The organism is Herpetosiphon giganteus (assembly GCF_016907925.1).
Taxonomy (GTDB): domain Bacteria; phylum Chloroflexota; class Chloroflexia; order Chloroflexales; family Herpetosiphonaceae; genus Herpetosiphon; species Herpetosiphon giganteus.
The window spans coordinates 227,913-285,583 of sequence record NZ_JAFBCZ010000001.1 but is presented as its reverse complement, the minus strand read 5'-3'; the positions used below and the strand labels follow the sequence as shown (position 1 = coordinate 285,583).

The window sequence follows — 57,671 nt, the reverse complement described above, 5'->3', positions numbered from 1 at the left end:
TTGCGCCATTGGTTGCCCGAGCAATTTCTGCCCTTGTGGAACCCAATTGCCCTCGACCAAGCCTTGGAGCTTGCCGATTATGCTACCAGCAAAGTGGACCAATGGCACTTGGCGTTTGTGCCCGATTCTGAGGTAATTAGCTATGTGCGCCAACTCCTTGGCTGAACGAGTGCTCAGCGCCGCCGAGGCCTACGACTTGGCGCAGTTGGTTGTGCAGGCAGGTGGTAGGCTCCAGCTCCAAGTGGCGGGCCGCAGTATGCAGCCAATCCTGCCTGACCAAACCTTGGTGACAATTGCTGATATGCCAGCAACTATTAGCTTGGGCAGCGTGGTTTTGGCTGATGTTGGGCAACGCGTGGTCATGCATCGGGTGCTTTGGCGCAACCAACAGCGATATTTGATTGCTGGCGATGCCTGCCCCTATTTCGATGGCTGGATCGAGCGCTCGGCAATTGTGGCCCAGGCTGTCGCTTGGCAAACGCCAAATGCTCACTTGAAGCTCAATCGGCTTGGGCGTTACGTTCAATGGCTTCTGGCGTGGCTGCGTCATGCGCGGCGTTGGTTGATCAAACCGAAATATCTGAGGTAATTATGCTCCAGCGTTGGTTAATTGGCTGTTTAGTGATGTCGATGTTGCTGATTCGTCAACCGGTGGTGGCCCAAATTGCTACTGCTCCGCTGACGCTCCAACGCCATGGTCAGCATTTGCAGATTAATCTTCAATTGCCAAAACCAAACGTATCCGCCAATGCGATTAAGCTGGCTGGCTGGCAAAATGATGCCAGCGCCGATCAACCTGCCTTGCCGCGTTCAGCTCACTGGTTGGTTGTGCCAACTGGCTATCACTTGCAGCTCAGATCAGTTGTCGCCAACGATCTGCAATCCTATCGCCAGCAACTGCAACTCAACCCGACCAACGGTTGGCAGGTTGACCCATTGCAGCCAAGCAAGGCCATCGCGACCAGCACCCCAAGCACTGCTACCAAACAAGCGCAGTATCCAGCGGCATGGGCCAGCCTTGGTCAAGTTGTCCAAGTGCGTGAGCAACAACTCGTACCCTTGACGATTTTTGGGGCGCAATGGCAACCAGCCAAGCAGCAACTGCTTGTACCAAGCTCAATTGATATTAGCCTCGAATTTGTGGCTGATTCCACGCAGCGCAAGCTTCGCCCTGATCCGTTGTGGAATGAATTGCTGCGCCAACAAGTGCTTAACCCCAGCGATCTTACTGAGCCTAGCTTGAAACCCCAACTGGCGAGCAGCGTGCCCTTGACCACTGGTTTGCGCGTGCGTTTTGCCAAGCCTGGCATTAGCGAAATTCGTTGGAGCGATTTGCAGGCGGCAGGTGTGCCAAGCCAATGGATCAATCAAGCTGCCAATTTGCAGCTTTGGCAGGGCCGCCAGCAACTGCCACGTTTGCTCACCGCCACGGGCATGGTGTTTTATCTCCCGCCCTACAATCGCGATCAAAGCCACGAAGGCAGCGTGATTGTGCGCTGGAATTCGCAGCAAGCAGGTACTGTGTTGGTCAGCGAATCGGTTAATTCGGCTAGCCCAAGCCTCAATTCCTATAACGAAACCCTGCGTTTGGAAGAACAAAAACTCTATTTGAGCGCTTTTCCGGCGAGCGGCACAAACCGTTGGTGGTGGCAATATTGGTATAGCCCGGGTGCTGGCCAAACTGCCCAACCATTGCAGATCAATTGGAATCTTGATAGCGCGACTCGTTTTGATCAGCCAGCTCGTTTGCGCTTGCGCTTGCATGGCGGCAAACTTGGTAATCAGCATCAGGCCGAAATTCGGCTCAACAATCGTTTGCTGACCACCGTCACAATGACCGGTTTTCAAGTGCTTGAGCCAATGATTAGCGTACCAAGCGGCTGGCTTAGCCCAACCAACCAGCTAACAATTGTGCCGATTGGCAATGAGCGCGAAACCAGCTTTCTCGATTGGGTTGAGCTTGATTATCAGCGCCAATTGCAGGCGGTTGCAGGCGAATTGCAGTGGTCAAGCACTCCGCCAAATCAAACGATTAGCAACATTAGCAGCGAAAATCCCTTGCTATTTGATGTGCAAACGCCATTTGCGCCACGCCGTTTGGTTGGCTGGAATTTGCAGCAAGGCCAACTAAGCTGGGAAACGACAGGCAATCGGCGCTATTTGGTGCAAAGCCAACGCCAAACGCCTTTGAGCAGCACATGGTTCAGCCAGCCCGATCTGAGTGCGGTCAGCCAACAAGCAGATTATCTGGTGCTTAGCTACAATCCTGCTAATTCCAATAGTTGGAGCAACGCCCTGCAACCGTTGTTGGCTCAACGAGCGAGCCAAGGCCTCAAGCCATTGTTAATCGATGTCCAACAGATTTACGACCAATTTGGCGATGGGCGAGTTGACCAGCAAGCGATTGCCGATTTTATCAAGTATGCCTATGCCAATTGGCAGGCTCCAGCGCCGAGTTTTGTGCTATTGGTTGGCGATGGCACTGCCGATCCCCACGATTACGCCGATAGCATTGGCCACCCAGTTACCAATTTTATTCCGCCCTATTTGGCTGATGTTGACCCGTGGTTGCGCGAAACTGCCGCCGATAATCGCTATGTAACGGTGGCTGGCAGCGACAATTTGCCCGATTTGTTTTTGGGGCGTATTCCAGCTCGTTCGCTGAGCGATGTTGAGAATGTGGTCAACAAAATTTTGAGCTACGAAGCCACGCCAAGCGATGCACCTTGGCTCAATAATTTGCTATTTATCGCCGATGATCCTGATCAATCAGGTGATTTTCCATGGCTTTCGAATGAGGTTGTGGAGATTTTACCCGCGACGATTGATCAGCAATTACTCTATTACACGCCAAATAGCAATCTGACCCAATTTCGGGCTGAGATTGTCAATGCGATCAATAGTGGCCAATTTTTGGTCAATTATGTTGGCCATGCGGGGATTGATGTATGGGCTGAGCCAGCGATTTTTAATCCTCAATCGGTGGCGAGCTTGAGTAACACAGCCTTGCCATTGGTGCTTTCGTTGAGTTGCTACGCTGGCCATTATCAACAAAACGATCTCGAATCGTTGGCTGAAATGCAGCTTTTGAAGCAGCAGCGAGGTGCGGTTGGCATGTGGGCGGCCAGCGGTTTGGGCATCGCTCATGGCCACGATTATCTTGATCGGGGCTTTGTGAATGCTATTATCAACGATGGTTGGAGCTTGGTTGGGCCGGCGACGATTCAAGGTAAGCTTGATTTAGCAGCGGCGAATATCTCGCCTGATTTGCTTGATACCTTTACCTTTTTTGGCGATCCGGCGCTGCAAGTTCCGTTGCCCACCCTCAATAATTGGCAGCCAAGCGCCGATTATTTCGAAGTATTGCAATATTCGCAGGCCAATCGGCTCACGCCCTTAGCGAATGATCAGGCCAGTTTTAGCCAAATTGTTAGCTTTGAACAGCCGCAGCATGGTCGAGCATGGCTCGATGCAGATCAACAAAGCATTCGCTATACGCCTGATCCTGTTTATAATGGGCTTGATTCATTCAGCTACCAAGTGCGCAATTTGAGCCTAAACCAAAGCTTGACGACAACGGTTACAATAAGCGTGACCGCGATTGCGCCGCAGCTCTATCTACCATTGACCATCGCAGCGCCTTAAGAATTTGCTTGACAATAACGGGTTAAACGATCGCTTTAGCGTGATTTGTAGCCTTTTAGTCCTATTGCGCAATTGTAAAGAGAGCTATATAATTTGCGCCATTCTAGGGATGATTGAAGCATATAGAGTACGAGTTTGTAGTGGTACAACCGCCAACCATCGATTCGACACACGACGATTTGGGCTTGCTTCAAGAATTGCTGGCAGCACCACCACCAGTGCGTTCGTCATTGCATCGACCTGCCCAACTTCGTTCGCTCAAAGAAGAGCGTAAGACTGCACTTCAAGGGTACCGTTTCCGTGGGGTGCTTGATGCTATTTTAGTGCGCTCAGAACGCTTGTTAATCATTGGTGTGATCGTTTTCTTTGGTTATTGGGTGGTCAATATCTATGGCCGCGATTGGTGGTATGCGCGCAGCAATCCATCTGCTCCAGCCCCAGTTTGGGAAGCACTTGCACCTGGAGCCAGTGCCGCCGAACTTGATCAGGTTTTGGGGCAACAACTCCCAGTGATTGCGCCAGCGATTAGTGCTGCGGCCCCAGATTATCTCGAGCCTGCGCAAGGGTTTATTTTACAACCTGCAACGCCAACCCCAACGCCTGATCCCATGAGTCTTGTGCCAAAACGGATTATCGTGCCAACAATGCAACTCGATAGTCCGATCCACGAAGTCTTTTTGCGTGATGGAATTTGGGAAGTTGCCGATTATGCGGTAGGCTATCATCATGGCACCGCCTTACCGGGCAAAGGCAATACTGTTTTTGCGGGGCATGCTGGCATTCGTGGCAGTGTCTTTGGCCGACTGAACGAACTTCAGCTGGGCCACGATATTTATGTTGAAACAGCTGATACTCGTTATCACTATCAAGTCCAAACTATTCAACAAGTTTGGCCAAACCAAGTCGAAGTGATGTATCCAACCGAGCAAGCAATGATCACGATGATCACGTGTACTGCTTGGGACACCCAACGGTTGGTTGTCAAAGCTCGGCTGATTGATCAGGCAGCGCTCTCCTCTTAATTGCGGAGGCAATAGATCGAGGGGTTTCGCATGAAATCTTTTTTTCGTCGGCAACGCCCGACATCCCTCCGCGAACGAGGTAAAGGCAAAGTTCGCTGGACAATCTGGGAGTTAACAGCGCTGGTTGTTAGCATCATTATGATGGCAACGCCATTATTAGCCGCGATTAGCAGTGCTATTTTTCCATTTAATGCTCAGGCTCAAACCACGCCTCGGCCAACATCGGCGGCTACACCAGTAACTCCACTGCCGCCAACGGCTACCCAGACCTATCCGGTGCCAACTGAAACGCCGTTGATAACACCTTGTCCAACCGCAGAACCAACCAACACGCCAACCGAGACCGCAACAAGCTATCCGACACCGGGCACGCCGGGCACTCCAACCGATACCCCAAGTGTGACCGATACGCCAACCGGCGTGATTTCGCCAACGGATACGCCAAGTGTGACCGACACGCCTGGCTTGCCAACGGATACGCCAAGTGTGACCGACACGCCTGAGTTGCCAACCTCAACCAGCGTGGTTACGCCAACCATCACGACGGTGGTCAGCCCAACCGCAACCAATGTGGTTAGCCCAACTGCTATTCGCGGTGGCATGGGTGGGAGCGCCCGTTTGCACCGACCTTTGGGGCAAACCCCAGATCCATGTGTAACGCCAACGTCACTTATTATTCCGACTGATACGATTCCACCAGAACTGACCCCAACCGGTACAATTACTGGTGTCGTTACGCTTACCCCAGAAACACCGATTGCAACTGTTCCAACTGATATTACAACTGCAACCGCAACCGAAACAACCTTACCTTCATCTGAACCAATTGCTGTGGCTAAGAGTAGTTCACGGGCGCTCGTTCAGCCTGGAGAGACGTTTAGTTATATCATCACGGTAAGTTTCCAAGATAATGGTGATGGCCAAACGTCGCGCTCAGTTACGATTATTGACCAATTACCAAGCCAAGTAACCTTTATTGCTGTCCAAGCGCTTGGCTCAGCAACCTGTGTTGGTGGCGCGACGGTCAACTGTAATGGTACCGTGACCGCTGGTAATCCAATTGTGGTTACCATCCAAGTGCAAGTGAATGCCAGTGTTGCGCCAGGCACCAGTATCGTCAATACGGCAAGCGCTTCAGCTGCTAACCGTACGTTGCAAGCAAGCGACACTGTGATCGTACCGGATACCTTGCCAACGACCACCATTGGGACTGCTGGCCCAAGCTTTACCCCAATTGTGATTACGACTACGCCAAATACACCAATTATCGTGACTATCACGCCAGGCAATGGCACACCAGTTACGCCGATTGTCAATACGCCAGTAACACCAATTGTGAACACACCAGTTACGCCGATTGTGAACACACCAGTTACGCCGATTGTGAACACGCCAGTTACGCCGATTGTGAACACGCCAGTTACGCCGATTGTCAACACGAGCGTGCCGGTTACGACTCGGCCAAACAATACGCCGCGGCCAAACAATACGCCACGGCCAAACCAACCAACCAATACACCACAGCCAAATCAGCCAAGCAATACGCCACGGCCTGATATTACTTCAGTGCCAGCAACCAACGTGCCAGTTGCCACGGTTGTTCCACCAATCAACCCAACCGCAACGCCACGGCCAGGCGCACCAGTCGCTACGGCAACGCCACGGCCTGGTGGTGGTAGTAACCCAACCGCAACGCCACGGCCAGGCGCACCAGTGGCTTCAGCTACCAATGCACCTGCTGGCAGTCAACCAACCAATGCACCTGCTCCAGCAACCGCAACTCCAACCAATCCTGCTGGCTTCGTCACTGATCCAATCGTGACTGGCTTGCAGTTCCAGAAGAAGAGCGATTGGGGCAGCCGCTTCGCAGGCGAAAGCTTGGTCTACACAATTACGATCATCAGCCCAACCAATTCGTTGAATGCTGGGACGATGCGTGATGTGGTTGTGGTTGATCAATTGCCAAGCAACTTGGAAACCAATGGCCCAATCAAGGTCAGTGACCAAAATGCCCGCGTTGAGCAACAAGGCAATCAAATTACGGTTCGCGTAGGGGTCTTGCCAGCTGGCCAAACCTTGACGATTATGATTCCAGTCAAGATCAAAGATGGCGTGGCAGCGCAAACCCGCATTGTGAACCAAGCCCAGTTGAACTTCACTGGCTTGGCTCAGCCAATCTACTCGAACATTTCGAGCGTCTTGGTGGTTGGGGCAGCGCCTGCAGGTAGCACCACAACCGTGCCAAATGCGACCGCTGGCAGCGGCGGAGCCGCAACCGCTAACCCCGCAACTGTCACGCCAAATACCGGCGTTGGCAGCGGCCAAGGCAATGGCGATGGTGGCACAGTAACCGATGTTGGGACGAGCAATCCTGCTACCAACATGGGTATTCCAGCCACCGGCTTTGTGCTCTTTGCAATGACGATGTTAGTCCACATTGTGCGGGTTCGCCGCGAAATGACCCGGATCTAACTCGCAGCGTCTGAAACTAGCAAAAACCCCGCTCAACCGAGCGGGGTTTTGTTTTTCGTTATTTGATGAGTACTTCACGATCGTGTTCAAATTGCCAATCGCTGAGGGCTTCTAGCTCGACTTCGAGCCGTGGATGCAAGGGATCGATGCGTTTGACCAGATGAATATCGACCACGCGATTATCGTTAATGCCAAGACTGGTGCAGATACTATCTTGGGTAATTTTGAGGCCGCCATCAAGGTCGCGGCGCAGCGGCGTTTCAAAATAAAAATCGAGAAACAAGGCCAAATAGCCTTTTTGGGCGAGAGCTAAAAACTGCTCGGAGATGGTATCGCGTTGCTGGAGCATGGCCAAGTGGCGTTTGACCTGGCGTTTAAAGGTTTGGGCTTCGCGGCTCAAGACGCGGCGATTACCAACCGATACATATTGGCTATTGATTGATGGTGGTAATGGCAAACTAAATTGAACAACCACATGCCCCTCCAGACAGCGCCAGTCGCAACGCATTGGTTTAGTATAGCACAGGCTTGCCAAACATTTGTGTTGTTTTATTAAGATTAATCATATAAAGCCAGAAAATCTTTGACTTATGCCGAAGATTATGCTATAGTTGGCGAGCCAACACCCTAACGCTGATGAGGTCGCGTTTAGGGCTTTGTTGTGTTTTGATGTCCTTTTTTGGAAGGAGCCTCCTATCAGAGACAAGCTACGAATCAATAATCGGATTCGCGTGCGCGAAGTGCGTCTGATCGACGAAAACGGGGAGCAAGTTGGGATCATCACGACTCGTGATGCGCTCGACATGGCCCATGACCGCGATCTCGACTTGGTTGAGGTTGCCCCGAATGCTAGCCCGCCGGTTTGCCGCCTCATGGATTACGGCAAGTACCGCTACGAGCAAACCAAGAAAGAACGCGAAGCCCGCAAGAATCAAAAACAGGTCGAACTGAAAGAGATTCGCATGCAGCCGCGCACCGACACCCATGACTTGCAGGTAAAGGTGAACAATGCTCGCCGTTTCCTCGAAGAAGGGCACAAAGTGAAGTTCTCGGTACGTTTCCGTGGGCGCGAAATCACTCACCCTGAAATTGGCCGCGATATGCTTGAGCAAATTGCTGAAGATTTACGCGATCATGGGGTGCTTGAGCAAAAACCCACGCTCGAAGGTCGGGCCTATTCGTTGATCATGGCCCCATCACCAAGCAAAACGCAACAACCTGCGAAACGTAGCGACAAACCGGCTCCACCATCACCATCATTAGGAGATATTGATTTCGATGCCGAAGATGAAGACCAACAAGCAGGCTAAACGCCGCTTCAAAATCACTGGCACCGGTAAAATTATGCGTACCAAGGGTGGCAAAAGCCACTTCCGCCGCCGCAAATCAACCCGGGTCAAGCAGGCGCTCGATAAGATGTTCCCAGTGAGCCCATCAGACGTGAAACGTCTGCAACGCTCATTGCCTTACGGCCTGAAATAGTTCGTTCGTCGGAAACGTAGTGCTGGTTCGCAGCGGGATCAGGGTTACAAGCTTGCAATGCTCCTGTACCGTCTCGCCAGCACGTTGTCTGTACTCAATTTGGAGGTATCTCGATGGCACGTATCAAACGTGGCATTATGACGCACAAGCGTCACAAGAAGCTTTTGAATCAAGCCAAGGGTTTCCGCGGCAGCCGTTCACACAACTATAAAACCGCTCACGAAGCAGTGATGAAGGCGCTGGCCTATGCCTACCGCGACCGCCGTAACCGCAAACGCGATTTCCGCCGCTTGTGGATCGTGCGGATCAACGCTGCTGCCCGCTTGAACGGTTTGAGCTATAGCAACTTGATCAATGGCTTGAACAAAGCTGGGATCTTAATCGATCGCCGCCAATTGGCCGACTTGGCTGTACGCGATGCTGCCGCTTTCACGGCAATTGTTGCGCAAGCCAAGCAAGCTTTGGCCTAGTTCAAGGCACGGTGCTGCGTGAGCGACCTCATTACCAGCACTGCTAATCATCACGTTAAATACCTGCGCTCATTGGTGCGTTCCCGCAAGGATCGTCACAACGAGCGCAGGTTTGTTGTTGAAGGGGTGCGGTTAGTCGCCGAAGCGCTGCATGTTGGCCAACCAAGCGTGCTGATGTATGTGGCTGAGCAATTGGCAAGCACTGAGCGCGGTCAGCAATTGCTCGATCAGCTGGCTCTATTGCCCAATGCGTTTGCAACAACTCCAGCAATTCTGGCGGGAATTAGCGATGTTGAAACACCGCAAGGGATTATTGCTGCTGTGCCAATGCCTCAAATCAGCAGCCAACCAGCATCGTTAATTTTGATGCTCGATGGGGTTCAAGATCCTGGCAATGTTGGCACGCTGTTGCGCTCAGCAGAAGCAGCTGGCGTTGGCCAAGTGCTCTGTTTGCAAGGCACTGCCGATGTGTGGAGTCCCAAGGTTGTGCGCTCGGGCATGGGCGTGCACTTCCGCTTGCCAATCGTCGATGGCCTGCATTGGGAAAACGCTTTGCCCTTGATTGCGCATTGTCCGCAACGTTTTGCTGCGGTGCAAGATTCGCCGCTGGCCTATGATCAGGCTGATCTGCGCCAACCAAGTGTGCTAATTATTGGCAACGAAGCAAATGGCGTTTCGAGCACAACCCTCAGTTATGCTAGCACCATCACCATCCCCATGCTTGGCGCGCTCGAATCGTTGAATGCTGCGATTGCAGGCAGTGTGCTGTTGTTCGAAGCCGCCCGACAACGTCGAGCAAAGTATGAAGGATGAGGGATGAAGGATGAAATTGATTCACGAAGGTTAAGTTTTTTAGCCACGAATTGCACGAATAATTATTTTTAGCCACAGATTGCACAGATTTGTTTGATTATCGTTCCCAAAGCCTATAGCCAATAGCCATACTTCCTCTGCGTTAAAAACCCACAAAGATTACGTTTCGCCACGAATTGCCCGAATTCCACGAATAATTGTTTTTCGCCACAGATTGCACAGATTATTTTGATTCTTGTTCTAATTCCCAGCCCCCGATCCCTATGTTCTATGCTCTTTGTTCTATGTTCTTATTTTGACTTTTGACTTCTAATTTTTGCCTTCATCCTTCATCCTTCATCCCTCATCCTTTAAAAAAAGCCCCTCGCCCGCCGAAGCGAGCAAGAGGCAACATTCAGGCTTTGCCCAACAATTTTAGAGCAAGAGCTTGAATGGATTTTGCAGCAAGTTCTTGAGTTCGACCAAGAACTGAGCAACGGTTGCGCCATCGGTTGCGCGGTGGTCGGCTGAAACTGTCAGATTCATCAAGTGGCGAATCACAATCTCACCATCGCGGACAACTGGAGTGGCAATTGTGCTGCCGACAGCCAAGATTGCGCTTTGTGGTGGCGTGATAATCGCGATGAAGTTGGTGACATCGAACATCCCCAAGTTGCTGACGGTGAATGTACCGCCTTGGAGATCGTCGAGGCCAGCCTTGCCTTCGCGGGTACGGCTAATCACATCGCGCATTTGGCTCGAGATTGCGCCGAGGCTCAAGCTATCGCAATTGCGTACGACAGGAGCCAACAAGCCGGCATCGGTTGCCACGGCCACGCTGATGTGTACATCTTTGTGAACCAACAACTTATCGCCAGCAAAGGTTGCATTGAGCGAAGGGAACTTCTTCAAGGCAATTGCACAGGCTTTGAGCAGCAATTCGGTAACTGAAAGCTTGCCGCCGTGAGCTTCACGCAACTTGGGCAAGAGTTCTTGAATTGCATCCATTTCGATCGTTGACGTAACGAAGAATGGTGGCACTTGTTGTTGGCTTTCGACCATGCGCTTGGCAGCGGTTTGGCGCAAGCGTGAAAGTGGCTCTTCGCTGTAGACTGCGTTTGGTGCTGGTGGTGCAAAGACCAAGCCAACTGGGGCTGGCACTGGCGATGCTGCTGGTGCAGCAGGCGCAGCTTTTGGTTCGCTAGCAGCAGGTGCGGCGGCAGCGGCTGGCGCAGCTTTTGGTGCGCTGGCAGCGGCCAACACATCGGCTTTGACAATCCGGCCATCAGGGCCTGAGCCTTTGAGACCTGTCAAATTTACGCCGCGTTGTTCGGCCAAACCGCGAGCAGCTGGCGTTGCCACCAAGCGGCCTGTCGCTTCAGCGGGTGCACTTTCAGCTGGCGCTGCCTCAACTTTTTCTGGTTGAGCGGCAACTGCTGGAGCGGTTGGGGCTGCTTCGGCACCTTCGCCAACTGCTGGAGCATCGCTGGCTGGGGTGACACTGGCGTTAGCTGCTTCCGATTCCTCGGCTTCGTCATCGCCTGAGCCATCGTCAATTTCGGCAATTGGCGCGCCGACGGGCACGGTATCGCCTTCGTTGACCAAGAACTTGATAATTTTGCCAGCCTCAAAAGCCTCGATTTCAATCGTGACCTTATCGGTTTCGACTTCAGCAATTGGTTCACCACGCGAAACTTCATCGCCTGGCTGTTTCAACCATTTGGCCAAAGTACCTTCGACCATATCGTAGCCCATTTTGGGCATTTCTAGTTTCTTCGCCATCGTGACCTCGTGTGTTGGTGGCTTGGCGAGCGGTTTGGAATTCGTGAAACCGTTTTCTTTAGCTGCCTGCCGAGCCACCTAACCTCAAACTACTGCTGCCGAATCTTTTGGGTCTTGCCTGCCAGCACATTCTTGACTGCTTGAATGACTGAATCGGCATTTGGCACCACGTGGGCTTCCAAGTTTTTGGCATACGGCATTGGCACTTCGTCAAAGCCTACGCGCCAAATTGGAGCGTCCAAGTGATCAAAGCCTTCGGTATACAAGCGAGCGGCAATTTCCGAGCCAACGCCAACTGATGTCCACTCTTCGGTGGCAATCACAGCACGGTTGGTTTTGCGGAAACTTTCCAAGACTGGCTCCATATCGAGCGGACGAATGGTGCGCAAGTCGACCAAGGCTGCGTCGATGCCTTCGCTGGCCAAGGTTTCAACTGCTTGTTGGCAATAAGGAATCATGCGGCCATAGCCCACGATCGTCACATCTTTGCCATCGCGCAACAAGTTTGATTTGCCAATCGGAACCGTGTAGCTTTCTTCTGGCACTTCGCCCTTGATGTTGTAAATCCCAGTGTGTTCGATAAAAATCACGGGATCGGGATCTTCGATGGCAGCCTTCATCAAGCCTTTGGCATCGTATGGTGTGCCGGGCACAACCACTTTGAGGCCAGGCATGTAGGCATAGTAGTTATCGAAGGCTTGTGAGTGAGTAGCGCTCAATTGACCGTAGCCGTTGGGCATGCGGAAGACAATTGGGCAGGTAAACTGGCCACCGAACATATAGTGCAATTTAGCGGCGTGGTTGATAATCATATCCAGCGCCAAAATTGCAAAGTTGGTGGTCATCATTTCGACGACTGGGCGTAAGCCGTTCATGGCTGCGCCGATGCCTAAGCCAGCGTAGCCAGCTTCAGCAATGGGCATATCTTTGATGCGTTCGGGGCCAAACTCTTTTAAAAACCCTTTGGTCACACCGTAAGCGCTATCGTAGTGAACAACATCTTCACCAATGATAAACACCCGTGGATCGTTGGTCATTGCTTCGCGCAATGCTTGGCGCAAGGCTTCCGAGTAGGTTATAACGGGCATTGATATCTCCTTAGAGCGGCTTCGAGTAGATTTCGGTCCATGCTTCGCTCAGGTCTGGGGCAGGGCTTTCTTCGGCAAATTGCACCACTGCATCCATTTCCTTTTCAACTTCTTTATCGATTTGTTTGGCTTGTTTTTCAGTCAACAAGTTTTGATCGATCAGTTTTTGCTTGAGCAAAGCAATTGGGTCGCCTGAGCGCCGAGCGTTAATGTCGTCGCGAGTACGATACATTTGGGGGTCGGCAGCTGAGTGACCACGCAGACGGTAGGTCATCGCTTCAAGGAAATAGGGGCCTTCGGTGCGAGCATGATTGACGGCGTGAAGGGCGCGGGCGCGCATTTCTTCAACATCGTTGCCATTGACCCGCTCGCCTGGCATAAACGGCGAAGCTTTTTTGTGAATTTCGGTAACCGAGGTGTGCACGCTCAACGGCGTACCCATCGCGAATTCATTGTTTTCGCAGAGGAAAACGATTGGCAATTTGTAGAGCGCTGCCATGCTGACGGCTTCGTAGAATTCGCCGCCATTGGTTGCGCCATCGCCAAAGAAACACATGACAACGCCGTCTTGATCGGCTTCGCCAAGCACTTCGCGCTTGTATTTGATTGAATAGGCAATGCCCATGGCCAACAGCAAGTGGGCACCAACGATGGCGTAACCGCCCCAGAAATTTTTATTTTTATCAGCAAAGTGCATTGAGCCGCCTTTGCCTTTACCGGTGCCAGTGCTGCGGCCAAACAATTCAGCCATCAAAGGTTTTGGTTCGAGGCCACGAGCAAGGGCGTGACCATGGTCGCGATAGTGAGTTACCAAGTGGTCTTGTGCTTTCAAAGCACCAATCGCACCAACCGCGACTGCTTCTTGCCCAACATATAAGTGCAAGAAGCCACCGATCCGAGCACGGGTGTACTGCTGCTGGCAATGTTCTTCAAACGAGCGAATCAGCACCATCGTGCGGTAATCGGCAAGTAAATCTTGCTTTTCCATCAAGGCTCCTTTATCGAGGGTTGCAGAAGAAGAAAAGCCATACCATGGCCGTTCTATCAACACGGATAGAACGTCTTTTAAATAAGGAATTAAGGTGTGTATTGTCGTCGTTGACAGGGCCTTTTATACCATTGGCTATTATAGCATATCGCATTGCATGCCGTCAGATAGCTTTATTTTTAGACACAGTGCGTCATGGCGAAAGGATGAAGGATGAATGATGAGGGATGAAGGAAAGGCAGAAATCAAAAGTCAAAAGTCAAAAAGAACAGAGAACATAGGGCATGAAGGATGAGGGATGAAGATAACCAGCACCCGAGTTTTGCTCCACGAAGGACACGAAGGACACGAAGGGCCGTAACCACGAAGAACACGAAGATCGCGAAGGCTGAGTTTTCGCCACAAATTGCCAAAGATGAGGCTATAGGCTGTTGGCTCTGGGCTATTGGCGATAGAAACCACGAAGCAGAATTTTTTAGCCACAGATTGGCACAGATTTTTAGGATTATTGTTCCAATAGCCCAGAGCCATCTATTCTCTGCGCCTCTGCGTTAACCTGCTGACCTCTGACACCTAGCGCCTGATCCCTATACGCTTCATCCTTCATCCCTCATCCTTCATCCTTTCTATGTTCTCTGCGCCGCTGCATTAACATGCTGACCCCTGACACCTAGCGCCTGATCCCTATACGCTTCATCCTTCATCCCTCATCCTTCATCCTTTCTGTATACTGTTGGCTTATCTTGTATAATGCTGATTGGCTGAAACTACTAGATACGATGAGGTAAAACGGCATGCGAGTACCGCTTTCGTGGTTACGCGAATTTGTTGATATAACGATGAGTCCTGAAGAATTGGCCGAGCGGCTCACGCGGGCGGGCTTGGAAGTTGCCAGCATTGATTATGTTGGGCTGCAAGCGCCAACTGGCTCGGCTTGGGCCCCAGATTTGAGCAGCGCCACTCCACCAGATTATATTCCGTGGGATCGCGAGACGATTTTTGTGGGCCAGATTGTTGATGTGCAGCCGCACCCCAACGCTGAACGCCTAAAATTGCCCAAAATTGCCTATGGCGAAGGTCGCGAATTGACCGTTGTCACTGGCGCGCCCAATATTGAGTTTGGCATGAGCGGCCAAAAAGTGGTGCTCGCCACCAAAGGCGCACGCTTGCTCGATGGCCATAGCGAAACCCGTCAATGGCTAACGCTCAAGCCAACCAAATTGCGCGGCGTGCCTTCCGAAGGCATGGTCTGCTCGGAGATGGAATTGGCGCTCTCCGACGAGCACGAAGGCATTATCTTCTTGCCCGATGATGCGCCAGTTGGCATGCCCTTGGCCGATTATTGGGGCGATGCAGTCTTGGAAATCGAAACCACGCCAAATTATGCTCATACCTTGAGCATTCTGGGGGTGGCCCGCGAAGTTGCGGCCTTCACCGGCGGCGAGTTGCGCATGCCCAGCTTCGATTTGCCAAGCAATGGCCCAGCCATCGCCGACAAAATTCAGGTCGAGATTGTCGATTCGAGCATTTGCCCACGCTTTGTTGCTGGCTTGATCGAAGGTGTCACCATCGCTCCCTCGCCGTGGTGGATGCAGCGCCGCTTGCGCTTAGCTGGTCAACGCCCAATCAACAACATTGCCGATATTACCAACTATGTGATGTTGGAACTTGGCGAGCCAAGCCATGCCTTCGATGCCGACCAAGTTGCGCAAGGCCGCTTGATTATTCGGCCTGCTGCTGCTGGCGAAAAGCTCGAAACCCTCGATCACATCGTGCGCGAATTGCGCCCAATCGATACGGTTGTGGCCGATCCGAACGGCCCATCGAGCTTGGCTGGGGTGATGGGTGGCGCAGCCTCGGAAATTAGCGACAGCACGGTTAATGTGTTGTATGAAGCGGCCTTGTGGAATCCAATTGCGATTCGACGCACCGCCCAACATTTCAAACTCTTCTCCGAAGCCTCAAAGCGCTTCGAAAAGGGCGTTGACCCAACGCTGCCACCACGCACAACGATTCGCGGTTTGAACTTAATTCAGCAAATTGCTGGCGGCACGATTGCCAATGGCTTGGTTGATGTTTGCCCTGAGCCATTCAGCCGCCGCGAAATTGAGCTAGCCTTGGGCGAAGTCAAACGCATTTTGGGCATTGAGCTTGCGCTAACCGAAGTGGCCAATTTGCTGAGCCGCTTGGGCTATGAATGCGCTGTGGTCGAATCGAGCCGTGGCCCCGCCTTGCATGTGCTGGTTCCTGCCCATCGCACCGATGTTGAGATCGAAGCTGATTTACTCGAAGATGTGGCGCGGATGTATGGCTACGATGAAATTCCCGAAGCGCTAATGGCCGATACCTTGCCAACCCAGCGCGCAAATCCATTGTTCGAAGCCACCGAACGTTTGCGCGATATGTTGGTGGCTGCGGGCTTAGATGAAGCAATTAGCTATTCGTTGAGCAACGAAACGCTGCAAAACTCAATCTATGTCAGCGAAAATGGCGCAACTGCTGCCCAATTCGTGCGCTTGGAAAACCCATTAACGCCCGATCGCTCGGTGATGCGGCGTTCGATTTTGCCCGAATTGCTGAATATTGTGGTTGGCGATTTGCGCGAACGCGAACGAGTAGCGCTGTTTGAAATTGGTGCTGTGTTCGAGCCAGTTGCTGGTCAACTGTTGCCTGATGAACCACGCAACGTGGCGCTGATTTTGGCTGGCACACGCCAAACCAGCACCTGGAGCCAGCCCGAGCCAGAGGGCTTCGATTTCTTCGATCTCAAGGGCGTGATTGAAGAAGTGCTACGTCGTCATGGCTTGCGCGAACGAGCCAGCTTCCAAGTGGCGAGCGACGAGCGTTTGCACCCAGGCCGCAGCGCCAAAATCGTCGTCGATGAGGTTGAAATTGGCGTGTTTGGCGAATTACATCCATTAGTGCGTGATCGCTTTGGCTTTAGCGTGCAGCGGGTCTGTGTTGCCGAATTAAGCGTTGATCAACTGCTCAAGGTCAGCACCCAAACCAAGTATGCGAGCATCTCGCGCTTCCCCGCGACAGTGCAGGATTTGGCCTTGGTTGCCAACGACGAGCTAGCCGCCGACCTGATTGCCAAGACGATCAAACAATATGGTGGCGAATTCTTAGAAGATGTGCGTTTATTCGATGTCTACACAGGTGCGCCAATTCCTGCTGGTCAGCGCAGTTTGGCCTTCCGTTTGCGCTTCCGCGCGCCCGACCGCACCTTGGCCGATAAAGATTTGCTCAAAACTCGCGAAAAGTTGCTCAAACAGCTTGAACGTGAACTAGGTGTGCAAATTCGCAGCTAAACGTTGCAACAGCCCCACTGCTCTCGCCAGCGGTGGGGCTTTTTGCGGATAATGCCTAACATCAATTTAACACCAGCAATCCTCGCAGTATAATCTAGCCGATTGTTACTCCAAGCAAGCGTGAGGGTTAATTACTGCTTGCTGGTTGCCACACCATTCCTGCCACACTCAACAACCTTCAATCCCAAAATATTCACGACGAATCCTAAAAATAAAGCAGCCTATAAATAATCAAGTTTCAAGCTATTGAAGCTTATTTGTGTTTAATAAAATAAAAGCATCAAAGAATAATCTCTGTATTTGTTAATTACTTGTGCGCACAATTTATGGTTGATTTATTATGCTACGGTTGAGCTAAGTGAAAGAGTTATGTTGTAAAGGAGGACTATGCCAAGCTTGCGCCAAATGCGGCTGACCTGCTGGCGAATCGCTTTTTTGCCAGCAGGAATCAAATTTGGGAGCTTGAAACCGAGCACCCATTGCATGAGCCACAATTTGCTGTCGCTGCCAGTCGCTATCAGGCTGGGTGCTATTGGTATCGGGTGATTGGGCCGCACTTGGCCCATTATCCGTTGCAACCAGCCCGTAATTATTCATTAAACGAAGCCTATTTGTGGCTCATGCAGCAAGCCTCAGCTTAATGTGCTCAACGCCAAATCGAGCGCTGCGGCTAAATCGTTAGCCTCAGCAATGCCGCCTTGGGCTTGTTGGGCGCTGCCACCGCCTTTGCCGCCAAATGCACCAACCACTTGCCGTAAGCTTGCACCACAATCGAGGCCTTGACCAGCAAAGATTAATTGAGGTTTGCTTGCTGCCACGCCAAAAAGGGCAACCCCGCCAGCTTGCGCCACCAAATTAGCCAATTGGCGCACGCTTTGCGGCTCGCGCTGCCAAATTTGGGCGACTACTTTTAGTTGGCCAATCGTTTGGGCCTGCTCCACCAGTGCTTTGGCCTCGAATTCCAATAGTTGTTGCTCTGCTTGTTGAAACTGTTTGCGCAACTGTTGCTCTTGTTCGCGCAACCGCTCCACCGCTTGCTCTGCTTGATTGGGGGCAACGCTAAAACCAGCGGCAATGCGCCCAAGCATGGCATTCTTCCAACGCAAATCCTGCAAGGCGCGCCCACCACACACAAATTCAATCCGTAGGCTATCGCCGCGTTTTTCGCTGCGCCGAATATGAATCTGACCAACTGCGCCAGTGGCGTTGGGGTGGGTTCCGCCACATGCCGAATGATCGAAATCGCCTGCTGAAACAACCCGAATTGCGCCTGTAACCGTGGGAGCTTTGCGCAGGGCGATGCTGGCTAGCTCATCCTCGCTCACAAATCGGGCCAGAATTGGCAAATTTTGCCAGATGATCTGGTTGGCCAAGTCTTCGGCCTCGGCGAGTTGTTCAGGGCTGGCGGCGCTGGTCGTCAAATCAATCGTCACGTACTCGGCGCTGAGGTGAAAGCCAACCGTGCGCCAATTGAACAGATGATCAAAGGCCGCCGAGAGCAAATGCTGGCCGTGATGCTGCTGCATATGGTCAAAGCGCCGCTGCCAATCCAAACGACATTCGACACTGGTTGCCTCGATTGGCTCAGCCAGCGTATGCCAAATTACATCCTGCTCATCGATTTGAACATCGACCACCGCTACGCCATTAATCCAGCCATGATCGGCGGGCTGGCCACCAACTTCGGGATAAAACGCGCTACGATCGAGCGCAACCCGTTGCTGATCGCTGGCAATAATCTGGGCTGACCATTCGCGCAAATAGGCATCGTGCCAATACAATCGTTCAGTGCTCATCAACAGCTCCTGCAAAACAGAATATGCTATGATAGATCAATCTGTGCAAAGGAGAAATGCTGATGACAAGTAAAGCTGCCGAGTATTATGCCAAAGAAACTGAGCGGGTCTGGAAGCTGGTTGACGAGCATACTGAGGCCGATTTATATAAGCCAATTCGCAATGATGGCTGGAGCACGTGGGATATTGTGGCCCATATTGCCATAACTTCGCGCCAAATGCTGCGCTTGGGCCAACAGCAGCAACAGCAAGCTCAAACAGGCGATAAAACCCCAATCTTTGCCCCCGATTTTGATGTTGATCGCATGAATATTGAGCAAGTTGAGGCTTGGCGTGGCAAGAGTTTTGCTGAAATTCGCCAGCACTGGGATAAAACTGGCAGCCAATTGGCCGATTATTGCGCTAGCTTGCAAGCAGCAGATTTAGCCTTGCCAGTCGAGTTTGTCAAAAAGCAGCACATGACGCTTGATGAACTATTAAACAGAATTGCACTGCATATTCGCTTACATCGCACCGAAATAGAAACGGGCTTTAGCTCGCTAGAATGAGGTTTCATGATTCTCGTTGATGCACACCTCGATTTGGCCTATAACGCAATTAACCTTGGCCGCGATTTGACCCAAACCGTCGATGCTGGCCGCCAACGTGCTGCCGAACATACGCCCGAATGGATTGCCGAAGCTGGCACGCTCACCACGACCTTGCCAGAAATTGGCTTGCACCAGCCAAGCATTGTGTGTGGCACGATTTTTATTTTGCCCGCTGATGCCCAAACCACGCTTGACGGCGTGGCCTACGCCACCCCCGACGAAGCCCATGATCAAGCCTGGGAGCAACTGAATTGGTATAAGCAGCAGTGTGCCGCTGGCCATTTACATTTTATTGACAACCAACAAGCGCTTGAGGCTGTCCAAGCTGGTGCTGGCGCGCTGCCTGGTTTGGTCTTGTTGATGGAAGGAGCCGACGGCTTGCGCACGCCTGCTGAGCTGATTGAGTGGTATGCTGCTGGCTTGCGTTGGCTTGGGCCTGCTTGGCAAGCAACCCGCTATGCTGGCGGCACGGGCCAGCCTGGACCCTTCACTGCTGTTGGCTTTGAACTGCTTGGTTTAATGCAAGAGCTTGGGGTTTCGCTCGATGCGAGTCATCTGGCCGAGGAAAGTTTTTGGCAAGCAATGGAGCATTTCAATGGGCCAATTGCTGCCTCGCACTCCAATTGTCGCAGCTTGTTGGCCTCAGCTGAGCACCAAGATCGCTACTTAAGCGATGCGATGATCAAGGCAATTATCGAGCGTGATGGCGTAATTGGGATTGCGCTGTATAACCGGATGCTGCGCGCTGATTGGGATGGCAGCAAAAACCAGGTTAATTTGGAGCATGTGGTTGCGCAGATTGAGCATGTCTGCCAAATTGCAGGCAATAGCCGCCACATAGCGCTTGGCTCCGACCTCGACGGCGGCTTTGGGGTGGAAATGATTCCAGCAGAAATTGATCGCTGGAGCGATTTGCCCAAAATTGGTCAAGCCTTGGCGGCACGTGGCTGGCAAGAAAACGATATTGCCAATCTCATGGGCCAAAATTGGCTGCGCTGGTTCCAAAAAATTTTGTAAGGCTAGCGGAGTGTTTCGATCCACGAAGAATCACGAAGCGCACGAAGGACAGAAACCGCGAAGGACGCGAAGAGCGCGAAATGTGGCTATAGGCTGTGTATATTGGTTCATTGGATTGGCAACGAGGAGCATGCCCTCACCCCCAGCCCCGCTCCCACTGAACGCGGGCGAGGGGAGCATTGTCCCGGTGGTTGCCCTCGCCTCGTTGGCGGGCAAGCTTGACACTGTAGATAATGCGCACGCCTTCGCATGCATTGCCCCAGTGGTTCCCCCTCGCCTCGCTGGCGGGAGAGGGGGCTAGGGGGTGAGGGGATAATTCCATGGTTAACGCAGCGACCCAGTACATATAGCCTTCAGCCAAGAGCCTTGCTTACTCTGCACCTCTGCGTTAAAGATTTGATCCACGAAGGACACGAAGCGCACGAACAATCTTCCGATAGCCCATAGCCTATCGCCAAAAGCCTCGTCTCTTTTTAGCCACAGATTGCGCAGATTCGTAAGATGTAGCTTCTGAACCCTGAACCCTGAATCCTGATCTCTCGTCCCATTTTGCCTTCTGATTTTTGCCTTCTTCTTCATCCCTCATCCTTCATCCTTCATCCTTATCTATGTTCTATAATAGGCCAACAACCAATCAATACGGAACTGGAGTAGACAACCATGACCACCTATAAGGATGCTGGCGTTGACATTGCAACCAAGATGGATGCGATCCAACAGATGGGAGCCGCGGTTAAGGCCACCCATACCCCAGCAGTGTTGGCCGGTTTAGGCGCGTTTGGCGGCTGTTTTGACCTTGCCGAGGTTAATACGCAGCATACCCAACCGGTGTTGGTGGCCTCGACCGATGGCGTTGGCACCAAAACAGCGGTTGCCGCCGCCGTTGGCGATGTACGCACGATTGGTGCCGATCTTGTCAACCACTGTATTAATGATATTTTGTGCCAAGGCGCAACGCCACTCTTTTTCCTCGATTATATTGCGGCCTCAAAACTTGAGCCAGCCATGATTGTGGCGGCGGTTGAAGGCCTCGCCGCCGCTTGTCGCGAGGCAGGTATTGCCTTGCTTGGCGGTGAAACTGCCGAAATGCCAGGTGTTTACCACGACGGGGCCTTTGATGTAGCAGGCACCATTGTTGGGGTGGTGGATCGGGCCAATATGCTCGATGGCAGCGCCATTAAACTTGGCGATGTGGCAATTGCTTTGCCTTCGACTGGCTTGCACACCAATGGCTATTCGTTGGCGCGCAAAGTATGTGCTCCATTGGGTTATGCCAGTCAGCCAGCAATCTTGGCTGGGCAAAGCATTGGCGAGGCTTTGCTGGCTCCCCATCGGGCTTATTTGCACGAAGTTCAGGCTTTACGCAACGCTGGCGTGGCAATTCATGGCTTGGCGCATATCACTGGTGGCGGCATTTGGGATAATATTCCCCGCGTCTTGCCCGCCAATGTGACGGTGGAATTGGTACGTGGCTCGTGGCATGTGCCAGCGATCTTTCAATTAATTGTGGAACAAGCAGCGATGGACGAGCACGAAGCCCATCATGTGCTCAACATGGGCTTAGGTATGATTCTGTTTATTGCCGCTGAGCAGGCTGAGCAAGCGCTGGCAACCATCAGCGATGCCCAACTGGTTGGTCGGGTTGTTGAGCAAACCAATCAGGCGCGAGTAGTGCTAGTAGATCGCTAGTAACTGTGCTATACTGCCAACCATAGTTTGCCAAGCGTGGTATAAAATTATGGTTGGCAAACGAAAGCTAGTTGTCATCTTCATCACTATCGCAGCCAAAACGGAAACGCTATAATGAGTCGTGAACCTCAGACCCAGACGATTGCTCGTGAGGTTGATGTCTACATCGCTGTCAGCCGTGGACGCGAATTATCGCGCGCCTTAGGCTTTGACGATGTTGATCGGACGCGAATTGAAATTGCGATTCTTGAATTGACGCGGAATATTTTGGCGCACGCCGAGCGTGGCAGCCTCACAGTTCGCGAAATCGAAGCCAACGAGCAACGTGGTATTGAAATCGAGGCAAGCGACAATGGACCCGGCATCGCAGATACAACCCTTGCCTTACGTGATGGCTATAGCACCAAGCAAACCCTTGGCACGGGATTGCCTGGGGTTAAACGGTTGATGGACGAATTCGAAATTGAATCCCAAGTGGGTGTTGGGACGGTCGTTCGAGCACGACGATGGCTTCCTCGTCGGCGTGAACGCGGAGGACTAAAATGAGATTAAACTGGAGCGTCCAAACGCGCAGCAAATATGGTCAATCGGTCTCTGGCGATGGCTATGCGGTAATCGAAAATCCAAATAGCACCTTAATTGCGGTGATCGATGGCCTTGGTGGGGGCGCTGAAGCAGCTAAACCAACCAAATTAGCCTTAGATGAATTGCATCAACATTCTACTCGCCCACTCAAAGAATTGATCGAGCGTTGTCATAAAGCCCTGCATGGCACGCGTGGCGCTGTCATTGGCCTCTTGCGCCTCGAATTCGATCACCTGCGCGCTAGCTATATTGGCGTAGGTAACATTGGTATTCATGTCATTAGCGATCGGGTAATTAAGCCTATTTCCAAAAATGGCATCCTCGGGCATAATCAATTACCTAGCTTGTTGGAAATGACCTATACCTTTAACATTGGTGATATTTTTGTCTTGTATAGCGACGGGATTTCGACCCGCATGATTACCGATTCAGCGTTGCATCATGCGATTGAAAACCCAGAATCCTTGGCGCTTGGCTTGATGGAACGCTATGGCAAAACCACCGATGATGTGACGATTTTAATTGCCCAAACTCAGTAATCTTGCCTCAGGCCGTGCCCAAAAGGATGCGCTATGCAGAAAACGTCTACGCCTCAATTGCGTCAATTTCTGATTGATAATGCCGAGCAAGTGATTGCACGTTGGGTTCAACGATTGAGTAACGTTGTGCCCAACCATGGCAGTCAATTTCCCTCGGTGCATGTGCGACGTTTATATGAGTTGCTGTTGACGTTACCTACAGAGCAAACCGACATCGAACTAGCCTTGGTCGAGTTGGGCATCGATTGGCAAGCCTTTGAATTAACCACCTTGATTCAGCTGAGTTTTCAATTGCGCCCAGCAATTGTCGATGTGCTGCAAACTCACAAACTTACGCGCTGGCAATCGTCAAACGAGCTTGATCAATTGGTTGAGCGCTGTACGATTTTGCTGACCAACCACCACAACACGACGGTGCAAGCTGAATTGCGCGAACAGGTTGCCCAAGCAGAATATTTGCTCGATCATCAGGCCCAAATGGCTTCCGAATCCGATTATTTTGCTTTGCAAATGTCGACGCTGTATGAGCTTTCGCAAGCAATGAGCGCCTCGCTCGATCGCGAAATTCTCGAAGATATTGGCCCGCGCATTCTTTCGGCGTTCACGGTAGAGCGCTGTGCGATTGTGCTGCGCATCGACGATGATACCTGGCTGATCGAACATGCTTGGGGAGAAGATTGGGCAGGGTTAACTGGCCAGCCGCTTGATCCGCAAAACTTGCCCGAGGCGCTCAAATTGGCGACGGCCCAAGGTATGGTGCAACTGCAACCAGTAATTGAGCCAGCGAGCACCTCGTGGATGATTGCTGGCCAAGGCGCGTTGTTTGTGCCGCTGCGCCAAGAAAAGCATGTGCTTGGCTGTTTGGTGGCTCAAGGCTCAACCCTCATTGAACGCATCGACGATGTGATGATGAATCTTTGGCGTACCGTTGCCAACCAAGTTGTGGTGACGCTGCAAAATATTCGCTTGTATAGCACAGTTCAGCAATTAAACGCCGACCTTGAACGCAAGGTTGACGAGCGCACCGCCGAGCTGAGCGAAGAACGCGATCGTCTCGAAGCGATTGCTGATATTGCCCGCGATATTTCGACCCTCGAAATTGATGTGCTGCTCAATCGGATTTTGCAGGCGCTCGCCAATTTGACTGGCGTGCACCATGGCTCGGTGATGCTGATCGATGCGGCAACTGGCTTGCTGGTCGATCGCGCAACCTTGGCTGGCATTTCGCATGTGCTTGGCTCGCGGCGCTTCCAAATTGGCGAAGGTTTGGTCGGCTGGATCGCCCAACATCGCCAACCAGCCTTGGTTAACGATGTGACCAATGATGATCGTTGGGTTCAAGTTGATGCCTTTGGTCAAGAAGTTGGCAAAAATACTGGCTCGCTAGTTGGCATGCCGCTGATCGCTGGCGACGATATTGTGGGCGTGCTGATGCTTTCGCATCCAACTCCGCACTTTTTCAATCAAAGCCATATGCGCTTGCTCAAGGCAATTGCTGGCGAAATTGCCATTGCAATTTATAACGCGCAGCTGTACGAATATTTGGCCGAACGCACAATTAAGCTTTCGACGATGTTGCGCCATCAAGAAGAAGTTTCGAGCCAGAACAACGCTATTTTGCAATCACTCAACGATGCAGTAATTGTGTTCAATCTTGATCGGAATATTATTTTGGCCAACGCTGCCGCCGAATCGATTCTTGATCGGCCACTTGATGAGTTGGTGACGCAGAGCTTCGATGAGTTGCTTGAATCGTTGCAGATCAAATTGCCAGGCGATCCGCTGGGCATGGTGTTGAGCAATCCCGATTCAGCCCAAACCCAAGATATTATCATCAAGCGCGGCACCCAATCGATTAGCGTTACCTTGGTTCCGGTGATGACTGAGCGCGGCGAGTTGCTGGGGGCCTGTTTGATTGGCCGCGACATTACCCGCGAAGTCGAATCGGATCGTTTGAAAACAGAATTTATTGGCACGGTTTCGCACGAGCTGCGCACGCCGATGACCTCAATCAAAGGCTATACCCAATTGCTGGCCATGGGTTCGTTGGGCGAAGTCAACCCGACGCAAAAGGAATTTCTCAACACAATTGCCCATAACTCAGAGCGCATGATCGCCATCATCAACGATTTGCTGGATATTACCAAGATTGAAACTGGCAGCGTTGAGTTGCAATTGGCGCGTTTGATGATTGCCGATGTGATGAGCAGCGTAGTTGGCAATGCTCGAGCTGAAATTAGCCAACGCCAGCAAGAATTCTCGCTGAGCCTTGCGCCCAACTTGCCAACAATTTGGAGCGATATGGAGCGCATTCGCCAAGTCGCCTCAAATGTGCTTTCGAACGCGATCAAATATACGCCGAATGGCGGCAAAATTAGCGTGCGCGCCTACGAAATCAACCTCAACGATATTCCACCCAAGCAACGCGATGGCTTGCCAGTTGGGCGGCGCTACGTTGCCTTGGCGGTGAAGGATAGCGGCGTGGGCATCGATGCCAGCGAGCATGAAAAAGTGTTTGAGCGTTTCTATCGCACCGAAAACCCCTTGAAGATTGAGGCTGGCGGCACGGGCTTAGGCCTTTCGCTGGTTCGGCCATTAATTCAACTGATGGGTGGGCGAATTTGGCTCGAAAGTGCGGTTAATCAAGGCACAACCTTTACGTTTATTATGCCAGTAGCCGTTGATTAATCGTTGTTGAATGTGCTTGATTGAAAAACGTAGCTGCTGCGTAGGCTACGTTTTTTGCATCTTCTGGGCGAGCAGCCTATAATCAGGCGACGAACAAGCATCCTCAAGGACCTTGCATGGAATGTCAAGACGTGCGCCGCCAACTTGCGGCAGGAATTCGTCCGGCGGTACGCCCGCCGGAACGCGCTCAACTCGGTTTCCACATTGCTAATTGTGCCGATTGCTTTGCCCTGCTCGAAGTATTCAAAGTCGAAGAGCAGCGGCAGTTATTAGCGAGCCTGCTGGCAGAGCCGGTGGTGGCAACACCAAGCGCTACCGTAACTCAGGCCAAATCAGGCAAGCGGCGCTGGCCATTGGCGGTAGTTGCTATGCTTTTGGTGCTAGGTTTGGGCGGCGGTTGGTGGTGGTGGAGCACGCCTGAACAAGTGGTTGGGGTGCAAGTAGAGCTAAGCCCAACGCCGCAACCAGTGGTCGCTGGTGGTCTGGGCGAGCCAAACAGCCTGCCCGTGATTCAGCCAAGCGCCACGCTCGCAGCAACCGCGCTACCGCAAGCAACTGCTACCATTCAAGCAAGCGCAACGCCCAAGCCAAGCAGCACCCCACGCCCAACCGCCACCCCACGGCCTTTAGAGCAAATGACGATTGCCATTTTGGGCTTAGATCGCCGACCTGGTGAGACCGAGCCAGCCCGTGCTGATGCTTTATTAATCTTGCATCTTAACCCAAGCAGCCAAAGCGCCGCATTGGTTTCTTTGCCGCGCGATCTCTGGGTGGCCTTGCCGCCAGAATATGGCTTCTCGGTCAAATTAAATGCTGCCTATATGTATGGCGAGGGCGACAATAACGACGCTCAAGCTGGGTCGGAATTGGCCCGTCAAACGATCAGTACAACGATTGGCCAGCCGATCGATGCAGTGATTGTGACCACCTTTGAAGAAATGATCACAATGGTCGATTTGATTGGCGGGATTGAGGTTGATGTTGCCAAGGAAATTTACGATTCGCGCTATCCAACCTTTGATTATGGCTATATGGAAGCCCACTTTTTGCCAGGCGTGCAACATATGGATGGCGCAACAGCCTTGATTTATAGTCGCACCCGCCATGCAGACAACGATTTTGAGCGCGGCAAGCGCCAACAACAGGTGCTGCTGGCAATCTTTGCTCGTTTGCAAAGTCTGATTCAAAGTAATGATAATGTGGCTACAATCGAATTAGTTGGCTCGTTGTACAATACCTTAGAATATACGAGCATCGATTTGCCAACGATTTTACGCTTGGTGTTGGCGCTCCAGAATTTCGAGCCAAGCACAATTCAGCGCGAATCGATTGATTTAAACTATGGCTATGAAACCAGCACCAGCGATGGCGCTTACATTATTCAGCCTGATTTGCCAGCCATTCAGGCCCGCATTGCCGAATTATTTAAGTAGATTATGCCCAAGCATAATCCTAGCGATAGGCTAGCCGAGCTAGGCTATCTTGATAGCATATGAAACTGACACCACGTTTTGACCGCATCTTGCCACTCATCAGTTTGGTGGTTTTGGGCTTGATGGTGGTCTTCCTGCTCGAATCCAACCCCGATTATCCCTTGGTTGCGCGCATCAGCAACGACCTGCCAGTGATTTCGGTGGCGTGGTTTATTATCGCTTTGCTGGTGATTATCATCAGCACTGGGGCCGATTTATTGGCCAAAGCCCACCCTGCTTTAGAGCATCGCGAACTCTTGCGCCTGCCTGGCCCGCTGAGCAAAATCGAAATTGTGCCCTTGTTTTGGGTCTTGCCATCGGCGGTTGTGGTTGGCTCGTTTGCCTTCTTTCGGCTGTTTCAAGAAACCCTGCAAGGCACCGCCTTTATTTTGGTGTTGATCGTTTGTGGTGGCTTGCTGCTGGGTACCTTGGTCGCGCAACACTATGTGCTTGATCGCGATCCTGAAGTGCGCGACAAAGCGCGGATTGGCCTGCAAGCGGTGGCCTATCTAGTGGCGTTTGGCATGTTTAGCGCGATTGCCAATGCCCACTATCGCATGATTTTCACTGGAATTTTGGCATTTAGCGCCAGCGTGCCCCTGGCCTATCGGCTTTTAGCGCGCAACGTCAACGATCATCAGCGACCTTTATCGTTGGCTTTGACCGTGGTTGGGGTAGTGATCGCTGAAGCTGCGGCGATGCTTAGCTTCTGGCCTGCGCCATTTTTGATTGTTGGCACGCTGCTGACGGCGCTATTTTATGTGATGATGAATCTGTTGCATCATGCCCAAGCTGGCACGCTCAATCGGCGCATTGGCTGGGAATTGGGGCTTGTTGGCGCAGTTGTATTTGTGATTTTGACCGTGACAACCTTATGATCACGCAAATTGCTGATTTTGATGATGCAGGTTTGGCTTTAGCATTACAATACGTGCAGCAAGGCCAAATTCTCTGCTTTCCCACCGATACTGTTTATGGAATTGGTGGCTCAGCCTTGGATGAAGCGGCGATTGCTCAAGTTTTTGCGGCCAAAGCCCGCCCAGCCACGGTGGCCTTGCCAGTCTTGTTGGCTGATATTGGCGATTTAGCCAAAGTTGCGCATACTATTCCCGATTTGGCGTGGCGTTTGGCTGAAGCATGGTGGCCAGGTGGCTTGACGCTTGTTCTGCCAGCACTCGCCAATCTACCCAAAATATTGACTGCTGATCAAGCCACAATTGCAGTACGCGTGCCGAAGCATGGGCAATTACGCAAGCTGATTGGTCAATTTGGCACGCCAATTGCCGGAACCAGTGCCAATCTGCATGGCCAGCCAACGCCGAGCACTGCCCAAGCGGTTGCTGATCAATTAGCTGGGCGGGTGCCGTTGGTGCTCGATGGTGGAATCGCGACCGGCGACCAGCCTTCAACGATTGTTGATTTGAGTGGCGAACGACCAAGCATTCTGCGCCATGGCGTGATTTCGGCGGCCCAACTCAGCCCTTGGTTGGAAGCCTAAACCCGCTCAAGGGCTGATTCAGCGGATGCGCAGCGATGCTACAATGCGTAGGCAATGGGGGCGGCATAGGCAGTCCATCAGTTAAAGCCAACGTGCCATGATGTCCTTTGGGTGCAAGTCCCAACGTCTCCACCAAATCCCTCGTTTCCCCTTTTCGCCCAGTTTAAACCATGCAGCGTAAGTTTTAGTAGTGAATTCTAATACATTTGCTAAAGTGCATATCTTTAATATTGGTTATTCTGGCCCTCAAGTTTCGTAAGTAATTTGGTTAGGTACTCGGCATATTGTTGCTACATTGAATTGTGGTGAAGTACGTTACAAGCAATCACTCGTTTGTAACGCTATATGCTATGGATCTAATGATATAATCTTATCTACGGGATGTCGTTTATTTAACTCTATCGGGAAGGGTTGTGTATGAACTGTTATGAATGCGGTGGATCGGTGGTTACTGGTGCACGTTTCTGTCCTGAATGTGGTGCTCCATTTGCTCAGCAGATGGCTGTTGAAACACGGGTATTAGCATCACCACCAGTAGCTTCTTTTCCTGCTCCAATAGCCCAGCAAACGATGAATTCACCTGTTCAATACACACCGCAGCCTATGTCGCCCCCATACCCAGTCTATCCCCCGCAACCGCAGCATCCATATGCACCATATCCTCAACCGCAGTTTCCTCAACAACATCCGACTTATCTCCCACAGCAGCCGATGTACGGAGCGTATCCTCAGCAACCAGTTAATGTCAATATCTATAACACGAATCAACAAGCACCAATGGTTCCTATGATGCCAGTCGGCCCGGTAATTGTAACCTCACAAAAAAGCGTAGGCTTATCCTTAGTCTTGACGTTTTTCTTCGGGCCATTGGGCATGTTCTACTCGACTGTTGGCGGAGCCTTGGCAATGATAGCTATAACAATCATTTTATCGGCACTGACGTTTGGAGCGGGTCTTGTCTTAGCTTGGCCGATTGCCATGATCTGGGGAGCTGTAGCTGCAAGTCAACATAATCAGCGTGTAATTATTAGTCATCGCTACTAAACTCGCTATTATTAAACCATGGCGCACCATGATTTATGTGCAGTTGCATCCCAAGTAGCCACCGATACTCATTTTTTAATCCGCCTTATTGCGGGATCGAATTTCTGTATATGGATACGCAAACACCCCCACATTTGTTTGAATGTGGGGGTGTTTGTATTTTTATGTTCCTAGTAAATGTGCACGGGAAATAAAGTTGGAAACTGAAAACATCCAATTTACGCTCAAAGAGGCTAAGTTTCATGGTTCGTGGATGAGCTAAAGTTGGAAACTGGCAATATGTGAGTATATCAAAATAGCGCTCGCAACAAAAATAAAGTTGGAAACTTATAGTATAACCACTGTTGCTCGTTGAATGAACAGATTGTGGTGCCTGTGGACCGAAAGCACCTACATGATAATCTCGTCTGTTTGTATACTCGTTCTCCCATGATGTGATTTCAGCACTCCTATCATAGAGGACAAGTTTGTTTTTTGCGAATCATGATTGCCCGTGCGTACGAGCAAAAAAACATGTTTTCAGCCAGTAACAGTGGTGATATTCCATAAACAACTGTACTACGATCAAATACTAAAGGATTCGATTAACTAAACAAAGAATTTTATTGCCAGAATCACTGTCCAGATTCTACTCGAATGAGTCATTCTTTCTGTCTTTGGTGTGTATGAATAAACTAAAAATTAGCGAGGGGTATGAGCTCATAGCCATTCAACAAGTGAGAATTCACTAAAGCATCTATGCGAATTTACAGAAAATAGTTGCATTATCAAAATTACGATTTGCTGTGCTATAATCACTGCTGCCAAAATAATTATTGTTTAATACAAATTGTATTAAACAATAATTATTTGTATCGCGATTTTGTGATGGATTATTTATCCGGAAAGACAGGACATGTCTTATATACCAACCACTAGTATCTCTTCTACTGTAATACCTTCTATTCCCATTCTATCATTTTTTACAGGAGCTGGATTTCTTGACCTAGGTTTCAAACAGGTAGGTTTTCAACCAATTTGGTCTAACGAGGCCAATCCTTTTTTTGTGCGCGGATTTGAATATGCGATGAGTCAATTATTTAAAACAGCTGATAGCATTAAGATTACTAATACTACTTCTATTGCAGATATAACGTCTGATCAGATTCGATACGAAGCTTTTGGAGCACAATCGCCCCCAGATATTTTTGGTATTATTGGAGGGCCACCATGTCCAGATTTCTCTATTGGCGGTAAGAATAGAGGGCATGAAGGAGATAATGGCAAACTTTCTTTAGTATATATTCAACAAATTTTAGCATTACAACCAACATTTTTTGTGTTTGAAAATGTGCCTGGACTTATCTCTACAAAAAAACATCGTGTATTCTTCGAAAGATTAAAATCTCTGTTATCACCAAAATATACATTAAGTATGCGTGTATTAAATGCATTGGAGTTTGGTGTTGCTCAAGACCGACCACGTGTTTTTCTGATTGGAATACTACATGAATGGATGAATGCTCATGTTGATCAACATTCATCAATCAGTCAAGATGATTGGTTTCCATGGCCCACAGATCCTCGTTATAATGACGCAAAAAACCGTTTCTTATGGCCAACAACAAGTCCGTTTGGTAGTGAACCAGATCAACCAATCGGTATACCGTCTGAGTTAATGGTTAATCACTGGATCGGAGACACAAATTCATTAACTCAATTACCAAATGGAGGTGAAACATTTACACCTCATAGCGATAAATTCATGCGTATTGCCGAAGGCGATGTTTGGAGTAGAAGTTTTCGCCGTTTACATCGCTGGCGTTATAGTCCCACGGTTGCATATGGAAATAACGAAGTGCATCTACATCCAATCTATCCTCGTCGTCTTACAGTACGTGAAGCATTACGGCTTCAATCTATCCCCGATACATATGTCTTACCAAGTAATATAGCTCTAACTCATAAGTTTAAAATGATTAGTAATGGCGTTCCTCTGATTCTTGCTCAGAAGGTTGCTGAAGCGTGCTGGAAATTACTCACCGGACAAACTGATAAAGTTAATCAAAAAAATTATGCTTAAATACATATTAAGATTTTATTTAATTAAAGAATTTTATTTCTAAATAAAAAAATTCTTCTTGAATAAATTCAAATATGTAACAAGTGTATGCGATAATTTGTGAATATATCGAGATTTAGTATAGATATTGACAAATAAACATATTTTATGGCTATATTGATGATAGCTTCTATCAAACGACAATGATAGTTTATCGATAGAAGCTATCATCAATTGTATGCTTAAAGGAGTAAAATTATCGATAGTAATTGCCCTAATAGACTTTTATATTTCTTGGAAAAGCGAACTAAAAAAGCCAATATCAGGTTTCTGAATATCACCAATTAATAGTGCTCTATCTAAGAATCGATTGAATTGTTCGCATGCGGTTTCTGGTACTAACGCACAAGAGTGACAAGCTGCTAGATTACACGAGTCTGGGCCTTGTCCTCGACTATTTCCCATCTCCATACAAACTGGATCGGAAGAACACCAGGCGGCTTGTTCAAGTGCTCGCTGAAATGTTGCTTCCAAATATCCCGGTTTCCCCATTCTTACTAAACCTCCCATGGTTCCTTCAGCATCACCAACAGCGGTATAGATCAATATACCAGCCATAGGTGAATCACGATCTGTTGATACATAGAGGCGTTCCCGTAGCGAAGCTGAACTGTATCCGCACTCAAAGGTAAGACGATTCATAATTACATGGGATAGCGTGTGTAGCAAGAGAAAGCGTGGATTCAAAGGTTGGACACGCATGTTGCGTTCCTGTTGGAGAACTGAATACCGTTCAATTAATGGCTTGACTCTATTAAGAACATCTAAACGTGATTCCCATAATTGAAGTTTTGATTCATCTAGTTCAAAATAGATTCCCTCGCCGTAAACCGTGTATGCTGGTAGCCATGAATGATCTTTGTTGGGTGGTTTCCTCCATAACATGGCTTGCCTCTCTTCAGAGGTCTGGTCATTCTCTGGCAAAATACGAGTAAATCCAGCTAAAACACGAGTCTCTCGTAATTTATCAATGAGCATGATACGAGACAGATAGTCACGAACAGGTTTATCATACATTGTTATAGGTTCTGTACGAACCATCAACTGATCTTCGTGTGTAGGGCTACGAATAACATTAAATTCACTCCTCCGGAATTGTGTTTCTTCATCATCCGTTCCAATACCTGTCTCGTTAGAAACTATCCTACCCTGAAGTGCAGCCTCAATTTGTTCATCAGTATATGGCTGTAAAATAGAACGGGCATGATCTCTTAGTAAATTAGGCGTAATTTGGAACGATTCAAATCCTCGTAGAATGGAAATAAAGCTTGATAAAGGTGTTTCTTCGAGCAAAGCAAAGAGCGATTCCGGTACTATGCTAGTACTGCGTGGGACATAGATCGCACTGCGCACATCAGCATAATATACATTAGAGGCACTGCGCAGTGACCCCCGTAGGGGCGCATCACAAGGCTCTGATTCCGCCATTCCCAACCAAGGACGCTGTCCTTGGCACAAGTACAATACACCTGAATCATCCAAGGTAGTGCTAAGAAATGAGCCATTAGTATCCGTATTTGTAATACTGGCTAGTGTGCGTGCGGGAACACCGCAATCACAAGTTACTTTTTGCCCACTTAATGATGCTCCACCAGTTGCAATAAGTCGTAAAGGTTCTTTACAACTCGTATGGACTGTTTTATGAACCCACTCGCGCCATGGAAAGTCTTGTAAATGCCCCTTTGGGCAAATTGCAATAAAAGGAACCTGTACTAATAAACGTCGTTTTCCCTTGCTTTCACACTCCTTACACCGTAAAAGGCCTCGATCCGTTAAACTGAGTTTTTCTAGACGCTTGCAGAATGCACAGAAATGCCATTGAGGAAATCGAAGGAAGGGAATCATCAACCCTTGATTTGGGGTTGATTCGCCTGATACATACTCACGGTAGTCGGGTGGTAATCGGAAATGTGTTACTTGAAGCCGCTGTTGGAGTCGCCATTCTTCAATCCTGTATTCTTCAATATCCCGAAAGCGTTCGTCCTCTTCAAACTGATCATCTTCACGCTTATACCAATAATCAAGCCCACCACAAATGAGACCAATACCTTTGGTCATAACAACCATTGCTCCTGGTCCAAAGGGTGCAATCAGTTGAGAACGGCGTAGTGGATTACGCATCAGCATCTCCTAAAGCATACAAACGAGTAATGATAGCTTCGCACATTGCATCGACATCACGCATAGACTGTGCTGTTGGCCAAGACAAACGTGCATCTTGACGGCTTACGTAACTCCCTGCAACCCTTAACAAACCCGGATTACTAGCCGAGCCTGAAACTGCTTTCCATTCACGGGGTTCTCGTGTTTGCCATTCATTACGTCGTTGCTCAAACATCGCATTGAAATTATTTAGTTCAGCAGGATCAACTGCTTTAATCCGAGAGTGAAGAAGTTTATATAGGCTATCTAGCAAAAGAACAGGAAATGGTCGGGGACTCTCTGTAATCGCTTCATCACCATATTGCCGAACAAATACCGCCATTACAGCATGTAATGCACGTTCAAGTACTGGTGGTGAGAAAGGCGTAACACTCGTTGGTTCAACCTGTGCATATAAACGCTCATGATAGGATCGGAATTTTTCAAAGTGCGAACGATCGCGGGGTTTAGATGCACCATACATAGTTACAACAAGTCCTGGTCGTTCTATCCATTGTCTCCCTACCCGACCACTTACTTGAATATACTGAGCAGTTGTTTTAGGCTGACCAACAATAGCCATAAGTGACAAACGATCAATATCTACACCTACCTCAATAATACTAGAGGCAAGACATACATCAACTGGATAGTCACTTGCTGTACAACTAGCTTCTAATGCTGTTATTGCTGCGGGAATCTCATCATTTTGAAGTCGACTGGTAAGTTCTTTTATATTCCATAGGTGGCGCATCTCTGACCACTCATAACCCATCCGCTGACGTAGTACAGCTAAATAGTCAGGTATATCAGATTGAAGTAGTGTCAGTGTCGTTCCAAGTTCTCGTAAGCTATTGAAAAAGGTTAATAATGTCCACCATGGATCTCGTTCTTCAAGATTCAGAGGAACAGGTGCTTGTAATAATGTTGACAAAGTTCGGACTTGGACGGTTTGCATTGAACCTAAACTTGGCCCATGTACTCCAACAAATAAACGGCCTGGCTGGAGAGTCCCATCTGAATTACGTGCATAGCGCGCAAAGTATGAGTCCCCTGCTTCCAAACCCGATGGAGGGAACAGTGTTACTTTATCACGAGCATATAATGACTTGATTTGTGAATGATATCGGCGAATAGTAGCGGTTGAGCTGACAATCTTTGGTGGTATTGGTATTGTTTTTCTTTTATCTGTACATAAATCCTCGATTGCTGCCTCATATAATCCAACAATTGAGCCCAAAGGCCCTGAAATTAGATGAAGCTCATCTTGAATAATAAGTCCTGGAGGGGATACATTTCGACTTCCATCTGGCTCCAATCCAAATAGTGACCGGGCTTCAGATTTCCAAGCCAACATTGCAAATTTGTCTACTGTCCCTATAACAAGTGAAGGTCGCTTGAGATACACATCCTCATCAATTACATATACTGGAAGCTGTATGTGAAATGGACACTTTTCGTCAGAGCATCTGAATATTACTGATTGTGTATCGGTTTCATATCCCACAACAGTAGGACTACTATCACGTTTCCGTTTTGATCGTGTTCTTGTAGTCTGAGCGGATGATTTTATAGGTCCAATTTGGGCTCTACACCAAGGACATCGAGTAAGAATAAATTTATTTTCACCTTGTTCTCTTCGTAGTTCAGCTAATATATTCCGTGCATCTTTACGGGTATTGGGAGTAATTGAAGATCCAAGCCAAATACCAATTGTAAGAGGGTCAACACCTAAAACAGATTGGTTTTGTCGGCGTAAATATTCCATAGCACATATTAAACCTGCCGCACGTTGGAACTGCTGCGCGGTAAGTAATCGAAGAGTATATCTCATCAATACTTGCACACCAGTATCCCTAGGATCTATAAGCCGACGGAAGAATATCGAAAACGCAGCGAGACCTAAATAGGCTTCGGTTTTGCCACCCCCCGTCGGAAACCAAATCAACTCGACCATACGTCGATCTTCTATATTTCCATCGGCTGTAGATTGAAGTGACATCAAAAGAAACGCGATTTGAAATGGACGCCAGTTTCCACGTTTGTTACCCAAAAGTAAATCAGGTTCACTAAAAGGTTCTGAAAAGGAACTGGTTTGAGTAATACTATCGTATTGGTAATACCGAATTTTGGGATTTGCACGAACCTGCTGAAGCAGCATTGCGTGATTCGCTAGGCGAAAAGCCTTTTCAGCATTTGAATTTGTGCGGAGATATTGAACTCCATCACGCATACGATTGGCACATGTGCGGCATTGATTAAGATGATCTTGTGCGGCTGCTTGGTATTGGGGTGCAAGTTGCTCAAGCTCAGACTGTTTTTGTTTAATCCAAGTCTCATACCCTTCAATCACCCTATCAAGTGACTGAAATCCATCATCGGTTGCAATCAATCCTGCTAGTGGTGCCATTGGAACAATAATCTTTTCCCCACTTGAATCTAAAATATCTGGTGTAATACTAGGTGTTTCTACACACGGTAAACATTCTGCACTCACCCACCCTACATATCCTTTAGATTTTTCTAAAGATGTACTAGCAATACCCCAATCTGCTGCACACCCATGTCCAGTAGCAAATATTTCAGCATGACGATATAATAACGATAGAGACTGCTCTTCCGCATCAGGAGCAATAGTCAGGTAACTAGGATAGGGATGAATCCATCCGTCGTGTTCTGATAATGAGTCTGATGTAAGTGTTACCTTAAAGTGACTTTGAAATAGCATCGATTGATCATTATTCTCGGTACCGATATTGCGATTTACCAAACTGATGGTAAGTAAACGTTCCCCTAGGTTACGAGTAGGACGAGAATAGACTTCTATATTCAATTTGAAGTTTTCGAGGTTTGTTCCTTCAACCGGCTTGGAACATAAAAATCTGTATGGATAGAGTTTTAATTCATCGGATGTAAATATCGCCGTACCAGAAATAGAAGATCTACACCACCATGTTTGTTCTCGCTCTTGCACACTCACTGCCTGTTGTCGGTACCGTCCCCCCGTCACATGTACTACCAACATACTGTTATTTGGCAGATCTGCTAAGAAACTTACTCCCATACTACTTGGTTTGTAGGAATTTGCAGTTGAAAGATCCATCTCCTCAGTTTCAGCAACATCGATACGTGCAGCAATTGTTTCAGCTGCTTTGTAGGCATCTTCAGTTAAAATAGCAAAGTGTTCCTGGGTTGTGTTGTTAATGATTGGATCATTGACGATATCTAAGTCATTTTTAGATAATTCTGGCTCTTGCAAGGTACCAAAGGGATATAAAACTCCTATACCATATCGCTTGTGGGGTACATCACGAATCAAGATCTCTTCACCCGATTCGGCCTGCTTCCAAGGTCCATATGCCTGTTTCTGGTCATCAAACCGAACTGGTTTGGTTGTATCAATCTCTCTTCCTTCTGGCATCGGTCCAACCAATTCTGCACGCAGATGATCAACAATATACTTGCGGTTCTGGTGGTGATTATCCATCAATCCCTCCTTTTCAAATTGAAGTAGCTCCATTACATTTATTGGAGTGAGAGAACCTGCTGAATTTCCTTCTTTGTACTTGTATGCATAAGCAAGATTAGATGTTGAAGTGCTCGAGTTACAGCAATATAGAGTAGTGAACTTGCGTGTAGGCCAAGGATTGTTTCGATATCTGTGACAATTACAACAGCGGATTCCATTCCTTTAAATGCAGCAATAGATGTGTGTTGGATATAACCTCCTGGTTGATCTCGAACTCGAAAAGGTGTTAATCTCTCTTTCCAAGGATGCTGATGTATCTTATAAGCAAGACTATTTTTCCCACTTATTGGAGAGAGAATTACTATATCGCGGCCTGCAAATCCTTCACTATATAGTCGTTCCATAATTGAAATCAATAGATTTTTTTGGGTAATATCATCTTGGTAATAATGTATTTCTGGTTCTCTTTGATCATCAGGTCGAAGAGTCCGGCTATATTTCGGCGTTAAACCACTCAGTAAATGTACGTGTTCCACAATTCGTGGGGTATTCCGGCAATTTATGCGGAGCCGAAACACAGGAACATTTGGAACTCGGTTCTTGATAAATGAGTCGAGCGATACGTCTGCTGCGTCATAGATTGCTTGTTTTTCGAAATCTCCAAAAAAACGCCATCGTCCAGCTGCAAGGCCACCAATTACACTCAAATCAAGTACATCAAGGTAATTATCTCGCAAGATATCCTGTGCTTCATCTATTACAATCTCATCAAATGCCACTTCCGACTGATCTAGAAGGTGTTCAATCGCTGCATTAGGAAGAGATTCTTTCCAGAACGTTGGATTATTGAGATCAGCTGAAATATTCACTAATTGGAGCATATAACTATGTATAGTTGCACACTTAACCTGAGTCCCGAGATCTTGTACTTGTTCGATTAGATGCTGACTCAGCGATCGATTAAAACAGAGAAAAAGTACACGACGGCCAGAAGCTACGCTTTGTCGGACTGATTCAATAGCTAGGATGGTCTTGCCTGTACCTGCTGGCCCAGCAAAGATAACTCGTGGATTTGTTGCCATAGCATCAAGGGCTACTGACTGCTCTATCGTATACCGCTTCAAATCGCATTCGAGCCGATTTCGACGTGACTGTGGGCTTTCAAAAAACTCAAAGTGAGAACGTAACGATGCAATGATTTGATCTGTTTGTAGTGATGTGGGAGAAGGTTCGTGTCCTTGGTATAAATGAGCTGTACGAGGATGAGATTGGAAGAATGTTTTAGCATTATTCATAACGGCTAGTAATGATTGACTAAGTGATCGTGTAAAACCACTACTATCAATTACCTGCCATTGATGCCATTCTGGCGATGTATTGGTGAAACGCAAATATGGAAAAATAACAGCTGACCAGAATAGAAGACCTCTCAACTCAGGATGTTTATCGATAAGTACCTTGCGAAGACTGTGCATAGCAGATGATGCTTGCTTAAATGGGCCTCGTGCATCACCGTGGGGTTGCGTTCCATAAAACCATAACCCATTGCTTCTGCTTAACGAACGACATGCTTTAACTTCTACACAAAGTACTCCTTTTTCCGGAATAATCAGAACAAAATCAATTTCTCCGCTAATCTGTTCCCGATGATGAACAATGTCTAGGGAATGGAGAATAGTCCAATCATGCGTCAATGGATCATCTCTCAATCGTATAAAAATCTCGCGCTCTCCTGGACTTGCGGTCTGTTCAGCAAAATAGGGAGGGATCATTCGCGCCATAGTTCATGCTCCAGATTAAACACTTGTCCTATACGGGTTGCTGTTACCCGAGAAATGGTGCTAATACACTGATTGATTCGGAAGGCTGATAAGGTCATATCTGGTACATCCGGTAACACAAAATCAAACCGTCCATGTGTATGTAATTGATGGTAATCAATAGAATGGACTTGATTAAGTAACATCTGACGAATCATTTTTCCTGCCTGCCGATGAGCATTACGGATTTCATTTGCTGCATTCTGATATTTATCAAACTGTGATTCATAACCTATTAAACGCATAATGGCTTTGAAATCTGAGTCTTTTTGAGGTCGAATAGTCCGACTTGACATCCAATTTCTCACATTGGATTCTTGTGCAAGTAGAGAACCATGGTCAAGTAACGCTATGCTGACTTGAAAAAGATCTGATCGTTGTACGTGTCGGCGGAGTTTATCCTTCCAATCTTCTTGTAAGTATCGTAGATGGCTTGCACGTACACCTAAAATTTGGTCAGCAATGGTAATTATATAATCTCCGCTCTCACCAGTTCTGAGTAATACAAAGATACCAGTACGGAGTAACTTTACAGGCACGCGAGTTATTAATGTTTGTTCGCTAGTATAACTATCTTCATACGAACTCCCAACATCAAGTACAAGAACTTTTGTTGTATCAGAAGCCTCTAGAAATACAGCAGTCCGGTCTGCCAAGATAAAAAGCTGTGCATCAACTGTATCATCATAAGATTTTACAGAAGCATTTAAAGGAGTTTTTTTTGTCAGAAGATGAACCATATCTTCATCGGGCGGATCCATATTTGATTCGGAGGGAGTAATCGTCTGCACTGAATTAGATATATTTATGTATCTGGGATCAGATGTAAAGTGGTCTTCATCATTATCTTCAATCCTAGATGGAGAAATAGTTCCTACCAATAATGGCTGAGATTTAAATACATCCGTCATCCATGCGTACTGAATAACATCAATTTTTCGTGATCGTGCCGCAGAAAAAATATATCGAGGAAACCACCTTGTAGGACCAATACAGATTATTTTCTCATAGAATATTGTTCCTTTAAGCTTTGCAGGAGGCATAACTTCTATATGAGCGGAATTATTCTGCGAAACAAAAAAATCATTTACATAATTAACTAAGCGAGGTTCTTTAATAAGGATAGCTGTATGATTATCATTTTGTAATAAAGATTGTATGGTAATGAATATTGGATTTTCTTTAATCATAAATATCGAAAAAAGGGTATTGTATATTGCTTCTACATCCGCTACAAAATGTGGGTATATGGTGCGACAGTATCGCATAGTTTTATGCTGATTTTCAAAAAAAAGATTTGATAAATGGCTAAAAGAAAGCGGTGTAGATGCCACATCAAAGCAATAACGCTTAATTCGCCATAAAAATTTTATCCAAAATTCCTCCTCTACAAGCGAACCAAGAGCAAACTGTAATGAACGTATTTGTTTATAAATGGAGTGAAGTTCTTGTTGATAAACTTGGAAATAGTTCACACTACAATTTGCATTTATGGAATATAGTTGTTTGATCGAAGCAAATGACCTAGATATCATAGAGGTTTTTCCTGATAGATAACATATTCACAACCTTTTGGTAAAGGTGGAAAATGTCCAAGTCCACCAATCATTGTTCGATGATCAATATAACCTTGATTAAATACATTTATAGCATCCTCAACATAAAGGTCAGTCTTATCAAGTATCACAACCTGATTAGAAGATCGGAAGTGATTACGCCAACGAAGAAAACTATTGGCGGTATCGAATATAACGGTATCGGGATTATCTGTTAATGATTCAACAGGATGACTCGTTGGATAAATTTCACTTCTATAAGCTTCTCCATTAGTCAACCAACGTCGTACACGGATAATATGCTGAAGATTCCCTTCAATAATATCTCCTGCTGGAGTTTTAACACCAAACTGGTTTGTGGTAAGCTCATTTTCTAAATCTTTTAATGAGCCAATAATAGTGCAATTCATTTGAGAGTAATGAAAAAATTGGCGAGTATTTTGGAGTTCTAGAAATGTCTCAAGAAAACGCGATTCTGTAGGTAATTTCTTTCCCATCGGGGAGTTCGGCAACCGTTCAAACTCACGGGTACTAACATCAACTGATTGTGCAAGCTCTTGGTTTAGCCAGTGAGATAAACTCCCACTTTTTTGAGATCCCACGCGAATTTTGATACGTATTTCGCCATCTATCTCAGAAACATCCTCAATAAATCCTTTTAATCTATTGTTGTTGTTTCGATAAATAACACTTGTTCCAAAGGGCAGTTGACAGAGCATTGTGAAGTGCTGGTGGCTATTTTTTGTAGGCAAAAGCGTGTTTATTTTACCGAAAACAATGCCGCTTGCAATCAAAGGAGCTGCATATGCACGGGTTGGAAGCACAAGTCCGACTACGGTACGAGTATGGTTGGACTTCTTAGCACCGAGAGCTTGGCCAAGACGAAGAAAAAATTGTCCCCATCCTGGAAGTGGATGCCAGTGTCGATTATCTTGATAGTATAGTGAGGCTAATCGCATCTGGTATTCTCATTGTATAGAAAGGAACCATCGGCGTTTATAAGGATAGATTGACCTATTATCGATCATATAAAAGAATCAAAAGGGAGAAATAGCATTATCGCACTCTAGAAAGCTTGATGGCTATAAACTGCTGTAAGCAATATAAGTGCAATAAGATGCGTGGCTGTCAATACTCTTCATGGTATCCAGTATAACATGTAGCTCTATAAATCCTATAACCCTTTAGTCATTGCTATGACTAGGAGGTGAAATAACTCTACCAGTATGGATACTGTCACGATTTAATGGATAAACCCTTATCATGAGTTCATTGATGGTTGTGACCACCTATTTGGTCGCCTGCCTCACACATGGGCAGACCCATGAAAGCACTGCGTTCGAAACCCTGATTCGGCAGGTCATCGTGCCCCAGCGGCGCGGATTACCGCGCAGCCGACCACGCCAACTGGCCGATGATTGCGGCTCCGATGCCCGCCGTATCCGTCAGTGGTTTCAGCAGCATGGGACTCGGTCAGTGATTCCGCCACGCCACCGCCGTGGGGTGCGCAAGACGGTTGTCCGATTAGCTATGACGCACAGGCGTATTGTGCCTGCAATGGCATCGAACGCACCATTGGGTGGCTCAAGGATGCCGTTCGGTGGCCACGAGGTTTGAGAAACTGGCGCTGAACTATCTCGGATTCGTCCATCTGGCCATGATTCAACGATTGGTTCGTATCCTTGCATCATCCACACCGATATCCTGAACTATCAGACAGAGCCTATGATCAGTGGTGTATGTTGTACTAGATAGGTCTTCTTTCCCAGAGCTATGATAAAGAATTATTTGATGTAAAATGTTCTACTATCTTTGATTTTATGATTCATTTCGCAAGCAGTCGACAAAAATGACAGGATAGCTTAAGCATTAATAAGGTTAGTTATGTATTCATACAATTTTTGATGATATCCTGTAGTGTACAACCAAGGAGGTGGGACAGTACGAGGTAAGCAACAACACGCGATCTGGTGATATTATCTTGGATAATCATGATAGAAAAATTTTTCTTGGATATGGTTTTTGAAGAATATAAAAAATCTATCGTTTGTTTTGGATAAGAATCTATAATTTTATTGTATAAAGCTTTATGACTGATACTTATACCTGTTCGAGTATACCCTCTATCTAAGATAATACTTCTTATCGAATTTGAGATTTTATCAAAGCTTATAGTTGGTTGCTCATTGAAAATAAATAAAGTATCTGAAAGCATATAGAGAATAGACCTTACTTTATACAGATATTTTATTTTGTATTTAGATAGAGTATCTTCTAGTGAAATAAAATTATTGATGAGGTTTTTCCGAGGATATATAGGGGTATGTAAAAAGATGGAATGTTTATAACATATATTTATCCAAGGTACCTGATGTAAAATATGCCAGTATCCTTCTCCATAAGTCTTCCTGTCATCTATAACACAATCTTTGCAAAACCTTAATCGATCATTTTTATGGGTATCGATATACCTTTTTAAAGCCGGAATAGACCAGATTTTACTTGGATCTTTATAATCATTAAGATAGGCGTGTTCCTTACTGAGGAAAATTCTTAATAGTGGAAATATAGTATGTTTATTGATTATTTCTTCTATCGATGGTGTCTCGATCTGATATTTATTACATAAAGCTGTAATATTCCTTGGAAAATAGATAGAAATAGTATATGGTTGGAGTAATTCTAATTTTGCAAATTTCTTATCGGTATATCTCAGATGGCTTAAGTATCTTGCGCAGACACTATAGAATATTTCACCAGGATAAAGAGATGGGAAGTAGTGCCCCATAATGTGTACTCCTGAACTGAAAGATCATTCTATGTTAAACGCTTCTTGGCAAATTAAGGCCGTTAAATCGTGCGATTTATCATCTAAGTAAGCCGTATACTCTAGCTCCTGAGTTCCTGAATGCCCCTAGTTAACTTGTGCTTTCCCCATTCTTCTCGGCTTGGGATAGCGGATTCTTGAATGTATATGGTGGTGATTGTTATCTAAAAAGGCTGTACGAGGGGAAGAATATCATCAATAAAAAAGCTGGGGTCACGATGATAGATCTTTGAGAAAATGAGTAGCTCAATCACATCAACCCGCTTTTCACCAGTTTCGCACTTGGTTACATAGGATTGTGACTTGTGCATAATGGCTGCCACTTGGATTTGGGTTAAACCAGCTAATTCACGCGCCTCTTTGAGCCGACGAGCGAGGAGTTGATAGGCATCTTGATAGTCGAGTTTGAGGACTGACATAAAGCTATCATATGCAGCCCATATTCTTAATCCAAAATGGATTAATTATGCTATGATAATGCTAGAATCGATGAGGTTCAAACACGGTGTAGGAGGCCTCGTGCTTGGATTTATTTGGGATAATATTGCGCCGCTTCTCTTTCTCTGGAGCATGATTGGGTGTATGCTCGTGCATCGGCACTGGCCACAAGTGTTGCGCGTATACCAATTCCTTCGAACCATACCACCTCAAATCGAAACAGTATGGAAAACGCCTCCTCAGACTCACAATCCTCAAGAAAATAATTCCAGCATTCATTCTCAACCAACACAAGCATGCCTTATCAAACCAACATTTACGCATTTAAAAACTATTCCCGAAACGGGAATGGCCTTATTAAATCCACCCACACTGATCGAGACTATTGACTATCTTCAAGCGATTGATCCACAAGCACGTTATCTCTTCCCCTATGGATGGTATATTCCGTCTACCCAAGAGCAGATACCAGATGCGGCATATGCTGATCTTGGTGCCGATACCTATAACGTAGCTATTATTAGTCCAGAAGGCTATGGTAAAACAGCATGGATGTGGGCAGGAATGATAGCACTGACGCTCCAACGAACACCTCGTGAACTTCAATTTGCCATTTTTAATACTAAGGATGCGGATATTACCTTAATGAAAAACTCTGCCTATACATTTTTGTTCGCCCAGAGTATTGAGGGAATACTGGACTCTATCAAACAATTACATGCTGAAGCAAAACGTCGGGCTGAGGTACTGGCAGCGCATCATGTTCTCACATGGAATGCCTATAACGGTGACGATTTACCTTTGATCGTTGTCTATATTGCCGACCCTGCTGCCATAAGTAGCGCGATTGGTAAGAAACTTGTTGATAAGGCCCTTATGCTACTGATGATGTATGGCCCTGTATTAGGGTTTCGGATTATCATTGAAAGTCGCAATATGTCAGATCTTGCGCCCTGTTACAATCATTTTTTCTCAGATCGACTCCTCGGCCCGATGGAAAAAGATCCCATTTTTCAGCAGAATGGTAAGCGAATGCCTATACGCACTATATTCAACAATAGTGCTATTTCACCAACGCAACTGCCCAACGAGTATCCTGGTGTATTTACTGCGGTTGATGCTCACGGTTGTGCAGTAACCCTGCGAACCGTTTATATTTCTCCCGAGGCCCAGAAAGATTGGATGATCTCGCAATCAAAAGATTTGCAAACCTTAACTACAACTCAGGAACCTCATGGAAGCAGTATTCCACAACCAATTTAATTGAATAAAATGGCTCATTTATTATTGGGTTGATATGGTATAGCATGAGACACAGTTGTATTAGCTCGGTGTGTTCTTGCATTCTCTCATTCCTCAATCTTATATCCATAATGCATCGTGATGGTGAACTAATGTGTTCAGGTAATCTTACTAGCAGATGAACATAGACATTGCCAATAAGATTACCTGAACATGCCGTCTAGCAGTTTGAAGATTTAAAACGGGATACCGTGATGTTCAAACCATTTCTTGGGGAAACGACCTAAGCCTGAGCGTTGAACAATTTCCCAGCCCTTGAGAATGAGTCCTTGATTTTGTGCTTGGTTAATAGTCCATTGGAGCCGCCTTACAGCCCACTCCTCTCTCGTTTCCACCAAACTTTTCAGACGATCTGCCGTTTGCGGTAGCTTATCCAAATGTTGCTGTAGGATCGGGAGACAGGCTGCCTCTCTTCCAATAGCACCTAAGGTCATTTGATTGGGCCATTGTTCCTGGCTTAAAATTCTGGTTGCTGCCTCTTGAACTGCTTGTGCTAGCAATTTGTCTCGGGCTGGCCATGATACTCGATTGGTACGGATAATTCGACTAGATCTGGCTGGGGTATGGAGAACAAGCCAAGCTTTGTCATTTCGGTAAAGCCAAGCATAGGACGCGCTAAAGCGTTTTCTCAACTGGGATACGCCGAATTGAGGGAAAACTTTAATCGCTTTAAGCCATGTGTGTCGATGTGATATTAGAAGATCAGTCGCATCTCGGCTAGCATTAGTGTTCGATAGGTCTTTATTTAAGGTTTTATTACCAGTATAGATAAGTCGTTGTGCATGACGTTTGACGGTCTTCGGATCAACACCCAAGATCTTACTTATAGCACGTAGGCTCAGGATTTGTTGAGCGAAAAGTTCAACTAGTCTCTTTTCCCATATGAAGCCAAATGCCTGGATTTTACTAATATGATATCGCGAGTTCTGAGATTGATCCGGCCCTGTCCGTATATAGCTGAATCCACAAAATGGACAAGCAAATGTCCCAATTGGCCGATCACGGGTATACCGACTACGCCTTACATTACATGTTTCAATAACATCTTTGTGTGAATGTGGACAAACTCGATTAAGACATGGCCAAGGGCCGTGACCGAATGGATCGGGCGTAGGTTCATCAAGACTCTTCAATGCGCTCTCCGGCGTGTGGCCAAAGAAATGAAGTACCAGAAGATGACGAAGAGGATGATGTGCTACGTAATCTCCGCCAACTAGACGGGATAACCATGTTTGATGAACATCTTCCAAAGAGCAAGATATAGTATCAAGCAATTCAGGCGTGTAGAAATCTATGAATGTGGATTGAAGTTGCTGCTGACGAATGCTATTGGATGCCGTCGTAAACCCTCTTAAATCAAGGCATCTTCGATAGACAGTGTACATATCATTCAGATCAGCATTAGATGTATTGTTTAAGAGCCAATAGGCTTGCTTGGCAAGAGCATAGAGATGCAGATTTGCTGGAGTCGGATCTGCAAACTCTATCTCAGGTATGTAATCTTCTGCTGCGTTGTAGGCGTAATAGGTGCTCTGTCGTTGAAATGAAAGAATGCTATCTTGTAAAATGCATCCGTGATGGGCACAAACATTGATTCCTGCGATATTATGAACCCGATGCCAATAACATTCCCCATATTTTGAACGATCTTCATTGACACACATTGGACAAAAACGCAGCTTTCTGAGGCTCTTAACCCCGCTAGCCATAATACCAATGCGAGAATGGACTGTTCCCCCCTTATTGCCGAACATTGAACCTCGGACTCTGTGGAGAGCATCACCAGGTAAAAAAGGTGCAAACAAAGGCAATGACGTGTGGTTGCTGATAAGTAGTTCCGAATTAAGACCTAATGACTTGGGTAGCCTATTGGCTAAAGTATCTAGCCGACTAGGAAGATCAACAACAGCTACAATATTTCGTGTGCCAAAAAGTTCTTCAACAGCAATGTTAGCCGAGGCGAAGCGCATATGTGCGGTATACCTCGCGCAAATACTATAGAGTAGTTCATCCGGATAGGGTATAGGAAATTGAGTAAGCATCATTTTTCTGACTCCTCTTTTTCAGTTGATGCCTCATTTGATTCCTCCATCCCATTTCTAGAGAGAAAGCTAAGATCGCTGGCTATATCACTAATAAGATTTTGTTGCTTGAGTTGATCATAGGCATCAACTGACGAGCTATCAATTGCTAAATCGATTCCTAATGCCCTCTTAGATAGGGATTCATTACTATCAAGATGAGGCTCCAAGGATTGTTGATTGGTATAAATTGAATTGAGGTCATTGAGTGCTATTTCTAGATTAATTGGTTGAATATCTTCCATCAGCATAAATTGATCCATATTATTTGTTCTCAGAGCTGTTAGGAATGGTTGTACCATCGATAGCGCTCTTTCTGATGCTGTGATAAGCAATTCTGGTGACAGCCTTTCTTCACCAGTTCTAATGGCTAGTGTTTGCCCAAGAATGAATACTTTGATTGCAATATCAGTGATACCTTGGGATAGATCGTACAAGGTCTCGGCAAGCCGATCCGTGAGCTTAACTGGGTGTTTTGTATATTGAAATTGCCAAATGGTTTCTAAAAATAGTTTCCAATCTTCATCAACTTTCATGCGATCCCACGAATCCCCACCATAGGAATTGGCTCGTCGAGCTTGGCGGAAGGCTTGACTGAATAGTTTTTGTGCCTTATATGTGCCTATTAAGATAATTGGCAGGCCGAGAGTATTAACTAACTCTACAAAAAAATTAAGCATCTCCTCAGCTCCACCACTTTTGGCTTGACTAAGGGCTTGGATTTCATCAATCACTAATACACCTAATGAATGAATCGCCCCAACTCTGGCCATATTCTTCAACAACTCCATCTCTGTAGCTCGGCCATTACGTGCATAACCATGCATATAGTTTGTTCCAAGAATCCAGTCTATTTGTTCAAAAAAAGCTAGTCCGAGGGAACGAGTTGAACCATTATGGGGGCATTCCAACTTTAACCACACAAGCTGTTTCCAAGGAAATGGAACTCCGCGATAGGTATGGTGATTAATTATTTGAGGGAACAAGCTAAGGACTTCTTCTAGACTACGAGATTTACCAATACCACTGATTCCAATGAGGCTCATCGTTGTCGCACTTTTTCTATATGCGATATGATTTTTCTGTCGTAAGTTGACAACGAGCTTATCAACATTACCATCTAGTGTTTTCCAAAATCCTTTTGAAAGAGGGTTTCTAGCAATATACCCTTTATAAATCATTCCACATATATCGCTAAATAAGCGTCCATGTCGTGGCAATGGCTGAAAAAACTGATCGATGCATCTGATCAAGTGCAAACGTTCTTCCGCTGGCAACAACCGATATTCTGACTTCATTGGTGGAAATTTGGTAAGATTACGGAATACTTCAACTGAAGGCCGGATTGGTGGTAAGGCTTCGATCAAGGGATTATCCTGATACATCGGCAGGATTTGTTCATGATAAATAGCATCTTCTTCATCTCCACTCCATCCAAAAGGATTATGATAGATCTTATTCATTGTTTGCCTCGCGTACATCTTCCCTGACTGAGCGGAGAAATGCATAATCGGTACTGGACTCTGTGAACCTTGTTCGTGGAGGTTTTTGGATGGGGGTAACAGTCAACGGCGCATCGGATGATGGAATCGCCTCAGTAATTTCGGCGGGAGATTGATCGGAAAAAGTCCATAAATTATTTTGTCGATCCAATTCTCGTTCGGCTTGCCGGTCGGTACGTATGCCTTTTATCCGTCGTCGATCACTTTCATTATCTCGGTTCTTCGCTATCGCTTCTTGTCGTTTTTGCGCCCTTGATTTGATGCGCTCAATTTCCTGATCAAAATCAGCCCTTGTCTGTTCATCCCTCCCACGTCGTTTATATTGAGACTGCTGCCGGCTAATGGAAAAATCCAAAATTTCATACAAGTCTCGTCGTTTGAACGCCTTTTTGCGTTCAAGTAAGATACATGGCTCCATCTCACCATTTGAATGTCGGATAAAGATCGTATCTAAACATCGTGGGTCAAAAAAGATCGTTGTTTTCCAACTCCCCTTTCGATTTGCAGTCGCAAACCAAAACTCTTTGTGGGCGGTCGAACATGTATATCGCAACCCTTGAAATCGAATACCTTTGCTGGTAATCGACCCTTCCGTTCGGTAGAGAAGATTTTGCCTGATAGTGTTCTGTGGAAGAACTCGCAACGCCCCTACCCGATTTTGAATGCCCCAATACCATAAATCTATTGGATATGGCTCAACTTGAGCATGCATCATGGCCTCATCAAACTCATAGTTCGTTAGGCGATGTGTATGGTTGTATTCTAAGATTCGAAAAATCATCAGTTGCCGCATGTCACGGAGGGTCAGGCGAGCATCAAGTCGGTAGTCTTTCTCGCCACGTTCACGCACGCGTACTGCACCTGGAAGAAAGTGGATAAACCGCTCATTACACAGTCCAAAATCGCGTTCGATAATTGCTTTCCAATCAGCACGATAGGGAGCGGTATTTTCTACCTCAATCTTCAGTCCTTCGGTGAGGTTATCAGCATTATAGCCTTCGAATTCTCCCCGATCAGCACGTAACTTATCGCACAAGTGCTGACAAGGCCAATCTTCTTCCTTGATTTCTATGGCATATTCTTTGCAGAAGTCCACTTTGTTTGCGGTTGCATTCTCGAGAGCAAACATAGCGCCTAACCAGCTCGGCCCTTCAAGTAGGATTGAGAATCCCACAACCATTCGACTGAATACATCTTTGACAATATAAATGACGGGTCGACCCACAATCCGCCGAGGGTTAAGCGAACTGACAAGATAAACATCGGCAATTGTCGCATCAACCTCAAAACATGAGCCAGGTCCAAATGCTACTGCGGTCACATCATGGATCGCGGGGTGGAGCATACGCTCATACCGTGAAGGACGAACCCTCCTCGACCATGCCTTAAGGGGATCACCATACTTGTTGTACCAATAACGAAATTGGTCAAAGGTGGGGCGCTTTGCAGGGTCAAGAAGTTCGACTTTACCGAATTCGCCACTGCCTGTGGCTTTACTAAAATACTCGCTTGTTATTTTTGCGAAAGCCTGTTTGAGTGAAGGTTTCTCGGGTATATTGTAATATTTCTGAATACCTTTAAAGAAAAGAATTCCAGTTTGCGTATCGATATTAACACCCAAGGATATACCAGTGGTCGCAGTAAGGCTATTTGGTCTTCCACGTTTTGCCGAACCAGGTTCACGCTGTTTACCTTTCCCTCCGCTATTCGCATAAGAGGGAAGCAGGGAATTCTTAACCATTCCACCCTGCCAATACCGTCGTAAGTAGAGATAAATTGTTTTTTTGGTCGTTTTGGTTTCTTCTGCGCGTTTTCGGATGAGTTCTCCTCGTTTTGTATAATCATATATATCGAGGGATTGAACAAGCGGCTCAATAAGATTCCAACGTTGATCTCTTCGAGCTAGCACTTTTTTAGTGCGTAATTCCCATATTTGGTAATCTCTAATGCTTTGATCAGAGGTAGGAGGATCTGGTAGAAGGGAATGGTGGTTGGCTTCTTCTTGAATTGTTGTAATATCATGACGTTGAAGGGTTGCTTTAATATCAGCATAGCGATAGGCTATCGGGAGCGCCTCATGACTATGTATATCGATTGTATAGATAAGATCATGGACAGGGTTAATATAGAGAACCCGTTCAATTCTTGGTTTTTTATCTTCGTCATGCCAAGAAAGTAGACTATTTAGGCAGAGATCCATGGGAGTCCTTTCGTTCTTGGAGTACAAAAAGTTCTGTGGGATTAAACGGACGGTGGAGATCAATTATCCATTGACGCGTTGCAATCAAATGATAAGCAACGACGAGGCTGCTCCCTGTGCGAACTCTCATCGCCGCATCACATTCAGTAGTAATTTGTGCCAATGTAAACAATGCATTCCGCAAGTTGCGTCGTAAGTAATCGGCAATAGACTGAATTTCCGTGCCTGAAAGACCACGATCAGTTATCGTCCGATAAAGTCGCAACACATCGATATTGCGAACTGCGACGGATGGAATATCCAACTCGGTGACAATTCCCCAGTTAATTCCTCGTGTTTCCCAATATTTCCGTTCGATCTCAAACTTCTCGAGAACTCGCTGGGAACGTAGCTTCTCTGATGGTTTTACGGTTCGGACTTGAATCCAGCGTTTTCCATCTCTCTCCATGGTGATAACAAAGTCGGAAGTCATCACAATGTCATGTTTCGTTGCAGGATCGCGTGGATGCTTTATCCTGCACGTTTTTGCAATATTCTGTGTTTCCTCGATAGGCAGAAGGGGATACTGTTCGCGAATATCAATGACATCGTCAGCCCAATCAAGTAAGTAAAAGTAGTCACGCTCCAAATTGCTCATTAAATGATGCACACGTCCATGTTTACTTCCTTTGATTCGATGGACTAGACCAGTAGACGGTACATCCTGAATAGTCAACCACGGCTTATATTTCCGTCCTTCGTTTTGCCCACGGCCTGCTGCAATGAACTTCTGGATGGATTCAGGTGTTGTGGCTCTTCGCCTTTTGGCCATAGATTTCCTTTCATTTTTTTTAATAAATGTAAATTATTGCGCCTAAAAAATACATCATGATCCAATATGAGTCAATAATTGAATGTTTTTGTGTATTTAAGCGAAAATATTTCAATATTTGGTAATATATAATAGTTGACAAGATTCCTGACTAAGAATATTAAATATATAGACACATATCGGATTATTACCGGTATAAATCCAATCTTGCCGCCTTTGTTATTCCATATATAATTAAGCCCTATATGGAGCATTTGCCTATGAAATATGATCAAGATGAACGGAGTAAAGAAATCGGTAAGCTCTTGAATGCAGCTCGTGTTGAGCGTCGCATATCGGTATCGAAATGTGCGGCTTTACTGAGGACTACGCGTCGCCGATATGTGGAGATCGAGGCAGGAAAGAGCAAGTTATCCGTCGTCGAACTAGAGCTATTATGTAAGCTGTTAGAGATTTCGGTATTATCTATATTTCCTCAGTGTGAAGCTCGACGCGTCCATAGAGTATTTATCCACTCTGGAGATCTTGTAGAATGTATTCTCTACGTGGATGGGATAGTACCAATGACGAGTTCTTAAGCAACTGGCATCTCTGAATGAAAGCATAAGCTGATAGATGCGAAGTGTTGTATCACTATTTTAAATACAGATGAAAGAACATGACTTCAGAACACCATCTTTATAGACATCCAACAAAGGCCAGATAAAAGTTCAATCCTTGCTCATAAAAACATCCTGACCATGACTGCTCATGGTCAGGATGTTTGTGGTTGGAACCCTGAAATATTTGGATCAATGAGGTATACTAGTTTCCAACTTTATTTTCGAGTTTCCAACTTTATTTTCGTAGTATCCAACTTTATTTTCGAGTTTCCAACTTTATTCCCATTCCACAGTAAATTTGGTGCTAGAGCTTACTTCCTACTCAACCGTTACCGATTTGGCGAGGTTGCGTGGTTGGTCAACGTCTGCGCCACGGCGGACGGCCATGGCATACGAGAAGAGTTGCATTGGAATCACGTTTAAGACTGCGGCCAGCAAGGGTGTGGTTTCGGGTACTTCGATCACATGATGGGCTTTTGAGCGCACCAGTTCATCGTTTGGATTGACCAAGGCAATCACTTTGCCTCCACGGGCCAGTACTTGCTCAACATTCGAGAGCATCTTTTCGTAGACATGATCTTTGGTTGCAATACAAATTACTGGCATACGCTCGTCGATCAAGGCAATTGGGCCATGCTTCATCTCGCCAGCTGGGTAGCCTTCAGCATGAATATAGCTAATTTCCTTCATCTTCAGCGCACCTTCGAGCGCAATCGGAGCATTGACCCAACGCCCAAGGTAGAGCATATCGGTTGAGTGATGATACAAATCGGCCAGTTGATCATACTGGGTTGTATCTTTGAGCATGGTATCGATCTTGGCTGGAATTTCGATCAGCGCTTGGATATGCTCGCGAATTTCGGCGCTGGTGAGCGTGCCACGGGCTTGGGCCAAACGTAAGGCAAAGAGATAGCCGGCCATCAACATTCCGGTAAAGACTTTGGTCGAGGCCACCGAAATTTCCGGCCCTGAGTGAATGTAGATTGCGCCACCATCGGCTAAGCGCCCAGCCTGCGAGCCAATGGCGTTCAAAATGGCTACACTTTTTACGCCTTGTTCGAGCGCTTCGGCCATTGCCGCCAAGGTATCAACGGTCTCGCCCGATTGGGTTAAGGCCAATAATAAGGTGCGCTCGTTCATTACTGGGTTACGATAGCGAAATTCTGAGCCATAATCGACTTCCACCCGCACCCGAGCCAAGGTTTCGATAAAATATTTGTTGATCAAACAGGCATGCCAGGCAGTACCACAGGCAACTGCATAGATGCAATCAAGCTTTTGCATTTCTGCATCGCTCAAGGTCAAGCCGTCCAAATCAATCCGCCCAGTATCAATGTCAACGCGACCGCGCAGAGTATCAGCGGTCGTGCGTGGTTGCTCGAAAATCTCCTTGTGCATAAAGTGCTTGTAGCCACCTTTGGCTGCTGAAACTGGGTCCCAAGCAACGGTGGTGGTGGTTTTGCTGATCGGCGTGCCATCAAGTTTGATGTATTCCACGCCAGTCGAGCGCACCAATGCCATCTCGCCATCTTCCAAGAAAATCATTTGTTGGGTGTAATCGACAATCGCTGGCAAATCCGAGGCAACGAAATTTTCATCATCGCCATGGCCAATGACCACTGCGCCAGCATTGCCAATCCGTGCTGCCAAAATCAAATCAGGTTGCTGTTGATCCATTGCCACCACAGCGTTACCACCGCGTAATTCACTCATCACTTGGCCAAAGGCACGTTGAAAATCGCCATATTCGGCAGTATACAAGCCCAGCATTTGGGCAATAACTTCGGTATCGGTTTGCGAATGAAAGCGAATGCCCTGCGCAATCAAACGGTTTTTGAGTTCGAGATAATTCTCAACAATCCCATTTTGAATCACCACCACGCGGCCACTATTATCGCGGTGCGGGTGGGCATTGGCTTCGGTGACAGCGCCGTGAGTTGCCCAGCGGGTGTGGCCAATGCCCTGATGACCAGCGGTTGGTTCTGTATTTAAACGGCGGCGCAAATTGACCAGCTTGCCAACCGAGCGGCGCATTTGAAACTCAGCATCCTCTAAAATGGCGATGCCAGCCGAATCGTAGCCGCGATATTCCAATAACTCCAAGCCCCGCACAATTACATCGGTTGCTTCGCGTGGGCCAACGTATCCAACAATACCACACATAAAATCTATACTCCAACAATTAAAAGTAAGCTAAAACACAACATAGCACCACACCGCACCAACCCGTGTCGTCAATGAACGGGGGTGGGGCATGCTGCTATGTAACTGGCCACAAGGTGCTGATTGTGCTTGCTGTTGCCAGCAAGTTTTGCAACACCCTTTTGGGCTGTGGTGTACCCAAGAGGCATCCGCTGATTATTCGCTTTTCCCCAGCAACCGAGCCAAGCCTGTTTCCGTGGGCAGCAGCGGGAAGGCTATTCGAGCCGCCAGCCTCACGCACCAACTTGGAGTTGCTAGGTTAGCACTCGCCCTGCGGCGAGGAACCTCTACCTCGTTTTCTGAATCGCAGCGTACGTTGATTCAGACCGTTGCGCTTAAATTGAGTAGCTGTGATTGCTCCTTATCCAATGCCTGGCCATATGCCACGCTTGGGGCATTATACTGCATATTGCTATTTTGCAAAGTGTTTGCCATCCACAAAGCATCCGAAGGAGTGAAACCGCGAAGAGCGCGAAGGACACGAAGTACGATTTTTAGCCACAGATTGCAGTAAGGGCTATAGGCTATAGGTGTACTGGTTCATTGCGTTAGCGACGATTCCCCCTCTCCCGTCGAACAGGCGAGGGGGAACCGCTGAATCAGGGCTCCCCTCGCCCGCGTTCAGTGGGAGAGGGGTTGGGGGTGAGGGCATGCACCTGGTTGCCAACCTAATGAACCAGTACATATAGGCTGAAGGCTATTGGCTATTGGGGATTTTTTTTTCGCCACGAATTGCACGAATTCCACGAACAATCTTCCGCTAGCCTATAGCTTAGATTAAACAGCCTAATCTCTGACACCTAGCCCCTGAACCCTCACCCCAACTCCTATGCTCTATGTTCTATGTTCTATGTTCTTATTTTCATCCCTCATCATTCATCCTTTATTTTTCCTCTGTGCCTCTGCCTTAAAATATTGCTACTTTTTTGACTTTTGATTTCTGACTTGCTCTATGCTCGATGTTCTATGCTCTTTGCTCTAAACAAAAAAAAACACCCCATTGGCATGGGATGTTTGTGGATGGAGCGGGAAACGGGGTTCGAACCCGCAACCTTCTGTTTGGGAAACAGATGCGCTGCCAATTGCGCCATTCCCGCTCATCAAGCTCTGTGAGTATACTCAAAAGCAGTCAAGCTGTCAACCATTGGCTAATTATTAAAAAGCGCTGCCCAACAAACAGATACTGTTAAATGTATCTAACTAAATATGGTACACTAGCGCATCAAGCTATTTTTCTTCGTGAGAGGGCAACGATGAGTGTTCTTCAATCAGGTGTTGTGCTCAACAACCAATACGAAATTATTAAAAAAATTGGCGGTGGCGGCGGAGGCAACGTCTACGAAGCCGTCGACCAAAACTTGGCCCGCCGCGTTGCAGTCAAGCATTTAATTCTGCCAAGCAATGATGCAATCAAACATTTTAAAAAAGAAGCCCGTTTATTAGCCAGCCTTGAACACCCAAATTTGCCGCAAGTCTATAATCAGTTCGAGGAAGGCCCAGGCCATTTTTTGGTCATGGAATATATCGAAGGCACTGACCTTGATCAATATCTGCGCGATCAGGCTGGCCCTTTGGCCTTAACCACGGTTTTAGCGTGGGCCGATGAGCTGCTGAAATTGCTTGAGTATCTGCATACCGCCCCGAAAGAGCCAGTTATTCACCGCGACATTAAGCCAGCAAATATTAAATTGAGCACAACTGGCCAATTGAAATTGATTGATTTTGGCTTGGCAAAAAGTGATTTATCAACCCAAATCAATAATGTCTATATGAGTGTTCGGGGCTATACCTCGACCTACGCGCCCTTAGAGCAATTGGTACCCAAAGATGATGAACGCACCGATCAGCGCAGCGATGTGTATGCCTTCGGCATAACGCTCTATCATTTGCTCACTGGTAGCGTGCCAATCGATGCCAACAAAAAGCAGATTGATGCGACCAATCGCTATGCAATGGTCATTCAGTCAAAGCCCGACCCAATTCTGCACCCAAAACAGCTCAATCCGGCGATTCCTGAGTATGTTGATGCAGCGATTATGCAGGCAATTGCGATCAATAAATCTGATCGTTTTGGCTCAGCAGCAGAATTTCGCCAAGCATTAAATCCTTCGCCGGTTTCCAAATTTAGCTCAGGTTTTGCTGGTTTGCTAAGTGCTCGGCCTAAAGCGCAGCCTGCCGCTAGCAAATCAACCCAATCGTCTAAGCAAGCTGCAAACTCAACCGGCCAACGTAGCCAACCAGCTCAACCAAGCTCAACCCCACCCATTTCGCGCCCAGCAAGCGATCATTTCGAACCACCAATTCCCCCTGTGCCCAATCCAAAGCCCAAATCGATCAAGCGCTTTGTTCCATTACTGGCCTTGCTGTTACTAGGCATGGGTGGCGGTGGCTGGTGGTGGGTTAACGCCAATCCTAGCAGCGATTCAACCACGTTGCCCAATCAAAATAACCAACCAATTGTCTATAATGCAGTGTCGAATCCAGCGGCAACGCTGCCTTCGAGCAGCAATGGCAGTGCTGCACAACCAACCACAACCTTGAGCCACGCAACCGCGACGCTAGAGCCGAGCGCAACCGCCACGTTGGAGCCAAGTGCAATCGTAACATCTGAGCCGACGATTGCAGTGGTTGTTCAGCCAACTGCTCGC

The 57,671-nt window shown here is 47.3% G+C and carries 41 protein-coding genes and 1 tRNA gene (2 of these 42 cut by a window edge); 24 read left to right on the top strand and 18 right to left on the bottom strand.

Annotated elements, in window-relative coordinates; translation table 11 throughout:
* The 5 genes from JOD20_RS01250 to JOD20_RS01230 form a co-directional block, all read left to right on the top strand.
* On the top strand, positions 1–165 hold the 3' end of the coding sequence (locus JOD20_RS01250) for a phosphoenolpyruvate carboxykinase (ATP) (protein WP_204753535.1). Its footprint begins 660 nt before the window's first position; only the last 165 of its 825 coding nucleotides appear in the window; the start codon falls outside the window, past its left edge; it ends in the stop codon at positions 163–165.
* A complete protein-coding gene (locus JOD20_RS01245) occupies positions 143–589 on the top strand; it encodes a S24 family peptidase (RefSeq protein WP_204753534.1) in 447 nt (148 codons plus the stop codon). The genes JOD20_RS01250 and JOD20_RS01245 overlap by 23 nt, the downstream gene beginning before the upstream one ends.
* Positions 538–3,645 (top strand): C25 family cysteine peptidase, encoded by a 3,108-nt coding sequence (locus tag JOD20_RS26825; protein ID WP_204753533.1) that lies wholly within the window; start codon positions 538–540, stop codon positions 3,643–3,645. Before JOD20_RS01245 ends, JOD20_RS26825 begins: the two co-directional genes overlap by 52 nt.
* Positions 3,646–3,785: 140 nt before the next feature.
* A complete protein-coding gene (locus JOD20_RS26820; protein WP_204753532.1) occupies positions 3,786–4,667 on the top strand; it encodes a sortase in 882 nt (293 codons plus the stop codon).
* A gap of 30 nt (positions 4,668–4,697) precedes the next feature.
* Positions 4,698–7,139, top strand: a complete 2,442-nt coding sequence (locus tag JOD20_RS01230) for an isopeptide-forming domain-containing fimbrial protein (RefSeq protein WP_204753531.1) — start codon at positions 4,698–4,700, stop codon at positions 7,137–7,139.
* A gap of 58 nt (positions 7,140–7,197) precedes the next feature.
* Here the strand turns inward: JOD20_RS01230 and JOD20_RS01225 are convergent, their stop codons facing one another.
* A complete protein-coding gene (locus JOD20_RS01225; protein WP_204753530.1) occupies positions 7,198–7,614 on the bottom strand; it encodes a RusA family crossover junction endodeoxyribonuclease in 417 nt (138 codons plus the stop codon).
* A gap of 136 nt (positions 7,615–7,750) precedes the next feature.
* Here JOD20_RS01225 and infC point away from each other — a divergent pair, with 136 nt between their 5' ends.
* From infC to JOD20_RS01205, 4 genes are all read left to right on the top strand, one after another.
* Positions 7,751–8,449: a translation initiation factor IF-3 gene (gene infC / locus JOD20_RS01220; protein ID WP_338034164.1), complete on the top strand. Its 699-nt coding sequence runs from the start codon at positions 7,751–7,753 to the stop codon at positions 8,447–8,449.
* Positions 8,418–8,621, top strand: coding sequence for a 50S ribosomal protein L35 (gene rpmI / locus JOD20_RS01215; RefSeq protein WP_054535718.1), 204 nt, complete (start codon positions 8,418–8,420; stop codon positions 8,619–8,621). Before infC ends, rpmI begins: the two co-directional genes overlap by 32 nt.
* A gap of 113 nt (positions 8,622–8,734) precedes the next feature.
* Entirely contained in the window at positions 8,735–9,091 is a 357-nt protein-coding gene (rplT, locus tag JOD20_RS01210) for a 50S ribosomal protein L20 (protein WP_110513824.1), read from the top strand.
* A gap of 18 nt (positions 9,092–9,109) precedes the next feature.
* The gene (locus tag JOD20_RS01205) at positions 9,110–9,904 is read left to right on the top strand and encodes a TrmH family RNA methyltransferase (protein WP_204753529.1); all 795 of its coding nucleotides are present in this window, start codon (positions 9,110–9,112) and stop codon (positions 9,902–9,904) included.
* Between the two features lie 414 nt (positions 9,905–10,318).
* Here JOD20_RS01205 and JOD20_RS01200 read toward each other — a convergent pair whose 3' ends face one another.
* The 3 genes from JOD20_RS01200 to pdhA all read right to left on the bottom strand — a co-directional run bounded on the left by JOD20_RS01200 (position 10,319) and on the right by pdhA (position 13,741).
* A complete protein-coding gene (locus JOD20_RS01200) occupies positions 10,319–11,665 on the bottom strand; it encodes a dihydrolipoamide acetyltransferase family protein (protein ID WP_204753528.1) in 1,347 nt (448 codons plus the stop codon).
* Positions 11,666–11,754: 89 nt separating this feature from the next.
* Positions 11,755–12,753, bottom strand: coding sequence for an alpha-ketoacid dehydrogenase subunit beta (locus tag JOD20_RS01195; protein WP_054535721.1), 999 nt, complete (start codon positions 12,751–12,753; stop codon positions 11,755–11,757).
* Between the two features lie 10 nt (positions 12,754–12,763).
* A complete protein-coding gene (pdhA, locus tag JOD20_RS01190; RefSeq protein WP_054535722.1) occupies positions 12,764–13,741 on the bottom strand; it encodes a pyruvate dehydrogenase (acetyl-transferring) E1 component subunit alpha in 978 nt (325 codons plus the stop codon).
* 794 nt (positions 13,742–14,535) lie between these two features.
* Here pdhA and pheT point away from each other — a divergent pair.
* Entirely contained in the window at positions 14,536–17,052 is a 2,517-nt protein-coding gene (gene pheT, locus JOD20_RS01185) for a phenylalanine--tRNA ligase subunit beta (protein ID WP_204753527.1), read from the top strand.
* A gap of 479 nt (positions 17,053–17,531) precedes the next feature.
* Positions 17,532–17,693, top strand: a complete 162-nt coding sequence (locus JOD20_RS01180) for a hypothetical protein (RefSeq protein WP_204753526.1) — start codon at positions 17,532–17,534, stop codon at positions 17,691–17,693.
* Here JOD20_RS01180 and JOD20_RS01175 read toward each other — a convergent pair.
* Positions 17,685–18,848: an alanyl-tRNA editing protein gene (locus tag JOD20_RS01175; protein ID WP_204753525.1), complete on the bottom strand. Its 1,164-nt coding sequence runs from the start codon at positions 18,846–18,848 to the stop codon at positions 17,685–17,687. The two genes, JOD20_RS01180 and JOD20_RS01175, sit on opposite strands and share 9 nt — an antisense overlap.
* Before the next feature lie 62 nt (positions 18,849–18,910).
* On the opposite strand from JOD20_RS01175, the gene JOD20_RS01170 reads away from it, so the two are divergent.
* The 11 genes from JOD20_RS01170 to JOD20_RS01120 all read left to right on the top strand — a co-directional run bounded on the left by JOD20_RS01170 (position 18,911) and on the right by JOD20_RS01120 (position 32,032).
* Positions 18,911–19,396 carry a DinB family protein gene (locus JOD20_RS01170; protein WP_204753524.1) on the top strand — a complete coding sequence of 162 codons (486 nt, stop codon included), beginning with the start codon at positions 18,911–18,913 and terminating at the stop codon, positions 19,394–19,396.
* Between the two features lie 6 nt (positions 19,397–19,402).
* The gene (locus tag JOD20_RS01165) at positions 19,403–20,455 is read left to right on the top strand and encodes a dipeptidase (RefSeq protein ID WP_204753523.1); all 1,053 of its coding nucleotides are present in this window, start codon (positions 19,403–19,405) and stop codon (positions 20,453–20,455) included.
* A gap of 660 nt (positions 20,456–21,115) precedes the next feature.
* Positions 21,116–22,144 (top strand): phosphoribosylformylglycinamidine cyclo-ligase, encoded by a 1,029-nt coding sequence (purM, locus tag JOD20_RS01160; protein ID WP_204753522.1) that lies wholly within the window; start codon positions 21,116–21,118, stop codon positions 22,142–22,144.
* A gap of 114 nt (positions 22,145–22,258) precedes the next feature.
* Positions 22,259–22,690, top strand: a complete 432-nt coding sequence (locus JOD20_RS01155; RefSeq protein ID WP_204753521.1) for an anti-sigma regulatory factor — start codon at positions 22,259–22,261, stop codon at positions 22,688–22,690.
* Entirely contained in the window at positions 22,687–23,268 is a 582-nt protein-coding gene (locus JOD20_RS01150; RefSeq protein WP_204753520.1) for a SpoIIE family protein phosphatase, read from the top strand. The genes JOD20_RS01155 and JOD20_RS01150 overlap by 4 nt, the downstream gene beginning before the upstream one ends.
* Before the next feature lie 33 nt (positions 23,269–23,301).
* Positions 23,302–25,956 carry a GAF domain-containing protein gene (locus JOD20_RS01145; RefSeq protein WP_204753519.1) on the top strand — a complete coding sequence of 885 codons (2,655 nt, stop codon included), beginning with the start codon at positions 23,302–23,304 and terminating at the stop codon, positions 25,954–25,956.
* 116 nt (positions 25,957–26,072) lie between these two features.
* Complete coding sequence (locus JOD20_RS01140) at positions 26,073–27,389, top strand: LCP family glycopolymer transferase (protein WP_204753518.1); 1,317 nt, start codon at positions 26,073–26,075, stop codon at positions 27,387–27,389.
* 59 nt (positions 27,390–27,448) lie between these two features.
* Positions 27,449–28,306, top strand: a complete 858-nt coding sequence (locus JOD20_RS01135; RefSeq protein ID WP_204753517.1) for a DUF5656 family protein — start codon at positions 27,449–27,451, stop codon at positions 28,304–28,306.
* Complete coding sequence (locus JOD20_RS01130) at positions 28,303–28,926, top strand: L-threonylcarbamoyladenylate synthase (RefSeq protein WP_204753516.1); 624 nt, start codon at positions 28,303–28,305, stop codon at positions 28,924–28,926. Before JOD20_RS01135 ends, JOD20_RS01130 begins: the two co-directional genes overlap by 4 nt.
* Positions 28,927–29,343: 417 nt before the next feature.
* Positions 29,344–29,970: a zinc ribbon domain-containing protein gene (locus tag JOD20_RS01125; protein ID WP_204753515.1), complete on the top strand. Its 627-nt coding sequence runs from the start codon at positions 29,344–29,346 to the stop codon at positions 29,968–29,970.
* 895 nt (positions 29,971–30,865) lie between these two features.
* The gene (locus JOD20_RS01120; protein WP_204753514.1) at positions 30,866–32,032 is read left to right on the top strand and encodes a DNA cytosine methyltransferase; all 1,167 of its coding nucleotides are present in this window, start codon (positions 30,866–30,868) and stop codon (positions 32,030–32,032) included.
* A 264-nt stretch (positions 32,033–32,296) separates the two neighbouring features.
* Here the strand turns inward: JOD20_RS01120 and drmB are convergent, their stop codons facing one another.
* The 7 genes from drmB to JOD20_RS01080 all read right to left on the bottom strand — a co-directional run bounded on the left by drmB (position 32,297) and on the right by JOD20_RS01080 (position 44,304).
* On the bottom strand, positions 32,297–34,192 hold the full coding sequence (drmB, locus tag JOD20_RS01115; RefSeq protein WP_204753513.1) for a DUF1998 domain-containing protein: 1,896 nt from the start codon (positions 34,190–34,192) through the stop codon (positions 32,297–32,299).
* Entirely contained in the window at positions 34,185–37,700 is a 3,516-nt protein-coding gene (locus JOD20_RS01110; protein ID WP_204753512.1) for a helicase-related protein, read from the bottom strand. The genes drmB and JOD20_RS01110 overlap by 8 nt, the downstream gene beginning before the upstream one ends.
* A 38-nt stretch (positions 37,701–37,738) precedes the next feature.
* Complete coding sequence (locus tag JOD20_RS01105) at positions 37,739–39,463, bottom strand: NERD domain-containing protein (protein WP_204753511.1); 1,725 nt, start codon at positions 39,461–39,463, stop codon at positions 37,739–37,741.
* The gene (locus JOD20_RS01100; protein ID WP_204753510.1) at positions 39,451–40,977 is read right to left on the bottom strand and encodes a DISARM anti-phage system protein DrmE domain-containing protein; all 1,527 of its coding nucleotides are present in this window, start codon (positions 40,975–40,977) and stop codon (positions 39,451–39,453) included. The genes JOD20_RS01105 and JOD20_RS01100 overlap by 13 nt, the downstream gene beginning before the upstream one ends.
* 56 nt (positions 40,978–41,033) lie before the next feature.
* Positions 41,034–42,017, bottom strand: a complete 984-nt coding sequence (locus JOD20_RS01095; RefSeq protein WP_204753509.1) for a hypothetical protein — start codon at positions 42,015–42,017, stop codon at positions 41,034–41,036.
* Positions 42,018–42,940: 923 nt separating this feature from the next.
* Positions 42,941–43,846 carry a TniQ family protein gene (locus tag JOD20_RS26945; protein WP_204753507.1) on the bottom strand — a complete coding sequence of 302 codons (906 nt, stop codon included), beginning with the start codon at positions 43,844–43,846 and terminating at the stop codon, positions 42,941–42,943.
* A 203-nt stretch (positions 43,847–44,049) separates the two neighbouring features.
* Complete coding sequence (locus tag JOD20_RS01080; protein ID WP_204753506.1) at positions 44,050–44,304, bottom strand: helix-turn-helix domain-containing protein; 255 nt, start codon at positions 44,302–44,304, stop codon at positions 44,050–44,052.
* Between the two features lie 100 nt (positions 44,305–44,404).
* Between JOD20_RS01080 and JOD20_RS01075 the strand changes: the two genes are divergently transcribed.
* Positions 44,405–45,586 carry a hypothetical protein gene (locus tag JOD20_RS01075; protein WP_204753505.1) on the top strand — a complete coding sequence of 394 codons (1,182 nt, stop codon included), beginning with the start codon at positions 44,405–44,407 and terminating at the stop codon, positions 45,584–45,586.
* 215 nt (positions 45,587–45,801) lie between these two features.
* Here the strand turns inward: JOD20_RS01075 and JOD20_RS01070 are convergent, their stop codons facing one another.
* The 6 genes from JOD20_RS01070 to JOD20_RS01045 all read right to left on the bottom strand — a co-directional run bounded on the left by JOD20_RS01070 (position 45,802) and on the right by JOD20_RS01045 (position 56,120).
* Complete coding sequence (locus JOD20_RS01070; protein WP_204753504.1) at positions 45,802–47,670, bottom strand: TnsD family Tn7-like transposition protein; 1,869 nt, start codon at positions 47,668–47,670, stop codon at positions 45,802–45,804.
* Positions 47,667–49,169, bottom strand: a complete 1,503-nt coding sequence (locus JOD20_RS01065; RefSeq protein WP_204753503.1) for an ATP-binding protein — start codon at positions 49,167–49,169, stop codon at positions 47,667–47,669. Before JOD20_RS01065 ends, JOD20_RS01070 begins: the two co-directional genes overlap by 4 nt.
* Positions 49,162–51,408, bottom strand: coding sequence for a Mu transposase C-terminal domain-containing protein (locus JOD20_RS01060; protein WP_204753502.1), 2,247 nt, complete (start codon positions 51,406–51,408; stop codon positions 49,162–49,164). The genes JOD20_RS01065 and JOD20_RS01060 overlap by 8 nt, the downstream gene beginning before the upstream one ends.
* Complete coding sequence (locus JOD20_RS01055; RefSeq protein ID WP_204753501.1) at positions 51,389–52,219, bottom strand: TnsA endonuclease N-terminal domain-containing protein; 831 nt, start codon at positions 52,217–52,219, stop codon at positions 51,389–51,391. Before JOD20_RS01055 ends, JOD20_RS01060 begins: the two co-directional genes overlap by 20 nt.
* A 920-nt stretch (positions 52,220–53,139) precedes the next feature.
* On the bottom strand, positions 53,140–54,984 hold the full coding sequence (gene glmS / locus JOD20_RS01050; protein ID WP_204753500.1) for a glutamine--fructose-6-phosphate transaminase (isomerizing): 1,845 nt from the start codon (positions 54,982–54,984) through the stop codon (positions 53,140–53,142).
* A gap of 1,060 nt (positions 54,985–56,044) precedes the next feature.
* Positions 56,045–56,120 (bottom strand) — tRNA-Gly (locus JOD20_RS01045).
* 156 nt (positions 56,121–56,276) lie between these two features.
* Between JOD20_RS01045 and JOD20_RS01040 the strand changes: the two genes are divergently transcribed.
* On the top strand, positions 56,277–57,671 hold the 5' portion of the coding sequence (locus tag JOD20_RS01040) for a serine/threonine protein kinase (RefSeq protein WP_204753499.1). 483 nt of this gene lie beyond the right edge of the window; only the first 1,395 of its 1,878 coding nucleotides appear in the window; the start codon lies at positions 56,277–56,279; its stop codon lies off the right edge, out of view.

Excerpts from the sequence above, each read along its gene's own strand:
- rplT (WP_110513824.1), top strand. The coding sequence starts at position 8,735 with ATGGCACGTATCAAACGTGGCATTATGACGCACAAGCGTCACAAGAAG.
- JOD20_RS01130 (WP_204753516.1), top strand. The coding sequence starts at position 28,303 with ATGATCACGCAAATTGCTGATTTTGATGATGCAGGTTTGGCTTTAGCA.
- JOD20_RS01125 (WP_204753515.1), top strand. The coding sequence starts at position 29,344 with ATGAACTGTTATGAATGCGGTGGATCGGTGGTTACTGGTGCACGTTTC.
- JOD20_RS01195 (WP_054535721.1), bottom strand. The coding sequence starts at position 12,753 with ATGCCCGTTATAACCTACTCGGAAGCCTTGCGCCAAGCATTGCGCGAA.
- purM (WP_204753522.1), top strand. The coding sequence starts at position 21,116 with ATGACCACCTATAAGGATGCTGGCGTTGACATTGCAACCAAGATGGAT.
- JOD20_RS01150 (WP_204753520.1), top strand. The coding sequence starts at position 22,687 with ATGAGATTAAACTGGAGCGTCCAAACGCGCAGCAAATATGGTCAATCG.
- rpmI (WP_054535718.1), top strand. The coding sequence starts at position 8,418 with ATGCCGAAGATGAAGACCAACAAGCAGGCTAAACGCCGCTTCAAAATC.
- JOD20_RS01245 (WP_204753534.1), top strand. The coding sequence starts at position 143 with ATGTGCGCCAACTCCTTGGCTGAACGAGTGCTCAGCGCCGCCGAGGCC.
- JOD20_RS01170 (WP_204753524.1), top strand. The coding sequence starts at position 18,911 with ATGACAAGTAAAGCTGCCGAGTATTATGCCAAAGAAACTGAGCGGGTC.
- JOD20_RS01080 (WP_204753506.1), bottom strand. The coding sequence starts at position 44,304 with ATGTCAGTCCTCAAACTCGACTATCAAGATGCCTATCAACTCCTCGCT.
- JOD20_RS01120 (WP_204753514.1), top strand. The coding sequence starts at position 30,866 with ATGTCTTATATACCAACCACTAGTATCTCTTCTACTGTAATACCTTCT.
- JOD20_RS01145 (WP_204753519.1), top strand. The coding sequence starts at position 23,302 with ATGCAGAAAACGTCTACGCCTCAATTGCGTCAATTTCTGATTGATAAT.
- JOD20_RS01165 (WP_204753523.1), top strand. The coding sequence starts at position 19,403 with ATGATTCTCGTTGATGCACACCTCGATTTGGCCTATAACGCAATTAAC.
- JOD20_RS26945 (WP_204753507.1), bottom strand. The coding sequence starts at position 43,846 with ATGGGGCACTACTTCCCATCTCTTTATCCTGGTGAAATATTCTATAGT.
- JOD20_RS01110 (WP_204753512.1), bottom strand. The coding sequence starts at position 37,700 with ATGGATAATCACCACCAGAACCGCAAGTATATTGTTGATCATCTGCGT.
- JOD20_RS01230 (WP_204753531.1), top strand. The coding sequence starts at position 4,698 with ATGAAATCTTTTTTTCGTCGGCAACGCCCGACATCCCTCCGCGAACGA.
- pheT (WP_204753527.1), top strand. The coding sequence starts at position 14,536 with ATGCGAGTACCGCTTTCGTGGTTACGCGAATTTGTTGATATAACGATG.
- JOD20_RS01065 (WP_204753503.1), bottom strand. The coding sequence starts at position 49,169 with ATGAATAAGATCTATCATAATCCTTTTGGATGGAGTGGAGATGAAGAA.
- JOD20_RS01105 (WP_204753511.1), bottom strand. The coding sequence starts at position 39,463 with ATGGCGCGAATGATCCCTCCCTATTTTGCTGAACAGACCGCAAGTCCA.
- JOD20_RS01060 (WP_204753502.1), bottom strand. The coding sequence starts at position 51,408 with ATGGATCTCTGCCTAAATAGTCTACTTTCTTGGCATGACGAAGATAAA.
- JOD20_RS01135 (WP_204753517.1), top strand. The coding sequence starts at position 27,449 with ATGAAACTGACACCACGTTTTGACCGCATCTTGCCACTCATCAGTTTG.
- JOD20_RS01140 (WP_204753518.1), top strand. The coding sequence starts at position 26,073 with ATGGAATGTCAAGACGTGCGCCGCCAACTTGCGGCAGGAATTCGTCCG.
- JOD20_RS01175 (WP_204753525.1), bottom strand. The coding sequence starts at position 18,848 with ATGAGCACTGAACGATTGTATTGGCACGATGCCTATTTGCGCGAATGG.
- pdhA (WP_054535722.1), bottom strand. The coding sequence starts at position 13,741 with ATGGAAAAGCAAGATTTACTTGCCGATTACCGCACGATGGTGCTGATT.
- glmS (WP_204753500.1), bottom strand. The coding sequence starts at position 54,984 with ATGTGTGGTATTGTTGGATACGTTGGCCCACGCGAAGCAACCGATGTA.
- drmB (WP_204753513.1), bottom strand. The coding sequence starts at position 34,192 with ATGCGTAATCCACTACGCCGTTCTCAACTGATTGCACCCTTTGGACCA.
- JOD20_RS01095 (WP_204753509.1), bottom strand. The coding sequence starts at position 42,017 with ATGCGATTAGCCTCACTATACTATCAAGATAATCGACACTGGCATCCA.
- JOD20_RS01070 (WP_204753504.1), bottom strand. The coding sequence starts at position 47,670 with ATGATGCTTACTCAATTTCCTATACCCTATCCGGATGAACTACTCTAT.
- JOD20_RS01200 (WP_204753528.1), bottom strand. The coding sequence starts at position 11,665 with ATGGCGAAGAAACTAGAAATGCCCAAAATGGGCTACGATATGGTCGAA.
- JOD20_RS01155 (WP_204753521.1), top strand. The coding sequence starts at position 22,259 with ATGAGTCGTGAACCTCAGACCCAGACGATTGCTCGTGAGGTTGATGTC.
- JOD20_RS01055 (WP_204753501.1), bottom strand. The coding sequence starts at position 52,219 with ATGGCCAAAAGGCGAAGAGCCACAACACCTGAATCCATCCAGAAGTTC.